Raw genomic sequence first — 57,671 nt, 5'->3', positions numbered from 1 at the left:
ACACCTGTATCAACCAGAAAGTTCTGGTGAACCTGGGCGATAAAGTGGGTCGTGGTGATGTATTGGCCGATGGTCCATCGACTGATGGCGGTGAGCTAGCGCTTGGTCAAAACATGCGCGTCGCATTCATGACCTGGAACGGTTATAACTACGAAGACTCGATCTTACTTTCAGAGCGTGTACTTCAAGAAGACCGTTTAACCTCGATTCATATCCAGGAATTGTCATGTGTCGCACGTGATACTAAGCTTGGTGCTGAAGAAATCACGGCCGATATCCCGAATGTGGGTGAAGCAGCGCTTTCTAAACTTGATGAATCAGGTATTGTTTACATCGGTGCTGAAGTAACAGCAGGTGATATTCTTGTTGGTAAAGTGACGCCTAAAGGTGAAACGCAGCTAACGCCGGAAGAAAAATTGCTTCGTGCAATCTTCGGTGAAAAAGCAGCTGACGTTAAAGATTCATCTTTACGCGTTCCATCAGGTACTAAAGGTACAGTCATTGACGTTCAAGTGTTTACACGTGACGGTCTTGAAAAAGACGAACGTGCTCAAGCAATTGAAAAAGCGCAATTGGATGCATACCGTAAAGACTTGAAAGAAGAATTCAAAATCTTCGAAGAAGCTGCACGTGAACGTGTAATCCGTCTACTGAATGGCCAAGAGTCGAATGGTGGCGGTACAACTAAACGTGGCGACAAACTGTCTGAAGACGTGTTGTCTGGTTTAGAGCTTGTTGATCTTCTTGAAATTCAACCAGTTGATGAAGCAATTGCTGAACGTTTAACTCAAATTCAAGTGTTCTTGAAAGAGAAGAGCTTCGAAATTGACGAGAAATTTGCTGAGAAAAAACGCAAACTTTCTACAGGCGATGAACTGACGACTGGCGTATTGAAAGTAGTTAAAGTTTATCTTGCTGTAAAACGTCGCATCCAGCCGGGTGATAAGATGGCGGGTCGTCACGGTAACAAAGGTGTTGTATCAAACATCTTGCCGGTAGAAGACATGCCACACGATGCCAATGGTGTACCTGTTGATATCGTACTGAACCCGCTGGGCGTACCATCGCGTATGAACGTGGGTCAGATTCTTGAAACTCACTTAGGTATGGCTGCCAAAGGTCTTGGCGATCAAATCGACAAGATGATGAAAGAACAGCGTACTGTACTTGAGCTTCGTGATTTCCTGGACAAGATTTATAACAAAGTTGGTGGCGAGCAAGAAGATCTTGACAGCTTGACTGATGATGAAATCTTGAAACTTTCTGGTAACTTGCGTGCTGGTGTGCCTTTGGCAACACCTGTATTCGATGGTGCTGAAGAAGGTCAGATCAAAGAATTGTTACAACTTGCAGGTCTATCAAGTACTGGTCAGACAGTATTATATGATGGTCGTACTGGTGAGCGTTTCGACCGTCCAGTAACTGTAGGTTATATGTACATGCTGAAACTGAACCACTTAGTTGATGACAAGATGCATGCGCGTTCAACTGGTTCTTATTCTCTAGTCACGCAACAGCCGCTGGGTGGTAAAGCACAATTCGGTGGTCAGCGTTTCGGTGAGATGGAAGTCTGGGCACTAGAAGCTTACGGTGCAGCATATACGCTACAAGAAATGCTGACTGTGAAATCGGATGACGTTGAAGGCCGTACCCGTATCTACAAGAATATTGTAGATGGTAACCATTATATGGACCCGGGTATGCCTGAATCGTTCAACGTATTGACCAAAGAGATCCGTTCTTTAGGTATCAACATTGAACTGAAAAATGGTGACTAATTAGTTCCATTGAATCTCCCTTGCGAAGCAGTGCTTCTCACCTCTTTAAGAAAGAGGGGAAAGTCCCTCTTTATAAAGGGGGATTTAGGGGGATTCTTGGGATTCCCAATTCAGTTAAAAACAATATTTGTGACCCAGTCGAGAAGTGAAAATCTCCTCGACACACGGAGAAAAAAATTGAAAGACTTGCTCGATATCATGCGCAAAAAGACGGATTCAGACGGTCATGCTCCTGTAGAGTTTGACCGCATCCGTATTGGTCTTGCGTCACCAGAAATGATTAAGTCATGGTCTCACGGTGAAGTTAAAAAGCCAGAAACCATTAACTATCGTACGTTCAAACCTGAACGTGATGGTTTATTCTGTGCCAAAATCTTTGGTCCAGTAAAAGATTACGAATGCTTGTGTGGTAAATACAAGCGTATGAAATACAAAGGCGTCATTTGTGAAAAATGTGGCGTTGAAGTAACAACTGCGAAAGTTCGTCGTGAACGTATGGGTCACATCGAGCTAGCTTCTCCAGTTGCACACATCTGGTTCTTGAAATCATTGCCGAGCCGTATCGGTCTATTATTAGACATGACGCTACGTGATATCGAACGCGTATTGTATTTCGAATCTTATGTGGTTACCGATCCTGGTATGACACCATTTGAGAAATACCAGCTTCTGAACGATGAAGAATACTTCAATGCGTTGGAAGAACACGGTGATGAATTCACAGCGAAAATGGGTGCTGAAGCGGTTCAAGACTTGTTGAAAGACATCGATCTTGAAGCTGAAATTGCGCGTCTTCGTGAAGAAATTCCTGTGACAACTTCAGAAACCAAGCTGAAAAAAGCCTCTAAGCGTTTGAAGTTGATGGAAGCATTCAACGATTCGAACAACAAGCCAGAATGGATGGTGTTGACTGTACTTCCAGTTCTGCCACCAGACCTTCGTCCGTTGGTACCACTTGAAGGTGGTCGTTTCGCGACTTCTGACTTGAACGATCTTTACCGTCGTGTGATTAACCGTAACAACCGTTTGAAGCGTCTTCTTGACCTTGCAGCGCCAGACATCATCGTACGTAACGAAAAACGTATGTTGCAAGAGTCTGTCGATGCATTGTTAGATAACGGTCGTCGTGGTCGTGCAATTACCGGTTCAAACAAGCGTCCGCTTAAATCTTTGGCAGATATGATCAAAGGTAAGCAAGGTCGTTTCCGTCAGAACTTATTGGGTAAACGTGTCGATTACTCAGGTCGTTCGGTCATTACCGTTGGTCCAAACCTGCGTTTGCACCAATGTGGTCTTCCGAAGAAAATGGCACTTGAACTGTTCAAGCCATTCATTTTCGCGAAACTACAAGCATCTGGTCAAGCAACCACCATTAAAGCTGCGAAGAAAATGGTTGAGCGCGAGACGCCAGAAGTTTGGGACGTTCTTGCTCACGTGATCCGTCAACATCCAGTGATGTTGAACCGTGCGCCAACACTTCACCGTCTAGGTCTTCAAGCATTTGAACCGATCCTGATTGAAGGTAAGGCGATCCGTCTACACCCACTTGTATGTGCTGCGTTTAACGCCGACTTCGATGGTGACCAGATGGCGGTACACGTACCATTAACACTTGAAGCTCAGCTTGAAGCTCGTGCGTTAATGATGTCGACGAACAACATTCTGTCTCCAGCGAACGGTGAGCCAATCATCGTACCGTCTCAGGACGTGGTCTTGGGCTTGTATTACATCACGCGTGATGCAATCAATGCCAAAGGTGAGGGCATGGTGTTCGCGGATACTCACGAAGTAAACCGTGCACTGGCAACAGGTCAGGTTGATCTACACGCTCGCGTTAAAGCACGTGTACACCAGACTGTCATCGATGAAGATGGCAACCGTGAACATCAAACCATTATTGTAGATACCACACCTGGTCGCTGCCTACTTTGGGAAGTTGTGCCTGAAGGTATGGATTTCCAGCAAATTAACGTTGAGATGACCAAGAAAAACATCTCTAAGTTAATTAACTCTTGCTACCGTAAATTGGGTCTGAAAGATACTGTTATCTTCGCTGACCAATTGATGTACCTAGGCTTCCGTCAGGCGACGCGTTCAGGTGTATCTGTCGGTATGGAAGACATGGTTATTCCACCGCAAAAACAAGTCATTATTGGTAAAGCGGAAGCTGAAGTTCGTGAAATCGAACAACAGTTCGAACAAGGTTTCGTAACTGCCGGCGAACGTTATAACAAAGTGGTCGATATTTGGGCGCGTACCAATGACCAGGTTGCTAAAGCGATGATGGACAACTTGTCTTTCACGACTGTTAAAAACAAACAGGGTGAAGACGAGAAGCAAAAATCATTCAACTCGATCTACATGATGTCTGACTCGGGTGCCCGTGGTTCGGCAGCTCAGATTCGTCAGTTGGCGGGTATGCGTGGTTTGATGGCGAAGCCGGATGGCTCGATCATTGAAACGCCTATTAAAGCGAACTTCCGTGAAGGTTTGACTGTACTACAGTACTTCATCTCGACACACGGTGCGCGTAAAGGTTTGGCCGATACAGCACTGAAAACTGCGAACTCTGGTTACTTGACGCGTCGTCTGGTAGACGTTGCGCAAGACTTGGTGATTACCGAGCCAGATTGTGGCACCTTCGACGGTCTAGTAATGACACCATTCATTCAAGGTGGCGATGTCATCGAGAACTTGGGTGCACGAGTATTGGGTCGTGTGGTTGCTGAAGATGTGAAACGTGTCGGTACAGACGAAGTTCTGCTTCCACGTAATACTTTAATTGACGAGAAACTGGCGACGTTTATCGAAAGCCAAGGTGTCGACGAAATTAAAGTACGTTCGGTTGTAAACTGTGCGTCTACTTTCGGTGTATGTGCGAAATGTTACGGCCGTGACTTGGCGCGTGGTCATCAGGTGAACCCGGGTGAGTCTGTTGGTGTCATGGCAGCTCAATCAATTGGTGAACCAGGTACACAGTTAACTATGCGTACCTTCCACGTGGGTGGTGCTGCAAGCCGAACGTCTGCTGCAAACAGCGTACAAGTTCGTAACCAGGGTACAGTGCGTTTCCACAACGTGAAAACAGTACAACATGCCAAAGGTCACTTGGTATCGACTTCACGTTCAGGTGAGATCGGTATTGCGGATGATTTAGGTCGTGAGCGCGAGCGCTATAAACTGCCTTACGGTGCATCTATCTTGCTAAAAGATGGCGAAGCTGTAGAAGCAGGCGGTATCGTGGCGACTTGGGATCCGCATACACATCCATTGGTAACAGAAGTTGCAGGTAAAGTGCGTTTCAGCCAGATCGCTGATGGCGTGACCGTGACTTCGAAAACTGATGATGCAACAGGTATGTCAACCATCGAAATCTTGCCAGTGACTTCACGTCCTGCGTCAGGTAAAGATTTGCGTCCTGCTGTAGTGTTAGACACAGTTGAAGGCACTGAACAGTTCTACTTCTTGCCACAAAACACTATTCTTTCTGTCCGTGATGGCGAAACGATTGGTGTCGGTGACGTTATTGGTCGTGTACCACAAGAATCTTCACGTACCCGTGATATTACCGGTGGTCTACCGCGTGTAGCTGACTTGTTCGAAGCACGTAAGCCGAAAGAGCATGCAATCCTTGCAGAAGTATCGGGTGTTGTGAGTTTCGGTAAAGAAACCAAAGGTAAGAACCGTCTGGTGATTACACCGGATGATGGCTCTGAGATTTACGAAGAGCTGATTCCGAAATGGCGTACCATTAACGTGTTCGAAGGCGAACATGTGAACCGTGGTGAAACCATTTCTGACGGCCCACAGAACCCGCATGACATTTTACGTCTGAAAGGTGAAGTGGCGCTGACCAACTACATCGTGAACGAAGTTCAGGACGTATACCGTCTGCAAGGTGTAAAAATCAACGACAAGCACATTGAAGTCATCGTACGTCAAATGCTGCGTAAAGTGGATATCACTGATGGTGGCGATACCAGCTTCATCAAAGGCGAACAAGTGGATTACATCCGTGTTGTACAAGAAAACCAAGCAGTTCTTGCACAAAACAAGTTCCCTGCGAAGTTTGAACGTCTGTTGATGGGTATTACCAAAGCGTCGCTTTCGACTGACTCATTCATCTCTGCTGCATCGTTCCAGGAAACAACTCGTGTGTTAACTGAAGCGGCTGTAACAGGTAAAGAAGATGACTTACGCGGTCTGAAAGAAAACGTGGTTGTAGGTCGTCTGATCCCAGCGGGTACAGGTTTGGCTTACCATCTCGAGCGTCGTCGTCAAGAAGCAGAAGCTGCAGAATTTGAACTGCACAATGACTTCTCTGATGTTGATCAAGCTTTAAGTCAGGCATTTAACGAAGAATTCTAATTCAAGTTAAAGCTAAAAAAGAGACGCCTTCGGGCGTCTTTTTTTGTCTTAAATACATAAAAATTAAAAGCTAATTAAAGGCTAAACAGCGGAATAATCCATTGATACTTACAAAACTCAGCAGGAATACCGAGAGAAGTAACACGCTCCATGTTTTAGTTTTATAAAATGAAGATAAGCTAAATTAAAGTATGAAAAGGAAGGCCAAAGTCATGAAAAAATTAATGGGTGTGATGGCAGTTGCAACTCTCTCCACCTTTATGCTGGCAGGTTGTGAAAGTATGTCTGCCAATGAGCAGCGTATCGGTGCTGCCGCCTTAGGTGGTGCAGTCGGTGGTGGTGTAGGTAATAGTGTCGGGGGTGGTCTTGGTTCTGCAGTCGGTGGTGGTGCAGGCGCAGCCGTGGGAAGTAAGTCCCAAGGTGGCTCAAACCGTAATGCGACCTATAGTGGTGTCGGCGGTGCTGTAGGCTCAGCTGTAGGTAAAAGCATATTCGGTGGGAATGCTGGTGCTGCGATTGGTGGTGCAATCGGTGGTGGCGCAGGTGCTGCGATCGAACAGGATAACCGCCGTCGTTAAGTCTGCACTGACTTTAAATCGATTCAGATCTAAAAGCGCCCATGTGGCGCTTTTACCTTATCCAGTTTTTTGAATTTTTCCTTTGCTTTGTTTGCGCCGGATATAAACCGTTTTTTGTACTTCGGCAATTCGAACGCCAGCCTCATCATAGATATTGAGCTGGTAATGGCGATATACCGGTGCATAGTCAGCAGCCAGGTCAATAATAGTACTGACTTCTTCAGCAGAGATGCGCACATCAGCAAAGACGGTGCCGCGACCCGGTGCTAAAAACTGGATACTCGCGCCCTTATCCCAGACGATATATTTCGGCCCTAAATGATGCATCAGTAAGAGCATATAAAATGGATCGACCATTGAATATAAGCTGCCACCAAAATGGACGCCGACAATATTCTGGTTTTTACGGGTCAGTGGCATTTTGACCCGAATGTGATAATGATTAAAATCAATTTTATCAATTTCGATGCCTGCACCACGATAGGGGGCATAGCGGTTCAGAATAAATTTTGAAACCAAAGGCAGTTTTTGAATTTTCTGGAATAGGCTCATGCTGACATTCTTTTTTCTTGTGTAGTTATGCATACTAGAGCAACAAAAATGCGCTGGCATTGATAAATTATTCCGATTTATAAACTATGCGGTCAATAACAACAACAGGATCAAAACATGGAAATGCAATGGGTCGATACCACGGATCAGCAGCGTCTTTGCGTTAAAACTTACGGACAGCCCACACGGCCGGCATTGGTACTGGTTCATGGCTATCCCGATCATCAAGCAGTTTGGGAACTAGTCATTGCTTATTTGAGTCAGGATTACTTTGTTGTGAGCTATGATGTACGTGGCGCAGGTGAGTCCAGTATTCCTCAAAAAATTTCGGATTACCGCCTGGCACGCTTAAGTCAGGATCTGGAAGAGGTAGTGAGCAAGGTATTGCCGAATCGTGGTTTTCATCTGGCAGCGCATGACTGGGGTTCAATTCAGTCTTGGGAATCTGTCACAGATTTAAGATTCAAAGGCCGAATTCTGTCTTATAGTACGCTGTCTGGCCCTTGTCTGGATCATGCTGCTTTCTGGATGCGCGAGCAGTTCAATCAAGACAAAGCAAAATTTTTAAAGCAAATGAGCAAGTCCTGGTATATCGCGGTATTTCAGTTGCCTTTACTAGCCCCCTTGGCCTGGAATTTTTTTAATCCGCAGCGCTGGGCCAAGATTGTCCGGCAATTAGAAAGACGGGACGATCTGCCGCTGAACCCGAAGATCGTCAAAGATGGCAAGTATGGGGTAAACCTGTATCGGGCCAATTTTTTACCGCGTTTGGCCCGACCACGGCAGCGCTTTGCCATCTGTCCGGTACAAGCGATTGTACTGAAATATGACCAGTTTGTCGGGCCTGATCTGGTCGATGAGATGGCAAAATGGGTCGATAATTTCTCTAAAGTGGAACTGGACGCCAATCACTGGGCAATTCTGAGCCAGCCAGAACAAGTGGCTCAATTAATTGATCACTTTATTCAGCGTCAATCTGCTGAAGTCGTTTAATCAGCCTCAGCACTGAACATGACTGCTGAAAGGAAAAGTGGCGGAATTTTTATCCGAATTTTCTGATAAAATAGCCGCTTTCTCTCTATTCCGATTCATTATGTTCGCAATTCTTGCTGCTATTGGAGTCATGTTCGGACTCTCATTGGCACGTGTACCTGTGGTTTTTGCCCTGGTCATTGGTGCTGTTACGGGTGGTTTACTGGCAGGTCTTGGCCTTCAGGGAACCTTGGACGCGTTTAACAATGGCTTGGGCGGCGGTGCCAAAATTGCCTTGGCTTACGGTATTTTAGGTGCATTTGCTTTGGCGTTGGCACGTTCAGGTTTGCCGGATTTGTTGGCGTATAAAATGATCAACACCTTAAAAGGTGAGGCTGATTTTAAAGCACAAAACCGGGTGAAATATCTGATCTTTTTTACAGTAGCCATTGCTGCGGTATTTTCCCAGAACGTGATTCCGGTACATATCGCCTTTATTCCAGTCCTGATTCCACCATTATTGACTGTATTTAACCATTTAAAGCTCGACCGTCGTTTGATTGCCTGTTTGCTGACCTTTGGTCTGGTAGGCACCTATATGCTGATTCCGGTCGGTTTTGGTGCCATCTTCCTGAATGACATTCTGGGTCATAACATCAATACTTTTGGTAAGCCATATGGATTTGAAATTAGCTATGACCAGATTCCATCTGCGATGGCAATTCCAGTATTCGGTATGTTTGTGGGCTTATTGGTGGCGATCTTTATTAGCTATCGCAAACCACGTCAATATCAAGATATTCATGTCCAGGAACAGCAAAGTATTTCCGCTGAATTGGGTGTGGCTGAGCAGGTTAAACCGCAGATTGCCAAATTTACCATCTGGATGGCCGGCCTTGCAGTTATTGCCACATTGGCGGTACAGCTTTATTCAGACTCGATGATTCTGGCCGGTCTGGTCGGTGTCGCAATCCTGAGTTGTGCCGGGATCTTTAAATGGAAAGAAGCGGATGATGTGATCATTACCGGTATGCGCATGATGGCGCTAGTTGGCTTTATCATGATTGCGGCACAAGGCTTTGCCGCGGTGATTGAAGCGACTAATCAGGTACCAACCTTGGTTGAAGCATCAGTAAACTGGATTGGTAATAGTCAGGCACTGGCCGCATTTCTGATGCTGTTGATTGGTTTGCTGATCACATTGGGCATTGGTTCGTCTTTCTCGACTATTCCCATTCTGGCGATTATTTATGTTCCGCTGTGTATCCAGTTTGGTTTCAGCCCGGCTGCGACCATTGCCATTATCGGGACTGCGGCGGCTTTAGGCGATGCCGGCTCTCCAGCGTCAGATTCAACTCTAGGCCCAACATCCGGTCTGAATATGGATGGTCAGCATGACCATATGAAGGATAGTGTGGTTCCAACCTTCATTCATTTTAATATCCCGCTGATGATTTTTGGCTGGATCGCGGCGATGGTGCTGTAATTTAATTATACGGACTTGAGTGAATATTAAATTCACTCAAGGGGTATTTTAAATGGCTTTATAATATATATTTAAAATACATGTTTTAATGGTTTTAAATATAAAAATGAGTTTATTTCTTTAAATAACCTTATTTAAATCTGATTAGATTGGTTGGTATTAAAACCAACCAATTTAGTATATTTAAAATAAATAATATATAAAAACAATAACTTAAATAATATTTATAATTTAGTTTTATAATCTCTATTGCATGTTAAATCCCTCCACGTTTATCATTAAATTAATATTTAAATTCTTAATAAATAATCTTCCAGTGGGGTATTTTAAAATGTTAAAACAAGTTGCTCTAATTGCATTAATGGGTCTTTCTGCATCGGCGATGGCTGGTCAATGGCAAGTGAAAGTAGGTGGTTCAGTTGTTGCACCGACAGAATCAACTTCAGTAGCAGATTTAGGCGGAATCAAAGTAGAAGCTGATAATGAGTTCGCATTTACACCATCGGTTGAGTATTTCTTTAATGATAATATTTCTGCTGAATTACTTCTTGCTACTCCAATTAGCCATGATGTGCAAGCTGCTGGGGTGAATGCGGTAAAAATTAAACATCTCCCACCAACAATTACCGCAAAATATCACTTTAAAAATGCAACTCGCTTTACCCCATATATTGGTGTAGGTGGTACAGCATTTATTGCTTGGGATGAAAAAACCACTGGTCCTTTAGAAGAAGCCGATGTGAAAGTGAAAGAAGATTTTGGCTTTGCAGGTCAGGTAGGCTTTAACTATCAGCCAGCAGATGCTAAAAACTGGGGTGTATTCTTTGATGCACGTTATGCACAAATTAGCCCTGAAGTTACTTTGAGTGGAGATGTAGCAGCTAAGTTTGACCTTGATATTGATCCAATGATCTATACTCTCGGCTATAGCTATAAATTCTAAGCTTTCATATTTCTGGATTGATTTTCCAAAGGCCTCATCTTGTATGAGGCTTTTTTTTCAAAATAACAACGATTTATAACCTATTGAAATTGAGCAGATTGGCAATGTTCAAATATATTAAAACGAATAAAGTAAATATTAATTGAATACGACTTAATAATTGAATAATAAGGAAGATCAGCATGAGATTTTTAATGAAGAGTATTGTGATCTTCTGCGGCCTATTGGTCGCACCTGCCTATGCCGCAAGTTTTGATTGTCAGAAAGCTGAAACCGTGACCGAAAAAGCTATTTGTGAACATCGTCTGCTTAATGATGCCGATGTCAAAATGAGTACCAGCTATCATATCTTACGGCGTATGGTTCCGATGGGCACGCGTTCAGTGATTCAGCGCGATCAGGTCAAATGGTTGCAGTTTCGCGACCAGTGTCTGGAATCGGTCTCTTGCCTGAACCAAGTCTATAATATGCGTCAACAGCAACTGGACTTGCAGTTTCAGCGCATTTATAAGCTTGGGCCTTATTAAGTCTGACAGTCGGTCTGGCAAAGATTAAAACCCTGCCAGATCAAGTGCTCAAAAATATCTTGTGAAAAAATATACCACTGACTATTGAAAATTGAGGAACTCACTCCATTCATATAGGCAACAGTATTGACCTGTATTTAAAATAAAAGGAGTGATTAATGAGTGAGTCTAACGCACAAAAACATAGTTTCCAGGCTGAAGTGGCTCAGTTACTACATCTCGTGACCCATTCGCTTTATTCAAACCCTGAAATTTTTCTGCGCGAACTGATTTCGAATGCCTCGGATGCTTGTGACAAATTGCGTTTTGAAGGGATCAATCATCCCGAATTTTATGAAAATGATCCGGATTTACGTGTTCGTGTCAGCCTTGATGCAGAGAATAAGACCATTACCATTTCAGATAACGGAATTGGTCTAAGCGAACAGGAAGCCATTGATAATTTAGGCACCATTGCCAAATCGGGCACCAAAGACTTTATGTCTAAACTGACCGGTGACCAGAAGGCCGATGCCCAGCTGATTGGCCAGTTTGGGGTCGGTTTCTATTCAGGTTTTATTGTGGCAGACAAGATCACGGTAGAATCACGTCGTGCCGGTGCAGATGCATCTGAAGGTGTACGCTGGATTAGTGGTGGTACTGGTGAATTTGAAGTTGAACAAATTCAAAAAGCAGGTCGTGGTACCGATATTATTCTGCATCTGCGTGACGATGCGCTGGACTATTTGCAAAGCCATAAGGTTAAGCAAATTATTAATAAATACTCAGACCACATCAGCCTGCCAATCCAGATGCAAAAAGAAGTCTGGCAGGAGGAAGAAGCGGCTGAAGGTGAAACACCGAAAGGTGGCCAGTATGTCAAGACTGATGAGTGGGAAGCGATTAACTCGGCCAGCGCACTCTGGACACGGAGCAAGTCTGAAATTACTGAAGAACAATATGTCGAGTTCTACAAAAACTTAAGCCATGATTTCACGGCGCCATTGGCCTGGGCGCATAACCGGGTGGAAGGCAGTACTGAATATACCCAGTTATTGTATATTCCAAGCAAAGCCCCACATGACATTTTCACCCGTGAATCAAAAGCCGGTATCAAGCTGTATGTGAAACGCGTCTTTATTATGGATGATGCGGATAACCTGATTCCGAATTACCTGCGTTTTGTACAAGGCGTGGTAGACAGTGCGGATTTACCACTGAACGTCAGCCGTGAGTTGCTGCAAGAAAGCCGCGATGTAAAAACCATTCGTGACGGGAATGCCCGCCGTATCCTGACGATTCTGGATCATCTGGCCAAATCTGAAGATGAAAAAGATCAGGAAAAATTCAAGACTTTCCATCAGGAATTTGCTTCAGTGTTGAAAGAGGGCCTAGGCGAAGATTTTGCCAACCGTGAACGTATTTTGAAACTGCTGCGTTATGCAACCTCGAACAATGATGAAGTCAGCACGTCATTGGCAGACTATAAAGCAGGCATGAAAGATGGCCAGAAAGCCATCTATTATGTGACTGCAGACAGCCTGAATGCTGCAAAGAATTCACCGCAGCTGGAACTGTTCAAGAAGAAAGGCATTGAAGTTCTGCTCATGACCGAACGCGTAGATGAATGGGCGATGAACTTCGTGAATGAGTTCGATGGCACACCGTTGCAAAACGTGTCTAAGGGTGCAGTTGATTTGGGCGATCTTCAGGATGCTGAAGAGAAAAAAGCACTTGAAGAAGCCGCAGCCCAGTTTAAACCGGTGGTCGAGAAGCTGACTGATTCACTCAAAGACAAGACCAAAGAAGTGCGCGTGACTACGCGTCTGGTCGATTCACCGGCCTGTCTGGTGACTGGAGAAGGGGAACTATCTCCACAATTAATCCGTATGCTAAAAGATGCAGGTCAGCCTGTACCGGATATGAAGCCGATTCTGGAAATCAACCCGGAACATCCTTTGGTGAAAAAACTGGATGGCTCAGCGCAGTTTGATGATCTGGCCAATGTGATCTTTGATCAAGCGGTGATTGCAGAAGGCGGATTACCAGAAAATCCTGCTGAGTATGTGAAGCGTATCAATAGCTTATTGCTTGCTTAACGCATAATGCTTTAAGCTAAAAAATCCCTCTACGGAGTAATGCCAGTCAGTTAAGGAATTGACTGGCATTTTCTTTTTCAAATTCATGATTATATCTGATAGATAGAAAAGTCATTCGCAACTGTTTGAGGCATGAGGTGTATTGCACCGCAAGATTTAAAAATGATTGTTTCTGCGACAAATTTACTAATCGATGGTGGCTGACGAGTTTTGCGGTGAGGAGTGTTGCTCCGCAAGATGCCTTCCTTGCGAAGCTTCGCTTCTCATTTGGGCGAAACCAAAGTAAAAAATTATTTTTAAGTATTTGATTTATAAATTTAAGACTCCGTCGTGAACGACTAAAAAGTTAAAGAGTCTATTTCTAAACTCCTTAACTAATCAGCATTACCTCTACGGAGGAATTTTTTATATCTGCACCGCGCTTGAGTTTAAAACAATGCCTCTAAACGCACCAAAGCACCAACATAGTGATCACGATCTTCGCGATGATCATTCAGATAGTTGAGGTCGGTCTGTACAAAAAACCATTCACGTAAAAAAGGCTGTCTCCAGGACACATACGGTCCCCAGCGATTAAGACGCAGATCCTTGTCATTTAGATAACCGCCAGTATAAATACCATAGCTAAAACGGTTGTCCTGAAAAAACTGATGTTGCCTAAAGGTATAGTTGTCCCAGGTCAGATCGTCATCTTGATCATCTGCATAGGTCAGACTGAGCTGATTGGAAAAAAATGCCTGATTGGGACGGGCATGGATCAGTTCCAGATTGGTACGCAAATAGTTTTCACTTTGAATCCCGTAGCGATAAATCTGTTCGGCATGAAAAAAGTAGTCATTTTCCAGTGTCCAATCTTTACTGGCTTTGACGCGCAGGTAGATATCATCTCCGGAGCGTAAACCTAGATCCAGATCGGTTTCAAAAGGAATCCGGTCTGACCATTCCGACCAACGTAAGGCGAATGAGCTGTTATCCTGGCGTGCGCGCTTGGTATCGAGACGCTTATCTCCAGATGTTGCCGGATTTTCATTGGTAATCGCGACATTACTGTCTAATTCATTGTCCAGACTGTCATCACCGAAGACCAGACTCAGCTTTTGTTCTAAGGTGGGAAGTTTGATTCTGCCACGGATACGGGGCTTAATCTCATAGCCCTCATATTCATCCCAGCGATTATCCAAAATGACACGCAGTGTGGCGGCAGCCGGCTGATCCGGATCAGTTTCACCGAACCAGTTGTCAATCTTATACGCAGTACGATCTGCCCATTCTCGGATGCCTTTCTGTTTCTGATCGGCCCATGAATGATTTTCCGTTTCTAGCGTTGGCGGGACGATGGCGGTATTCGACTGCTCTGGAAGAATGGTTGGTGTTGCATCAATCAAACGCGGAATTTGATCCAGCAGTCCTGAACGTACCGGCTCAACATTCTCCGAGCTTTTTTCCTGGTCTGAAGAAGCATCTTTTACTGAATTTGCCCAAGACATGCTACTGCTGATTCCCACGCCAAGAGAGAGCAGGAAGATCTGAGTAATTCGATTTATTTGCATGAGATATTTATTACTCTTGTATTCTTTTATTCAGCTGTAGTTTTCTTAAATATAGCGATAAAAAGCAAGTTAAAGCTACAAAATAACAGCAATTATTCAATGATTTGAGTCTGAATTGCCTGATAAAGCTCCATGACCTGAATGGGTTGCGACATCATTAAAATAATCGTGTGAATTTTTTGCCAGTTTAGCTGTTGATCACGTTGCAGCAAGATAGATGGATAGGCCAGTTCATCCTCTGCGAGAGACAGGCGTTTTTCACCATGAATCACGCGTATTCGCTGATGTTCTTGCAATAAGAGTATCGGTGTAGAGAAATCCGCAAGGGCTTCCTCAAATGAGATAAATTTTTGTTTCTGAATCGAATCTGCCGGAATATAAGGATAATAATCGGGTTGTGTCCAGACTATTTCTGCTTGTTGCAAATAGGCTTTTGACAACAGATGCAATTGTGTGAAACCTGTACTTAATTGAGGCCACGACAGCGATTTAATCGCAGCAGCCTGATACTGATGCTGACTCAACCAATGCTCAATACAATAGTGCGCCTGTAATTGACTTGATGCACCCAAAAGCATCAGATATTTAATAAACTGGCCTTACAGATTCAGCTGCTCCACCAAATAAACTTGGCGTGCCTGCCAGTGATCTTCTGCGGCATAATACAGCACAATATCCAGATAGGCTGGATGCCCGACATCAGGTTCCAATTCTAAAGCACAAAGCCGCTGGAGATTGGTATCTTCCGGAGTCAAAGGCTGAACCTGCGCAATCACGTCTCCCAGTTGAATCTCAGCGGGAAAATCGATCACTTCTGGGACAATAATTTTTTCCTGCACAATCGCAGTTTCAGTGGGTAATGGATGATCTAGATACTCAGACGTGGCCTGTATCTGAATGTGTGGTTCATCTGAATGATTTAAGCTTAATGAGTTGATTTTTGCTTTTTGTCGGCCACGATGATATCGAGTCGTGGCCACCGCTTTTAAGCTGGCTTCTGCTTCATTCAGGGATAAGGCCGGTACAGTTAATGGAGGAGCCGCTTGCAGACTGGTTGTCAATTGTTGCTGTGACAGCCAGATAGAACATTGTTGTAACTCATTCCATTCACTGTTTAGTGCAGGATGCTTCGGTGCCGGAATTAGCCAGACCTGCCAGCCACGCTCAGGATGATGTAGAACTGCCCAGCCTATATCTGGCTGGGTATACAGTGCCTTTTCCAGAGCTGGAATCTCGGTGAAATAACCACGAAAACTTAGATGATAGGGGGTACTGGCGGAAAATTGATAGGCAGCAATTTCAGGCTGGGTCTGGGCTTTAAACGCTAAAATCTGATTTTTAAAAATAGGTTCATCACAAAGATTAAAGATATCATGAATTCTTTTTTTGAAACGGGCCACGTCGTACAGAGGTAGAGCCTGATGCTCCAGTTGCTGGATCAATTCATGTAATTCCTTGACTAAGTGTGCTTTTTTTAAAGCGTTCATTTTATATCTCTAGATATGTTTTAGCGCTTTATCCAAAGTTTGGGCCAGCACCATATTCAGCGCCAACTCGATTAATTTGTATTCAGCAGAATGAGGATCTGTATGGCGTTCTGCCATTTCAATCAGAAAATCAATAGAAATGGACTGAGGTGAAATTTTGCCCTGCACCAATGCCTGAAGTCTGTTCATAACAATGCTTTTGTATTATCAGTATTTTTATATTGCTACAATTATATGCGTAGATCACATGAAATAGTGATTTATTTTAACTGTTTTATATTTATAAACTAGTAAATTTAATGACAAAAAAGCGATCAATATCAATGGAAAATAACAAAATATGAAATGATCGATAATTTTTAAAATACAGATTTTCTTCAGAGAGCAGCTAAATTAAATCGATATAAAAAAACAGGCTGAATCAATCAGCCTGTTTGCATAAAAACTTGTTGGGTATTAAGCAGTTTTTTCAGTTGCCGGCGTTGCAGTTTCTGTATTTACAGTTTCAGCAGGTGCTTTGCTTGCCGGAAAGTCTGGCAGATAAACTACTTGTGCCATTTGCGCTGATGCTTGAACAGAAAAAGCCATAACAGTTGCTGCGAAAGCAAATTTAAGAGCATTCATGGGACGACCTTTAATATCAGGGTGTTCAACAACTTGAACAGAGGGGAGAGTATTTAAACTTGATTCGGGTGAAATCATAGCAAATAAGGCTGAATAGAAAATGATAGATTCGGCAAAAGCAGCACCTAAAAAATTAGAAAAATTATTCTACAAAACAATATATTAGTGTATTTGCTCTAGTCTGGGTTTCAGCTGTTTATGGGGCTTTTATGGTTGTTAGTCACAATGGAAATTTGAATACCAATAAGGTCAACAGATTTTCATCTGCTCAGATGAAAGCTTTGTTCAATCCATGTAAGTTTTTGCTGTCGCTTGTTTACGCGCTGCTGCAATCCTGTGGGAATGAACTAAGATGGATTTTCATTCATGTTTACAATGAGAGTTTCATTATGGCAATTGCAAAAGTGGTGGAAGTTAATTCAAGCAGTACGAAAAGCTTTGAAGATGCGATTCAAACCGGTATTCAAAAAGTCACAGAAACCATCAAAAATGTACAAGGTGCCTGGATCAATGAACAGAAGGTGGTCATCAAAGAAAATAAAATCACGGAATATCGTGTAAATTTAAAAATTAGTTTTCTGGTCGACTAAGTCAATGAGTGTAAATGACATGCAAAAAACATCCCCATCTGAAATGGGGATGTTTTTATAAATTTTCTGAGTTCGATTGCCTAGGCGTATTGCAACTCTCTGTTGAGTATTATTCAGCCGGATTTTCTGCTGCAGTCTCCAGCGCTTTCTCAAAAACCTGCAAGAACACGTCTTTAGGCTGCGCGCCTGCCAAGGCCACACGTTGATCAAAAACAAAGAAAGGTACACCAGTCACTTTGAGCTGATCCTGTGCCACTTCCTGATCAAATTTGACAAAATCGGAAAATTCATCAGAGTCCAGTAAGTCATCGACCTCGACCGGATTCAGGCCAATACGTGCTGCGACATCTTCCAGTGTTTCACGCTCTCCAATGGCCAAGCCTTGCGTCATATAGCTATAGAAGAAAGCTTCCTGTGCATCAGTACCCAAACCTTTGCTTTGCGCCAGATGAATAATACGATGCGCATTGAAAGTATTGCCTGAGTTGGCACCTTCCCAGTTAAATTCAATGCCTTCAGCTTTGGCCATCTCGGCAATATTACGCTGCATTTCTTCGACTTCAGCTACGCTACGACCATATTTTTGTGCCAGACGCTCAGAATTGGACACTTCCTGGCGCACTGGTGCTTCAGGGTCGAGCTGGTAACTGTGCCAATGCACTTCAAGTTCAATGCCTGCTTCTTGTGCAGCTGCTTCTAAACGTTTTTTACCAATATAGCAGAAGGGGCAAACCACATCTGACCAGATATCTACGCGCATGTCATGTCTCTAATTTACTCTTGTGTTTAAGTATGAGGGTGAAGAATCAGAATTTAAAGTCCTTGAGCATCAGAAGGGGATTTCTACAGCATATTGGCAGCATGAAGATTGGACGAGAATATGAATGATAGCCTGATGATTTTGTCCAGAGAGTCTACTTATGGCTATTCAAGAAAGATAAAAATCCCATAAAAAAACGCCCCGTAGGGCGTTTTTCGAATGCAGTCAATTATGCAGTTTTTACTGCAGCTTCAACAGCCAGCATGTGACCATTTTCTTCGAAGTTTGAATGCCAAGACAGCGCTTCACGAAGCAGATGAGGCGTATGGCCGCCTTTTGCAGAAGCACGGTCAAAGTAATCATTCAGGGCATCACGATACATTGGGTGTGCACAGTGATCAATCACTGCACGGGCACGCTCACGTGGCGCTAAACCACGAAGATCTGCCAAACCTTGTTCAGTTACCAGAATATCTACATCGTGTTCCGCATGGTCGATATGTGAAGCAAAAGGCACTACAGAAGAGATGTCGCCACCTTTCGCAATAGATTTGGTCACGAAGATCGCCAGGTGCGCATTACGTGCGAAGTCACCTGAACCACCAATACCGTTCATCATTTTGGTACCGCAGACGTGAGTCGAGTTCACGTTACCGTAAATATCAAACTCAAGTGCCGTGTTGATACCGATAATACCTAAACGACGTACCAGTTCAGGATGGTTCGAAATTTCCTGTGGACGTAATACCAGTTTGTCTTTGTATTGTTCCAGGTTGTTAAATACTTTCTCGCCATATTTAGCAGACAGGGTAATCGAAGAACCTGAAGCAAACTTCATTTTGCCTGCATCAATCAATTCAAAGGTACAGTCTTGTAGTACTTCTGAGTACATGATCAAGTCTTCGAAGTTCGAATCTTTCAGACCGGTCAATACTGCGTTGGCAATTGAGCCAATCCCCGCCTGTAATGGACCTAAGTTTTTCGGTAGACGCTCTTCAGCCACTTCTTTTTCAAAGAAAGCGATCAAATGATTGGCGATGCTTTGCGTCTCATCATCTGGTGCAGTCACTGTAGATGGTGAGTCGTGCAAGTCATTGTTGAATACGATACCGACAATTTTTGCTGGATCAATATTGATCGCATGTGTCCCGATACGCTCATCCACTTGAGTCAAAGGAATCGCTTGACGCGTTGGACGGTATGACGGGATATAGATATCGTGTAAGCCTTCAAATGCCGGGCTTAAGTTGGTATTGATTTCTACAATTACTTTTTCAGCAAAGATTGCAAAGCTTGCAGAGTTACCTACAGATGTGGTTGGAATGATGCCGCCATCTTCAGTGATTGCAACCGCTTCAATGATCGCAACATCTGGTTTTTTCAGCTGTTGGTTACGCATTTGTTCAACAGTTTCAGACAAATGCTGGTCGATGAACATCACTTCGCCGTTGTTGATCGCCTTACGTAAAGTGTTGTCGACCTGGAACGGTAAACGACGTGCCAGTACGCCAGCTTCAGTCAGTTGTTTGTCTAGATCGTTTCCTAGTGATGCACCAGTAATTAACGTGATCTTTAATGGATTTGCTTTTGCTTGTTGAACTAAAGCTAAAGGAACCGCCTTCGCTTCACCCGCGCGAGTAAAGCCACTCATACCCACAGTCATGCCATCTTTGATGAATTCAGCCGCTTGTTCTGGACTGATGATTTTGTTGTGTAGGGAGGCTAAACGGATACGATCTAAAGACATTTTAACTCTCATTAATTCTTAAACTATGAGACGGATTGTACCGCTCAAAAAATGTATTGTGCATAGGTGTTAGGCTAAGGTCTAATTTTTTAGCTAAATGTAGGTATAATAAAAAATGATGATTTTTAAGTGATTGAATTAATGAAATATAAAATGAATTGTATAGAAAAACTACAAAATCATTTGCTCACTGACTGATCGTTTCTTAAAAGCGATCAGTCAGTGTTTGGCGGATTTTATCAAGTGTGGTGGCTGGGGGAGGCGTCTCTGGGTTAAGCTGATTCAAGGGGAGTGAGATGATGGCTTCAAGTCCGCCTTCAGGGCGATTATGAATGCGTAATTGACCTTGGTGAATATCGACAATCCGTTTCACAATGGCCAGTCCCAAGCCACTGCCTTGGACGGTTCGTGCTGAATTTCCCCGTACAAAAGGCTGCATCAGCGCTTCAATCTGGTCTTCCGGAATGCCTTCGCCATGATCTGCAACACAAATTAACAGCTGGTTTTCCTCGACATGTGCAGAGATTTCAATCGGTTCTGAACCATAGCGTTTTGAGTTATTGATCAGGTTGCCAATCAGTCTTTTTAGCGACATGCTGCGCGCCTGAATCAACGGTATTTCTTGCGGACTGAAACGGATATCGAGCGGTTTAAACTGCTTGACCAGTTCCTGAAGCAATACATTGACATTGGTGTCCTGTGGTTCTTCATCGGAACCATCGCGCATATAGGAAATGAACTGATCCAGAATCGCGTCCATATCTTCCACATCATAAATCAGACCTTCTTTGAGAAAGTCTTCATCGGGCATCATTTCGGCACTGAGACGAATCCGCGTTAAAGGCGTGCGCAAGTCATGTGAAATGCCGGCCAGCATGATGCGGCGTTCCCGCTCGGTCTGGTCCAGGGTATAAATCATCTGGTTAAAGGCATGATTGACCTGACGGATTTCCAGTGGGCCATGATTGGTGTCCAGATAAGGTGCTGAACCAATGCGGCTATAACTGTTGGCGGCATTCTGCAAGCGGCGTAAAGGACGGTTGAGCTGACGCACCAGGGTCAGGATAATAATGCCGACAATAATCGGCGTGCCCAGTAACCAGCCCAGAATCAGCTCATTACTATAATTGGCATAGGTTTTTAAAGGCTCTTGCACCCAGTGACCATTCATTTCAGGGGTCTGGATCCAGATGCGCGGGCTTGGTTTAAACTGGAAATAGACCGTGGCCTCTTCAATACGTAGTTCTTTGGCCAGCTTGGTTTCGATCTGCCGGGTAAAAAATTCTGCAATCACTTTTTCCCGAACAGTGGGATACTCTGCCGGATTGGTCACATATTCAATACCAACGCGGTTTTTTAACCAGGTATCAATATCGACTTCCTGCTGTTTATGATACAGGCGTAGATCGGGATTATTGAGAATTTCCAGTTCCATGGCCAGATAGCGCGCATGTTGCTGGATTTCAGGTAAAAATAAGGTACGCCAGAAGAACCACAAAGACATGAACAGGCTGAAACAGACCACAAAGACCACCAGAACTGTGGTACGCATGGCGGCAGAACGTGGTTTGATCTTGTCCAGAAAGCGTTCCCCACGGGTGCGTTTTTTTTCTGAGTAGGTAACAAAATCGGTAAATTTTTGTGGGTCGATGGGGTCGAGTTTCACACTGCGTCCTTTTGCTCAAAAGGGGAGGCTTCCCCCGTAGTTGGATACACGTTAAGGTCATCCGCAACTGTTTGAGGCAGGACTCAAGAGGTCAATGATGTTTCTGCGAGAGAATTGCTTGAATGACGGAGGTTGTCGAGTTTTGCGGATGACAATGGTTTTGCTTACTTTTGTCGAAACAAAAGTAAGGCGAATCGCAGGTTAAACCCTATAAATGAGCTTAAACCATCAGACTCCGTCATGAATCAAGGTATTAATTTACTCCGCACCATCTGGAACAAACACATAACCCACACCCCAAACGGTCTGGATATAACGCGCACGCGCCGGATTTTCTTCAACCAGACGGCGTAAACGTGACACCTGAACATCAATCGAACGTTCCATGGCACCCCATTCACGACCACGCGCCAGATTCATCAGCTTGTCACGGGTGAGCGGTTCGCGTGGATGCTGAACCAGAGCTTTCAATACCGCAAACTCACCTGTGGTTAAAGTCACGACTTGACCTTCACGGGTCAATGTACGGGTTGATAAATCCAGTGACCAGGGGCCAAATGACACCACTTCCATTTGCTGGCTTGGTGCGCCCGGTACTTCACGGACTTGACGACGCAATACCGCACGAATACGCGCCAGCAATTCATTCGGATTAAACGGTTTAGGCAGGTAATCGTCCGCACCGGCTTCAAGCCCTGCAATACGGTCAGAATCGCTGCCGCGCGCGGTCAGCATAATAATAGGCGTATCGATATTGGATTGGCGTAAACGACGACAGATACTTAAACCGTCTTCGACCGGAAGCATAAAGTCGAGCACGATCAGAGAAAACAGTTCCCGCTGTAAAAGTCGATCCATCTGCGTGGCATCGTGTGCAGTTTTCACCACAAAGCCTTTATCTTCGAGGAAACGTTGCAATAGGGTACGCAGACGAACATCATCATCAACAACCAAGATGCGTTCGACTCGGTCTGTTTCGGTATGTACGGCATCGGCTTTTTCAGCAGGTACAACTAAACTCATGAGATGCTCCTTTATTCTTTATTGTCGTCATAAACAAAAAATGAAATATGCTTTGAGTATACGATTCATTGATATTAATTGACTATGCTCTAAAGCACCAAATATTGCAGTTAAAATCAAGACATAGATACCAAATATATACATCTAAATGGACAAAAAATATGATTTGGAGCAACATAAAAAGCAAAGTTCATGCAAACTATATTCAGAAAAGCTGAAAACTGTCGCACTTCATAATATAAAGTTGAGACAAATTAATAAAAACAATGGTGGATTTTATAGGCCCGGTCTTTATAATCATGCCATTTAGTACTTATCCTTGTGGGATCAAACACGATGACTGACTTAGTTCAGCAGTTGGCAAAAGAACTTGCCGTACGTCCAAACCAAGTTGAAGCTGCCATCAAGCTTATTGATGAAGGTGCCAGTGTTCCTTTTATTGCACGTTACCGTAAAGAAGTAACGCAAGGCTTAGACGATACGCAACTACGTCAACTCGATACGCGTCTATCATACTTGCGTGATTTGTATGAGCGCCGTGACAAGGTGATTGAATCACTCAAAGAACAAGATAAATTGTCTGATGATTTGTTGGCGCGTGTGAATGCAGCTGAAACCAAAAATGCATTAGAAGAAATTTACGCACCGTACCGTCCAAAACGTACCAGTAAATCATTTAAGGCCAAGGAAGCCGGTTTAGGCCCAATCGCCGAGAAAATCTTTGCTGAAGCGGTAGATCCAAGCGACGCATTGGCCGGTTTTAGCCATGACGATTATCCAGATACTGAAAGCCAGCTTGATGCGATCCAGCACATCCTGATTGATGACTGGGCACAAAATATCGCGCTGACCACTGAACTGAAAGCCACTTTTGCCAAAACTGCAGTGCTGAAAAGTTTGGTTGCTTCTGAAGAAAAGAAAGAAGTCGGTAAAAAATTCCGTGATTATTTCGATTTCTCTGAAAACCTGAGCAAAGTGCCTTCACATCGTTTACTGGCGATGCTGCGTGGCCGTCAAGAAAACGTCTTGGGCCTGAAAGTGGATGGCGAGGATGCTGCACCATTGGCGCGCATTGAGACTGAATACAATTTAGAAACGATTCAGCCGCAAGCCCGTCAGGATTTCCTGAAGCAAACTGCAAAACTGTTCTGGCTCGGCAAAGTCCGTCCAAGTATTGAACATTCATTGCTGACTGAAAAACGTCTGGCTGCTGAAACAGAAGCCATGAACGTATTTGCAGAAAACTTGCGTCATTTGTTACTTTCTGCACCGGCAGGCGCACGTACCACGCTAGGCGTAGACCCGGGCATCCGTACCGGCGTAAAACTGGCGGTGGTGAATGCATCCGGCGATGTGCTGGCACACAGCACGATTTATCCATTTGCACCTAAAGATGATAAGGCAGGTTCACTGACTGAGCTGGCACGTTTATGCCGCGAGTTCAATGTTGACCTGATTGCAGTGGGCAATGGCACGGCAAGCCGTGAAACTGAAGCACTTGTTGCTGAAATGATGGCGGCGAACAGCGATCTTAAACTGACGCGTGTTTCTGTATCTGAAGCAGGTGCATCGGTTTATTCTGCTTCTGAACTGGCATCTCAAGAACTGCCAGAACTGGATGTTTCGATTCGTGGTGCAGTTTCAATTGCACGCCGTTTGCAGGATCCATTGGCTGAACTGGTGAAAATTGATCCGAAATCGATTGGTGTGGGTCAGTATCAACATGATGTAAACCAGACCGGTTTAGCGAAAACCCTTGAAGCAGTGGTAGAAGATTGTGTGAACTCGGTCGGTGTCGATGTCAACACGGCATCTGCGGCGATTTTGGGTTATATCGCAGGTCTGAATAAATCGATTGCACAGCAAATTGTGGAATTCCGTAAGGAAAATGGCCGTTTTGATAATCGCCAGTCCTTGAAGAAAGTGCCACGTTTAGGCGAGCGTACTTTTGAACAAGCCGCGGGCTTCTTGCGTATTCAAGATGGTTCTGAGCCACTCGATGCTTCTGCAGTGCATCCAGAATCTTATGCACTTGTATCTAAAATTGTTGAAGCGAAAGCGACGACAGTGAAAGATATCATTGGCAATACTGAAATCATTCGTCAGGTCAATGCTGAAGAATTTGCAGATGAGAAGTTCGGTCTGCCAACTATCAAAGATGTTTTAAGCGAACTGGAAAAACCGGGTCGTGACCCGCGTCCAGAATTCCGTACCGCGAAGTTCCGTGATGACATTACTGAAGTTGCGCAATTGTCTGAAGGCATGCAGCTAGAAGGCGTAGTAACCAATGTCACTAACTTCGGTGCATTTGTCGATGTCGGTGTGCATCAAGATGGTTTGGTGCATATTTCTGAACTTGCCAATGAATTTGTCGCGGATCCGCATAAAGTGGTGAAACCGGGTCAAATCGTGCAAGTGCGGGTCTTGAATGTGGATGCTGAACGTAATCGTGTGAACTTATCGATGCGTCCTGAAGGTTCTGAAGCGCCGGCAAAAGCACCACGTCAGCCACGTCGTGAGAATGAACAGCGCGGTGAGCGTAAGCCTCAAGGCAAACGTCCACAACAAGCACGTCCGCAAGGTGAGCGTCCTCAGGGCAAGAAACCGCAAGCGGCTAAACCACAAGAGCAAAAAATTGGTGGTTTGGGTGCGTTGCTACTTCAAGCAGGCATTAAAGGTTCAAAGTAATCTTTAATTGCTAAAAGAAAACCTCCCGATCGGGAGGTTTTTTATATGTGATTTTTATGAATTGATCATCGGTACAATCCAGCTGGTAATAATCAGCAAAATACCCAGATGCCCCATTTTTCGTGTCACATAGACCAGTTTCGACGGTGGCTGTTCCAGTCGTTTGGCATATTCTTCCATGGTAATGCCTGCTTTGGTTTTACTGCTAAATAAAAACACGCCCAAGTCAATACAGATCAGAATCGTACCAATATCAGCGACCAGCTCCATCAGGACAAAATCTTGGTTATACAGCGACATGCTCACGCTATAAGTCAGATAGACGGCAAAGGCCAGACACAGGTATTGCAGGACCACTAAAAACTTCTGCATAAATCTCAACAGTTCACAAAATGAAGGCAATTATACAAATAATCGGGCACTCTCGGTCAATTACAAGCCTTTCATGACCTCAGCAAAATTTTGCTTCTCGACCAGTTCCAGAAATTCATCGCCTAAACGCTGACTTTCAGCAATACAGGCTTTCCATAATTTGATCCGTTCTGCCTGATCTAGGCCCTTCAGGGTAAAATCCTTACGATCCGGTAAGCGGCCTGAAGGCAAACTTTGCAGATAGTCCTGCGATGGAGAAAGCAACAAGGTGCGTGCCTGATTTTCCGGATTTGAGGTACGTTTAAATAACTTGTCGAACCAGCCGGGAGTAATGCTGTCAGTAAAATGTGGATAGAGCACAATGCCTTTGCTCTGAAAGGGCAGGTCAATGTGATAGTCAATCAGGCCACCATCGCGGTAATAACCCTGCGGTGCGTCTGGAATATTGTTCACCGCTGCCATTACCCCGGGAATCGACGCCGAGGCCATCAGCCAGGACAATACACTCTGCTCGGTCAGGGCATGATAATGTGTAGTAAATCCATCTTCCGCGATTTGAAATTGTTCCCCCATATTCGGCTGGCTAATCACACGCTGCATAAAATGACGGCTGTGTTTACGTGCGACAGCAGTCGTTCCGACAATTCCGGCTACAGAAGCCAGCAAAGGCAGCGCTTTGTCACTCTGGAAAATGTGCTTGGCTTTAATTGAAATCACAGCGAGATGATAATCCGGATGATTGACCAGATCATTTTCCTTGCCTTGTACCAGGTCGAGTAGCATGCCGCGGCAAACTTCGCTGACCTCCTGGCGGGTCATTTTTTTATGGAAATAAAGGTTGGTATACAGCTCAGCTAAACGCTCGGTTCCCTGTTGAGCCCCATGTGCAGCCATACTGGCAAAACGCCAGCTACCAATCGAGGAACCAACGAGAGTACGCCGTTGTGGGGCACGTGGGAAAAACTCGCCAAAAATTGCCTGATCCAGACCCTGAATCCCGATTCCTTTTGGGCCACCTGCAGCACCTGGGATAATATCGACCTGTTCAGGTTGTAATCCTTGTTGCAGAATCAGCTCACGTGCCAGATGGCCAGCACGAATCGTCAGCGCAGGCGCCCGTTTTTGTAAAATCTGTACCATGATTCAACCCATACCAGCCAAGTGTGTGCTTATTTTAATCGATGCGTCTTTAGACCCAATGGCAAGATATGTCCTAAGGTGACTTGAGAGTCATGGCATCGGGTTGATGTAAGTGTGCATGAGTTCTTTATTGCGTAAATTAAAAAAAGGTAGATTAAATGAAATAATCAAAAGCGTGGTTATAGGATAGCTTGGCCAGTAAAAAGCATGAGTTAGAAAGAAACTACCTGCAATACCTATCCATATTTTTAAAGCTAGTATTAGCTGTGTTTGTCGTAGACAGAATGGAAATAACAACGGAAGCAGGTTAAAGCTGACAATGAGCCAGAAATAGTCACTATGAATCAGGAGGTAGAATGTGGTATTGGCAGCAGGGGACCATGCAAGCCAATGGGCTGTTTGGTTGATATAGAAAAAAATATCTATCCATGTTGGGAAGCTGTAAAGTAGTGCAGTGAGAAAGGTTTTTTGTCTATTCTGGCGATACAGTGCCCATAAAAAACTATATTTCATTTGGATATTCTTGTTTTATTTTTTCAATAATTTAAGCATAAAAAAGCCTGACGAATCAGGCTATTTAAAAAATTATTTCGCAATTCGCCAGACGGCAAGAACACTCGCTAGCACAATCAGAAGCACCGACACAAACCATGGTGAAATAATCGCAATCGACAGCAGAATGGCCATGATACTGCCAAACATCCAGCTACGTTTTTGCTGAAGTTCCATTTGCAGGCGCATGCTTTGCAGTTCATTGAGCTGTTTGGCATGCCAGGCTGACTGGTTTTTCAGACCGTTCAGGCTATCAATCATCAAGGTTGGTAGATCCTGTGCCCCTAATAGCAAATCCGGAATTTTTTGTCCCAGTTCTTTCAGGTTTTTCTGCGGATTCATTTGTGCCTTGATCCAGTCGGTCAGGATCGGTTTGGCCAGACTCCAGATATCCAGTTCCGGATACAGGTCGGTTCCCAAGCCTTCGACATGCACTAGTGTTTTGAGTAGCAGCATCAGTTGCGGTGGAATTTCCAGATGGAAACGACGGGCAATGTCCATCACTTCAATCAAAATACCGGCAAAATCCAGCTCATGCATTGGTTTAGAGACCATCGGCCCGACACTGCGGCGCATTTCACGAGCCAAAGCATCCTGATCGGTACCCGGTGGAATCCAGCCAGCTTGATGCACCACCTGAATCAGTTGCATGAAGTCGCTGTTCATGACCGCCAGCAGCATGCGTGCTACGGTCATCTGGTCGTGTTTGGACAGCTCACCCATAATCGCGCAGTCCAGCGCAATAAAGCGCGGATTGCTCGGATTGATGGTTTCGACAAAGACATTGCCCGGATGCATGTCGGCATGGAAAAAGTTATCGCGAAAGACCTGGGTAAAGAAGATGGTCAGGCCTTTACGCGCCAGATCGGCACGATCCATGCCGAGTCGGTCAAAGGTCGCGATATCTGAAATCGGTACTCCGGTAATGCGCTCAGCCACCAGCACATCTTTGCTGTCCATATACACTTCCGGCACGTACATCATGCTCGAGCCGGTAAAGTGGTGGCGCATGCGGCGGGTATTGTCCGCTTCCAGGGTCAGGTCCAGCTCATTTAAAATGATCTGGCGGTAATCCTGAATAATTTCCGACAGATGTAAGGCACGCGCGGCTTCGAGACGTTTTTCCAGAAATTGACCGAGCCATTGCAGAATTTCAAAGTCCTGCAAAATCTGTTGACGAATATTCGGACGGGTGACTTTGACCACGACTTCCCGGCCATCATGTAAGGCAGCGGTATGTACCTGTGCAATCGAGGCTGCTGCGAGTGGTTGCACATCAAAACGGGCAAACAGGGTATTCACATCGGCTTTGAGCGATTGCTGAATGCGCATCTTGGCCACATCATTGTCAAATGGCTTGACCCGGTCTTGTAACAAGACCAGTTGCTGTAATACTTCAGGTGGAATCAGGTCGCGACGGGTCGATAGAAGCTGTCCGAGCTTAATCGCCAAAGGCCCCATTTCTTCTAAAGCCAGTTTCAGCTTTAGCGGATTTTTACGCTCACGACTGGACCAGGCAGCCGGATGCATCCGGATGAGGGACAGCACATGCCGGGATTTTTCTGGTAATTCTTCCGCAGGAAACAACGTGTCGAGTCGATAGTGCGCGGCGATGCGCCAAAGTTCGAGTAAACGTGAAACATGCGGAATCATAAAGCGGCGTACCTAGTCTTGAGTAGAGTTGTTTGGGGTGTCGATCTGGGTCTGAAGCTGCTGGATTTTCGCTTCAACCCGGTCTAAATTTTGATTCAGGATACGGGTGTCCTGATTCAGGTCATCCATTTGCCAGCGTGGCGCAAACAGACCGCTGTCTTCTTTTAAGGCATCTTCAGCAAAGAACAGCTGGCTTTGCAGGGTGCGTTTCAACTGTTGGGGGAGTCGCTGTAATTTACCAATTTCATGTGCCAGTGCCGGGCCAATCCAGGGACTTAAGTGCGCTGCCAGATCCAGCTCAGCCTGTTGCATGATGCGCTGGATTTCCTGCAATAACTTGTAGTCACCTTGCAATGGAATATTACCGACTTCATCGGACAGCAACAGCTTGAGTAATTCCACCACATTGCTGACCTGTAAGGTTGCAGTCGCTTCGGTGACTGTAGATGAGCCAGCATCAAATGGACGCTGTTCAAAGATTGAAGATGCTTCACTATGACCAGTCGCGGTCGGCTCCAGACGAAGCTTGTCTTTATCAAAAAACACATCGACCGAAAGCTGCGGCGAAGCAATCACCACCCGCAGCATTTTACCAGACAAAGCATTTAGCTGGATGCGGGTAATCGCATCCAGATCAATCACATGGTGAATCACGCGTTCAACAGCACCGAGTGCCAGAATTGACCACATAGGGAGTGAACCTTAAAGTTTAAAACCGCGGTGAACTGCAACAATCCCGCCAGTCAGGTTGTGATAGTCACAATTCTGGAAGCCGGCATTTTCCATCATGCCTTTTAAGGTGCGCTGGTCTGGATGCATACGAATCGATTCAGCCAGATATTTATAGCTTTCAGAATCATTGGCAATGATTTTACCCATGATTGGCAAGGCTGTGAATGAGTACAGATCGTAAAGCTTAGAGAATGGCTCAAACACCGGTTTAGAGAATTCCAGCACCAGTAAACGACCACCTGGCTTGAGTACGCGATACATCGATGCAAGTGCGGCATCTTTATCAGTCACGTTACGCAGACCGAAAGAAATCGTCAAAAGATCAAAACTGTTGTCTGCAAATGGTTCTAAGGTTTCAGCATTGGCCAGTACGAAATCGACATTGGTACAGCCGGCATCGATCAGACGGTCACGACCGACATTCAGCATCGATTCGTTAATATCAGACAGCACCACATGACCGGTCGGGCCCACTTCACGGCTAAACACTTTGGCCAGGTCACCGGTACCGCCGGCAATATCCAGCACCTGCTGGCCACGGCGTACACCGGACATATTGATTGCAAAACGTTTCCACAGACGGTGAATCCCGAAAGACATCAGGTCATTCATGATGTCGTATTTGCTGGCCACCGAATGGAACACTTCAGCCACTTTCTGGGCCTTTTCTTCGCTGTTTACGGTTTGATAACCAAAATGTGTGGTTGAACCCACGTTGCCGGTATTGGCACCGCGTGGCAGGTTATATTTCGGCACCGAGCCTGTGACTGGCGTATCAGTCAGGCGTTGTTCGAGGGATTGTTGCTGACCTTGCGGCGTACCTTGTGGAAGAGGTTCAGTTAAGAATGGGCTCACTTTGTCTGTCTGTTGTGCCGACTCAGGGGTAGGGGTAGGCGTTGTATTTTCATTCGACATTGGAGTCACTCCTAACATATCAATCGGGTTAATCTTGCATTGTCTGCATCATGACAGATTCTAAAGGCTTATTCAGCAATCATGATGCAATTGTTATGAATAATATACAGAAAAATGTGCGCTTGGCAGAAATACTGCACTACTATTTATTGAAATGGCAACGCATCGCCAGAGTGCACTTTATCAATAATCTGGCGTTCGGTTGCGGTAAATTCACGGACAAATTTTTCTGCCGATTTCAGCGGCTTCATGGCCAGGAAACCATCCTGCATAAACGCATACATCACCTGAAAGTTATATTTATTGGCCGCGCCTTTACACATCTTGAAGGCCGCATAGACCACAAAGGAGCGCATGTATTTATCCAGACTCATACCGAGCTGATCCAGCAAGGCCAGTTGTTTTAACCGTGCCTGACCCTGATCCAGTTTGAGATAGGTCAGGCGCATCATCTCATCGGTCAGTGTTTCATGCGGATGATAATCCTGTAATAACTGAATCGCGACCTGCTCATCCAGCTGTACCGCCAGAATCGCCAGTTCTACACCCAATATCCCGGTTTTGATGGCATTTTCAGGAATCACTTTTTCTGCTTTATGGGCATATTTCATCAGCCGGGCAATCTGTGCTGCCAGTGCATCAAATTCGGCACCACCATAGAGACGGTTCAGGAAATATTCGGCCATCAACTGATTGGGTTTTTCCGCAAAATGCGCGCGATGAGTTCGCTGCATGCGAACTTTCTGCCAGGCCTGTACATCCTGTAAACGGCTCAGAATATCCGGTTGGGTATGATAGCTCAGCTGATAATAATGCGCTAACAGATCATCGAGAACGGCAAGTTTGGACATGAGATTTCAATTATAGTTTGAGAATGCAAGAATCTTAGAGGCTGCCGGGCAATCCTGCTATGACAAATTGAACAGAGATCGGGCATTTGTCTGTCAATGTGTTGTTTAAATAGCCAATTTAATCGTGTGAAAAACGTTGCCAGAGCTATTTTTGCGCCAAAACTCATCGTTATACTGCAAACAGAATAAAACATCAGGGTTGAAGATACGCATGGAACAACCACAATTTCAGTTAATGGATGAAGATCAGTTATCGGTCGAGCTGATTGATGCTCAATATGATTTAAAAAAAACACGTGGTCAGAAAAATGCCAAAAGCCTGTTGATTCTGGTCAACGGGATTGAGCTGGCCGGTAAGGGTGAAGCGGTCAAGCAGCTGCGTGAATGGGTCGATCCGCGCTATTTGCGCGTGAAAGCGGATGCACCGCAAGTGGCCGGGCCTAAACAGACTTTGTGGCAGCCTTATGCGCGGTTTATTCCGGCCGAAGGACAGATCATGGTCTTGTTTGGCAACTGGTACAGCGACCTGCTGAGCAGCGCCATGCAAGCTTCAGATCCGATCACTAATACACAGTTCAATCATTATCTGCAAGAGATGCAAGCCTTTGAACAGGACCTGAAAAATAATCATGTCGATGTGGTCAAGGTCTGGTTTGACCTGTCCTGGAAAGCCCTGCAAAAACGGCTGGATGCCATGGATCCGAGTGAAGCGCACTGGCATCAGCTGCATGGTCTGGACTGGCGCAACAGAAAACAGTACGACACCTTGCAGCGCTTGCGTCAGCATTTTACCGAAGACTGGTTCATTATTGAGGGTGAGGATGAGCAGCAGCGTGACCAGCAATTTGCCCAGCATATTCTGGGTGCTCTCAAGCATTGCCCTAATCATCCGGCCAGAGCCAGTGGACGATGGAAACAGGCCAAGATTCCCGAACTGTTAAAACATCCTGCCGAAACTCGAGCCAAGGCAGAGGATTACAAGCCGGAGCTGAAAAAATTAACAGCTAAGGTAGCCAAGGCGATGCGGTCCGATCCGCGGAATGTGGTGATTCTGTTTGAGGGCATGGATGCTGCTGGAAAGGGCGGCGCGATCAAGCGCATTGTGAAAAAACTGGATCCGCGTGAATATGAAATTCATACCATTGCCGCACCAGAAAAATATGAGCTGAGCCGTCCCTATTTATGGCGCTTCTGGACCAAACTGCAAAGCGATGATGATATCTGTATTTTTGACCGTTCCTGGTATGGGCGGGTGCTGGTAGAGCGGATAGAAGGTTTTGCCAGTGCCGCAGAATGGCAACGTGCGTATGCGGAAATTAACCGTTTTGAGCAAAGTCTGGTCAAGCATCAAACCGTGGTGATCAAACTGTGGCTGGCCATTTCCAAAGATGAACAGGCCGCACGTTTCAAGGCACGCGAAGATACACCGCATAAGCGTTTTAAAATTACTGAGGATGACTGGCGTAACCGGGAACGTTGGGAGGATTATCTGAAAGCGGCAGCCGACATGTTTGAACGTAGCTCGACCGATTATGCACCTTGGCATATCATTGCGACCGATGATAAAAATACCGCACGGGTCGAGGTGTTAAAGGCCATTTTAAGACAGCTTCAGGCAGAATAATCTGCCTGAAGTAGCACGGGCTCAGCCGTTTAAAATATTGAGCTCAAATGTGCTTAACCTTGAGCGACCTGTTTTTGCTGGATATTTTTAGCCGCACGGTAGCATTCCTCGACATGGGCTTCGGCAATTTTTTTCATGACAAAATAGCCCAGACTGGCGGCAATCAATTGACCACCCAAGGGAATGAATTTTGTCACTTGCTTTGTGATCACTTTCGCTGCAACATTGTTCAAAGATTTTTTGACAGCAGTTCGTGCGACCACCAGACCAGAAAATTCTACGCCGCGTTTACGCAGCTCATTCCAGTGCACCTGACGAGTTTTGGGATCATAGACACTGATCTGATCAGGCGCCAGTCCGAAGCGGGCATTGATCTCGGGAATCAATTGCGACAAGATGCCGATATCAATGACGACATCCATAAACGGCACTGGAATAATGGCGGCACCCGCAGAATAGTAGGCACGTTTTTTGGTGAGTTCCAGGCACTCGGCACGAATTTGTTCCAAATCTAAGCTTGGATCGATACGTTCAGGAATTTTATCTAATTTCATGGGCACTACCTAAGCTCTATGTTGTTTTTTTCTATGCAAGCATCATTAAGATGCTTTTTTCAAAGAAATTTTTCGACTGAAGTGTGGTTTTAAAGTGTCATACAGCGCTCGAGATGTATAGTAACTAATCTTTATCATTTTGTAGTAAAACTAGTTCAGCAGTTCAGGGGAAACGATGGCAATCCATGTTATTCAGAGTCAACGCATTGATGTGCTTTTGGATAGTATGCTGCGTATTGTCAATCAAACTGCCCGGCATCCGTTTGAAGTGTTACAGCCCCGGCATTTTATTGTGCCGTCTCCGGCCGTAGAAAGCTGGTTGACTCAAAAAATTGCCGAGAAGAAAGGCATCAGTGCCAATAGCCAGTTCCATCACCGGATTCGTGCGTTTCAGTGGACGTCTTATCAGTGGGTGCTGAATGCGCCTAAAGAAGTCGAACAGGTTCGAGAAGCCAATATTCCGCGTATTATCATCAAATGGCGCGTGTTTCAGGCACTGCGCAAATGTATTCTGCCAGAACAGATTCCCTTAGACGTCGATCATCCGCTGTATTCAATTGTAAAGCGGATTTACGACAGTGCCGACCGGCTGGAGCAGGGCACGGAAAAACAGCTGAAAAAACAGAGCATGCTGTACTGGGTGGCCGAGCAGGTATCGCGCCTGTTCAGCCATTATATGGATTATCGCGGTTATTGTGCACGTAACTGTCCACCGCAAAGCTGCAGCTGCCCGACCAACTGGCTAGAGGCCTGGGGACAGGATATTGTGCTGGATATCGAGCAGATGATCTATAGTCCCAAAGATGAAAATGGCCATGAAATACAGGTGGCCGATTTCGTCAAAATTCAGGCGCGTGAACTGGAAGCCTGGCAACGCTGGTTGTGGCAGCATGTATTTCAGGAGGATTATGCCAAAATTCTGGAAATTGAGCGGCTGTATTGGGAACGGCTGGAAAATGCAGAAACCCGCGCCCACGCTCTGAAACGACTGCCGGCCCAGATAGTGGTGTTTAGCCTGCTGGAACTGCCACCGAGCCAGCTGGATTTTTTACGCCGTCTAGGGCAATACATAGATATTTATATCTTTCACTTTAACCCCTCGCAGGAATACTGGGCCGACAGTGTCGATCCGGACTGGAAAGCCAAATTTGATCTGCAACGGGAAGAGCGCTTTATTCAGCGCTTTGAAAAAACTCGCCAACGTAAACCGAATGATGCTGAACTGAAAGAATTTCGAATCAAGCAGCTCAATTTTAATGCCGAAGATCGTGAATCGCGGCATCCGCTGTTGACCCGCTTTGGCAAGCAGGCGCGGGATCATTTCTCTTTACTCTCCAAACTGGCTTCTGGAGAAGAAGGTCTCTGGGCCGATGTTTTTGTCGATGACTATCAGGACAAGCTGCTGGCAAAAATCCAGTCAGATATTTTATATTTACTCGAACCTGAACAGCATCAATATGCTTTAAATCCGGCCGATGATTCGGTGCAGATTCATGTCTGTCATTCCTCGTTGCGTCAGCTGGAAGTACTCAAAGAACAGGTTATTCACTGGCTGGCACAAGGTACGGAACAGCAGCCACGGCAACCGAGCGACATTCTGGTGCTGAGTCCGAATCTGAAAGAACTGGAACCGGCGATTCGCAGTGTCTTTGCCCCGCCGCCACGTGAGCGTGAGATCGGCAGCCAACGGTTGCAGAAAGATAACCTGTATTTACCGATCCAGATTGCCGGGGTATCGCGTCTGGATGTTAGCAATGCCTGGCGCGCGGTACTGGGCCGGATCCAGTGGGTACGTCGCCGTTTCAGTATTGAGGACTTTGCCGACTGGCTCAGCCTGAATGCCACCCAGCAACGTTATGCTTTGGACTATAGTCAGGTAGAACGGATGTTGCAGTTGCTGACGGAGGCTGGCTTCAAGCGCGGTCTGGACCAGCAGCATTTACAGCAAAGCCTGAGCGCAGGCGATGATGATTACCGTTTTAGTTTTAAATTCGCGCTAGACCGTCTGGCTTTGGGCCTGGCCATTCCTGAACATACAATGTTTGAGGATACCTTGAGTTATGCCAAGGTTCTGACCAGTGATTTCCCGTTGATTTCGACCCTGATCCAGATTTATCAGGATCTGGTGCAGCGCCGTGACTGGCTGACTTTGCATGAGACCGGACAGCGCACACCGGTGAAAACCTGGCTGGAATATTTGCGCGCCGATCTGAATGAATTTCGTGATGCCGGGGTGGAATCGCTCAAAACTGTGGCCGAGATTATCGACAAGCAGATGCGGATGCTGACCCTGGCCGATTATCATGAGCAGGATGATTCACATGCCAGTCAGGAGCTGGTGGCACTGAGTTTGCCTTTGCCTTATGTGCTGGAAGAAATTCAGAATACGCTAGAAATGCAGCTGGATCAGGCTGAACCAACCGGACAGATCACTTTTAGCCAGATTGGCCAGATCCGGCCGCTCCCTTATCAGCTGGTGGTGATGCTGAATCTGGATAGTGGTAAGTTTCCGAGCCGGAATCAGCAGGTGCCGTTTGATTTGATGCGCAGCCTGAAGCCGCAACTCGGTGATCGTTCGCGTCTGGATGATGAGCAGGGTGCTTTTCTGGATGCCTTGCTATTGGCGCAGGATAATTTATGGCTGTTTTATAATGGCTTTGATCTGGACGATGGCGAGGCTCGCGATCCATCCACTGCCTTGCAGGAACTGATTCAGCATATCGCATTCATCTGTCAGTCGGAACAGCCGGATGCCGAAGTCGATCCTGTGGTGGAAATCAATGGTCTGTCAGTGGCTAAACATATCCAGCAGCTTTATCATGTACATCCCTTGCAGCCTTTTGATCCGGCCGGATTTGCAGGTGCGCAAACACCACGTTATCGGGATCAGTGGTTTGCGGTGGCAGAATATATCCGCAGCGCCGAAGGCAAGCGCAGCAGCTGGATCAATGCGCATTATCCGGCAGTTGAACAAAAAGAACTGCGGGTGCTGAAAGGCGATGAGTGGATTCGGGACATGATTTTCCCGGCACGTTTATTTCTGAAAAGTGTCGGAATTTCCACAATTCGCTATGCAGATTTGCCGAGTTCCCGTGAGCCCTTGTTATTAAACAAGCTGGAACAATATCAGGTGCGGGATTTTCTATTACAACAAGATCAGCAGATTGAGCCGAGTTTGATGCTAGACCGTTTGCCAGTAGGCAAAACCCAGCAAGCCACCTGGCTCAGCAGTCAGCAGGAACAGCAGTTGTTGCAAGAACGTTTGCTACAGCTCGGCAAAGAACTGACGCCGGTGACCCAGCAATCCTTGCAATTTAGTCCTGAACTGATCATTCATATCAGCGTACCACAAGCCTCGCACAGCAGTTACTGGTTAAGTCTGCAATCCTCTTCGGCCTCGGAAAAACGCCGTGCCCAGATCTGGCTGGAATATCTGTTATGGCTGGCTTACTTAAATGATGATGCACGCTCACCAGAACTGGAACGTATTGTGATTTTCAGTAATAAGACCCTGAAATTTTCCGGCTTGAGTTCGAGTAAAGCGCGAGAATATTTACAGTTCTGGTTCAAAGCCTGGGAAATTGGTCAACAGCAGCCGCTGGTGTTGCCAGCGGAATTGTTGATGAAAAAAGAGTGGCAGTGGGCCGAAAATGAACAGGGCAAAATGACCATTGTGGAAATGCCGGAACTGCTAAAAGCCTGGAATAATAGCTATGAAAGTGCCAAGCCTTTGGCTTCGGATGAATCCAGCCTGTTGCATCAGGACTGGCAGTTTATTTTGCAGGATCAGGACCCGGATCTGGCCTTGCAGCGCTGCTGTCATGATTTCGCCCATGCTCTGTATGCGCCGATTCACCAACATCTGGAATGGGTGAAATAGCAATATGACCGTGTTAAAGCAGCAGATGCAAAAAGCCATTTCTACCAATCCGATTCAGGACATGACGTTCCGGGGCTTACACTGGATTGAGGCCTCGGCAGGTACCGGCAAGACCTATACTTTATCCAGTTTGATGGTGCGGATTTTTCTGGATCAGTATTATCCGCATCAGGTGATTGCAACCACCTTCACCCGCAAGGCAACGGCCGAACTGAAAAACCGGGTACGGCTGCGGGTCGAAGAAACTTTGGCCTATATCCAGCGTCATCAGCAGCTCAATTCTGTGGAAATTGCAGCGAAGATTCAGAGCGAAACTGATCCTTTATTTCAGCAGGTGTTGAAAGATTATGGTACACGGATGGACTATGCCCGTCGCCGTTTGCGTCTGGTACTGACCCAGCTGGATGAACTGTTTGTCGGGACGCTGGACAGCTTTAGCCAGAAACTTTTACGTGAATTTGCCTTTGAAAGTGGCAAGATTGAACGTGCTGAACTGACCGAAGATCAGGATTTATATATCCAGCAACTGATTCATGATGTGCTGCGTGACTGGATTCAGCAGCAGCCACAATATATGGTCAATCATTTGTATGTGCAGAATCTGCTGAAACCGGTCGAGCATTATACCGGGCTGGTTCGGGATGCTCTGAATTTTAGCAAGCAGCAATTCCAGAAGGTCGAGCCGGCTGAATGTGATCTAGGTAAATTAGAAGCCTGTATTACCCAATTATTGAATATTCATGAGCATGATCTCGAAGTCATGCGGCGCTATTGTCAGGAAAGTCCAAAGTATTTTCACAAGAGTTTTTTGACCAAGTTAACCGACGTTTGTGAAAACTTTATGACCTGGAGCGCAGCCCTAAAAACTCAGGGTGGCATGAGTTTCTTCGATGCAGAATTGCAACCGATTTTACTGAATCTGTGCCATTTACGCCGTAAAAAAACTGATTTCCAGCCGACCACTCAGGTTTTTAACAAGAGCTGTCCGGAGGCGGAGCAGCAGCTGATTTTGCAACACAGCCTGATTGTGGCAATTGATGCACTGTGTGAGGTCAAACAGGATCTGGATGAGCAGTTGAAGCAGCTCACGACCTATCTGGAATTTCATATTATTCAAAGTGTGCAAACTCGTTTGCCGCAAACCCTGCAACAGCAGGGTGAAACGACTTTTTCCCAGCAAATCCGCACACTGGCAGAAGCACTGCAAGGACAACAAGGCCAGCGCTTTGCCCAGTTTGTACAGGCACGTTATCCGCTGATTCTGGTGGATGAATTTCAGGACACCAATCAGGATCAGGATGACCTGCTGGCCAAGATCTGGCGGGGTGCCAGCCGGGTGCAGTCCGGCTGCATGATTATGGTCGGCGATCCGAAACAGGCGATTTATGGTTTCCGTGGCGGCGACATGCTGACCTATAACAAGGCACATGCTGACGTGCGGCAAAAGCAGGGCCGCGAATATACCCTGATGCAGAACCATCGTTCGGTCAAAGCGCTGGTCGAAGTGGTCGATGCTTTATTTCAACGCCAGATGGATTTTGGTGAACAGGTGCAGTACACCCTGATTCAGGCCGGGAGTCGGCCGCATCCGGATCTCATCGATAGCGCTGTCTGCAATCCGCAGCCCTTACGCTGGATTCAGTTGGGTGAGTCGGATGTAGAAGCCGATCAGGTGACCTGGAAAATCCGTGCACTCCTCAATCAGTCTGCTCAACAGCAGTTATATTTTCAGCAGCAGAACAGTATTCAAAGCCTGAAAGCCGATGATATTGCAGTGCTGGGGTTTGGACATTTTGCCCTTGAGCAGGTCAAGCAGCGCCTACAGCGTATGGGTATTCCTTGTTATAAAGAGTCCAAACAAAGTGTTTTTGCCAGTGCTATTGCGCAGGATGTCGCGGCCGTCTTGACTGCAATCATGGATCCTTTTAATGAATCCAAGGTCAAACGTGCCTTACTGACCCGCCTGCTGGGCTTCAACCTGAAAAAACTGATTGAGTTACAGGCGCAGAGTGAAGGGCTCAGTCGCTATATTGCCGATCTGGATGCAATTCGGGAAATGTGGTTCGAAAAAGGTTTTCTCACGGCATGGAATTATGCCTTAAACCTGTTTCAGGTCTGGACTCATCTGGTGGCCAGTCAAAGTCTGGATAATGAACGGGTGGTTGTGAATTTGCGTCATCTGACCGAAATTCTGAGCCAGCAAAGTGAATATTATCAGGGTGCCCAAAAACTCTATCACTGGTATTTGCGTCAGTTACAGTCCCCTTCAGGCAAAGACAGTGAAAAAGAACGCAAGCTGTCTGGTGATCATGGGGTACAGCTGATGACCATCCATGCCTCTAAAGGGCTGGAATTTAAAGTGGTATTTTTACTGGGCGCAGATGCTGCTTTTGATGTGAATAAAGGCAATTTGAACTTTTCATTAAGTGGCACACTGTCTGAAAGTATTTTAGAACAATCCCGGGTGATTGCGGTCAATCATAAGAATTTGCACGAGCAGGCGATTTTACAGAATGCAGCGCGTAATGCAGCGGAAAATCACCGGCTTTGGTATGTGGCGCTGACCCGTGCCAGTCATCGGATATATGCCATGTTGCAAGACCACGCTTCACAATCCGATTCGGGCTTGGCGTTCTGGCGTGGGCAGGGCGATGCCATCTTCGAACATGCTTTAACTCTGGTCGAGCAGCCGCTGTCTCAGGAACCGGCACGTCTGGTCGAGCAGTCACACCATCATAAGATCGACATGCTGGCGCAACCTTTGCCAGAGCGACAGTTCTATCCACGCACCAAAACCAGTTTTACCGCATTGTCGCAACACCAGTCACATGCGCCAGTTTTGCAGGATGACCTGGTCATGGCTTCTGAACAGCTCGATAGTGCTGCCGATGAAATTCATTTTACTGGTCTGGAAGAACAGCCAGCAGCCGTACCCTTAAACTGGATTAGGCTGAATTTTCCTAAAGGCACCGTAGCCGGAACTTTCTTGCACAGCATTTTTGAACATATTGATTTTCAGGACAGCAGTTACTGGAATCTGGAAATCCGGCGCCGTTTTAAAAATACCGCACCGCAAATCTGGCAGGAACTGAAAGAAAAATTTGAACAGGCTTTTCATATACGTAGTGTACTGGAGCAGGTCTTTTCCCTACATTATCAGGCCGCTGTAGTGAATCTGCGAACCCTGTTTCAGGCCACAGCTCAGGCAGATTTCAAAGCCGAGGAATTGCGTCATAGTATGCAGCGCGTATTGTCCAGCCTGAACTATAAGTTATTGACTGGAATTCGCCTGCATGACCAAAGCAAAGCTTATCGCCAGCAATGGCAGCAGCTGTTTCACTCGGCACAACAGCTCGAGCGTTCGGCTCTGCTGGAATTTTTAGGTCAGTTTCAGGTGTATTTCGATGGGCTGGAGGATGACGCCTTTATCCAGTTTTTTGAACAGGAAATGGCCCAGCTCACACGCTCTGCAAGCACTGAATCGCTGAATGTGGACAGTATTTTCCAGACTGCTTTTGAGGGATTGCTGGACGAGATCACGGAAGATATTTTGCTGAACCTGATGCATGACTGGGTATATGACATTCTAGCCACTCCGATCCAGGCAGATTTTGCGTTGGCACAGCTGGAGGCTAAACAGTATCTGTCAGAATTTCCTTTTTATCTGTCCTTGACCGATGCCCCTTTGCAGATTCGGCAAATCCATCAGCTTTTTCTCGAACATGACATGGTCATGAGCGATTTTAATGAGGCCAAATCGGCGCGATATCTGACCGGTTCCATCGATCTGGTGTATTTCGATGGTCAGCGCTACCATATTGCCGATTATAAAAGTAACTTCCTCGGGCCGGATCAGCAGCACTATAGTGCTGAGGCGATTCAGCAGAATATGAGCCAGTCCAGTTACTGGTTGCAGGCTGCTTTGTATTTGGTGGCGCTGCATCGGTACTTGAGTGCCAATATGCAGACTTATTCGATTCAGCAGCACTTGGGCGGCGCAACCTATCTGTATTTGCGCGGGATGAATGGACAGGCGCAGCAAGGAGCCTATCATTGGCAACCGGACTCTGAATTCATAGAAAGACTGGATCAAATATTGGGCTATTGTGAGCAGAAAAAATCAGCATGATTTTGCGATTTTATAAAATATGTATAGATTAAACATGAAATTATCCTGTGGATAACTTTGAGGATAACTGTGTGGAAAATGAGCAGAATCACGTGTCACAGCAACATTCCGATTTAATGGCCTGGATTGACTATCTGTGTCAGCCTCCATTCAGTACAGCTGCATTTGATCCGGCAGCAAAATTATTGATCGAGCAACTGCTGGAAGCGATGCAGGCGGGAGATAGCTGTATCGAAGTTAATCCTCAGCAGGTTGCCTTACTGCATAATCTGGTTCTAGACCGCCATCAGCAGAGTGCAGGAATTGCACCATTTATTTGTGCAGATCAGCATTTATATCTGTACCGCTACTGGCAACTGGAACAGGCAGTGGCTACACAGTTGGTACGGATCAAGTCACAAACGGTGACTCCGGTGAATTTAAGCGAGCATAATCGCAATCTTCTCTCAGATCCACAGCAGAAACTGGCACTGGAAATGGTTGCGCAGCAGGCGCTGAATATTATTACCGGTGGGCCTGGAACAGGTAAAACCTATACCTTGGCGCATATTATTGCTGTACTGTATGAAGCCTTGCCGCATATACGGATCGCTATGGCAGCACCTACCGGAAAGGCCGCGCAGCGAATGAAAGAAGCACTGCAAAAAGCCTTGCATAGTGAAGCGTTGCAACAGTTTGAGCTAGAAGCATTAAAACAGTTACAACCGGTGACCCTGCATCGCTTACTAGGTCTGGGTACTCGCGGACAGCCACGCTTTCATGCCAAACAGCCTTTGCCCTATGATGTGATCGTGGTCGATGAAGCCTCGATGCTGGATTTGAATCTGTCCCAGATGTTGCTGGCCGCCGTACCGTCTCATGCACGTCTGATTTTACTTGGCGATGCAGACCAGTTGGCTTCTGTGGATGTCGGCACCGTTCTGGCAGATCTGCAACAGGTTGCGACTTTGCAGGATAATCGGGTCAACTTAATTACCACACGACGTTTTAAAGCAGGGGCCAAGATTGGGGCAATGGCTGATTTTATTCAGCAGCAGCATGAAGCTGCCAGTGTCCTGCAAAAATTTGAGCAGCAGATTGTCACTGCCAGTGAATTACAAGCCATCGCCTTGGATCAGGTTGAGATTGACCAGATCCAGTTGCAATATTTAGCGCCTAGTGCTGAACAGACGGCCACTACATTGAATCAATATTATGACCAGTTGATGTATGGTTATCAGGCCTATACACAGGTTGTCAAAAATAAGCAAGGCTTAGATAATTTCGAGCAATATGTACAACAGGTGGTGAGATCATTTGATGATTACCGTATTTTAACTGCGATTCGTTCTGGTGATCTGGGCTTATTCAAAATCAATCTACAGATTGAACAACGCTTTTTAGCAGCTCAAGGTCAACTGAAGCAGGGTGACTGGTATGTCGGGCGGCCGGTCATGATGACCTATAACGATTATCAACTGGGTTTATCCAATGGTGATATTGGCATCTGTTTTTTACGTGAGCAGTCTGGTCAGTGCCAGTTTGAAGTCTATTTTCCGAGTCTGGAAAAATGGGTCTTAGCCACCCGTTTGCCAAAGAGTATAGAAACCGCTTTTGCACTGACCATTCACAAATCTCAAGGTTCAGAATTTGCACATACCGCAGTGGTGCTGGATCAATATGCGCAAAATCTATTAAGTAAAGAGTTGATTTATACTGCAATTACCCGTGCTAAAAAAGTGGTCAGTTTATTGGTAGATTGTGACGCTTTTACACAAGCCTTATGCGTACGAACCACACGTAAAAGTGGTTTAAGTCAAAAAATACTTGAACAATCTACTAGTTTATTGGCAAAAAATAATCAGATCTTGTAGGTAAAAGCTTACACGGATTCAAGAAATTGCCGCATAGAGCTTTTAATCAGTTTTTGAGAAGATTGGTCATACAAAATAACTCAACACGGAAAGTTGAGCATAATCGCATAATGATAAAAAGAATGTCAGTAGACAGCGAACTTACAGTGAGGTAAGTAAAAAGAGGAAACTTACAGCCGCTAAGCCTTGTAGTTTTGGGAGAGACTACAAGGCTTTTTTATATTTAATTAATTTATATTTCAAAATACTAGATATTTACCTTAATTCTAAAGTTGGATATTGTTGTGGAATGGCTGGATTTAAGCGAATTAGGTTAAATAAAGTGGTATTAATGTAATATTATGCAACTTTTAGGCTAGTTATTGTACGAAATAGCTTACAGCAAGATACGCTAAATGCCTCTACTTGTCTTTGTAGAATATGGCAAAATCTACCACACAAGGAAGGTGATTTTTCAACAGGATGTTTGAAAATAATAACAAGCGTAAAACGCTATAAAAAACACAATAAATAATAATGATAAGAGAAAGAACTACAGCGCCAAAAAGCCCGACTAAACTCGGGCTTTTTTTTATCCATTTTTTATTCAGACAGACGACGGTACATAAAACAATAGAAAAAGCGTTCTAATTGCTTAGGTCGATTTCTCTATTTAAGTGGTCTAGACGATCTCGCTTAAAACAGTACAGATCTTGAATAACTCAGGATCAATGGACAACAGCTTCGCTTTAAATAAATCACCGATTGAAAACATTTAAAAGTGCTGATCTATTTTTGCAATTTGGCGCATTTTCCCTTAAAATATACAACTTGCTGTAGTGATGCACGGCAGTCAAAGTTTTGAATTCTCATTACATTGATTTTTATCAAAATATATAAGCATCTCGGAGAAATCGAATGGCTTTAACTAACGCAGATCGCGCAGAGATCATTGCTAAATTCGCACGCGCTGAAAACGATACTGGTTCACCAGAAGTTCAAGTAGCTCTTTTGACTGCTCAAATCAATGACTTACAAGGTCACTTCAAAGAGCACAAACACGACCACCATAGCCGTCGCGGTCTAATCCGTATGGTTAACCAACGTCGTAAGCTGCTTGACTACCTAAATGGTAAAGACCACGGTCGTTATGTAGCATTGATCGGTGCTTTAGGTTTACGTCGTTAATTCGATTTAAACTTTATTTTCGGGTTATTGCATGCTTTGTGCTTTATTGCTGAAAACTAAAGTCGGTTTAGCTTTTGGCTAGGCCAGTGGAAGGGGCGAATGTTTCGCTCCTTCTTTGTGTTTAAAAATAGTATTTAATCTGGTGAGGTCGGCTTCTAAGCTTTGTCATTTGTTCGTCTATATGGTCGTGAATGCCAAACCTTAGGGGTCTCCACTAGAATAATTGTTCACAAGAACTAGGAAAAAATAAAACATGTCGATGTTTAATATTATTCGTAAAGAATTCCAATTCGGTCAACACAACGTGATTCTTGAAACAGGTCGCGTTGCACGTCAAGCAAACACTGTTGTGATCACCATGGGCGGCGTACAGGTTCTTGTTGCTGTTGTAGCGCAACCTAAAGCAAAAGCCGGTCAAGACTTCTTCCCATTGACTGTTAACTACCAAGAAAAGCAATATGCTGCAGGCCGTATCCCGGGTGGTTATGGTAAGCGTGAAGGCCGTCAGTCTGAAGCTGAAACTTTAATTTCACGTCTGATCGACCGTCCAATTCGTCCATTGTTCCCAGAAGGTTACTTCAACGAAATTCAAGTGACTGCGACAGTAATTTCATCTGACAAAACCATGGATGCTGACATTGCTGCAATGCTGGGTACTTCTGCTGCATTGTCGATTGCAGGTACGCCTTTCCGTGGTCCAATCGGCGGCGCGCGCGTTGGTTTGATCAACGGTGAATACATCCTGAACCCGAACCACGAACAGTTAAAAGAGTCTGATCTTGATCTGGTTGTTGCAGGTACTGAAGCTGCAGTATTGATGGTTGAATCTGAAGCGAAAGAACTTTCAGAAGACCAAATGCTGGGCGCTGTATTGTTCGGTCATGACGAAATGCAAATCGCGATTCAAGCGATCAAAGAATTTGCTGCAGCAGCTGGCGCAGTGGAGTCAACTTGGGTTGCTCCAAGCAAAAATGAAGCGCTTCTTGGTCAATTAAAAGATGCATTCGAAGCGAAAATCTCTGAAGCCTACACAATTGCTGTGAAACAAGACCGTTATGCGGCGCTTGATGCACTTCACGCAGAAGCGGTTGCTCAGTTCGTTCCTGAAGAAGATGAAACAGGTATTGCTGACGAAGTAAACGAACTCTTCGAAGATCTTAAATACCGCACGGTTCGTGACAACATCTTGTCTGGTAAGCCACGTATTGATGGTCGTGATACTAAAACTGTTCGTGCAATCGATGTACAAGTGGGCGTATTAGGTCGTGCTCATGGTTCTGCATTGTTCACACGTGGTGAAACTCAGGCATTGGTTACAACAACTTTGGGTAATACCCGTGATGCGTTGATGGTTGATACCCTTGCAGGTACTAAAACTGACAACTTCATGCTTCACTACAACTTCCCTGCATACTCTGTAGGTGAAACGGGTCGTGAATCTGGTCCTAAGCGTCGTGAAATCGGTCACGGTCGTCTAGCACGTCGTGGTGTTCAAGCAGTTCTTCCTGCAGCTGACCGCTTCCCGTACGTGATCCGTATCGTATCTGACATCACAGAATCGAACGGTTCATCTTCAATGGCTTCTGTATGTGGTGCTTCTCTATCACTTATGGATGCAGGTGTTCCACTTAAAGCACCAGTTGCGGGTATTGCAATGGGTCTAGTAAAAGAAGGCGAGCGTTTCGCAGTTCTTTCTGACATCCTGGGTGATGAAGATCATCTTGGCGACATGGACTTTAAAGTCGCAGGTTCTGCAAACGGTATTACTGCACTGCAAATGGACATCAAGATCGAAGGGATTACTGAAGAGATCATGGAGTCTGCATTGAACCAGGCTTATGCCGGTCGTATGCACATTCTTAATGAGATGAACCAAGTAATTTCACGCGCTCGTCCTGAAATTTCGATGCATGCACCAACATTCCAAGTGATCAACATCAACCCGGACAAAATCCGTGATGTAATCGGTAAAGGCGGCGCGACGATTCGTGCGATTACTGAAGAAACGAAAGCTGCAATCGATATTGAAGATAACGGTACAGTTCGCGTATTCGGTGAAACTAAAGCGGCAGCCGCTGCTGCAGTTGCTAAAATTCAAGCATTAACTGCTGAAATCGAACCAGGTACAATTTACGTGGGTAAAGTGATTCGTATCGTTGAATTCGGTGCGTTCGTAAATATTCTTCCGGGTACTGATGGCTTACTTCATATCTCTCAAATCTCGAACGAACGCATTGCGAACGTTGCAGATGTATTGAAAGAAGGTCAAGAAGTGAAGGTACAGGTTGCAGACGTTGACAACCGTGGCCGTATCAAATTGACCATGAAAGACATCGAACAAGTTTAATCTACTGAATATTCCCATGAGTTAGCTCATGGGAATGAAATATCAAAGCCCTGAGCTTGATCAAAGTGCTTACTTTGGCTGTTCAGGGCTTTTTTTATGCTTCGGAAAATCTCCGCACATCTGGCCAAAATGTTTGAATCGCCCACAGGCTGTCAACGATTGTCGCACGATCTGAGTCTGTATTAAGCAGTTGATCTTAGGTCAGGGGATCGGCTTCAGAACTTTTTAGCAGACGATAAATTTCATCTTTCAATTTTAGCTTTTTACGCTTGATCGCTTCAATATCATTGTTGATATGATTGACCGGGTCGAGTTCAAGCTGACTAATTTTCCTGTCCAGCTCATTATGTTCCTCAAACAATTTGGCAAAGTATGGATTTTCCTCGCGAAGTTGTACAATCAAGTCGCGGTATTCGGGAAACATGTATTTCATTTTTTTATTACAATCTTTGGTTTTCATAGCGCTTTTTATACTCTAATCATCAAATTAAAAATAAATATGCCCTGATCTGCAGCGAAAGATGCAGATAGACAGAGCATCAAAGGACTTACTTAAAATGCAAATGTTTGACCTCGCGGCGTAACTCCTGCACTTCATCGATGAGGTCCAGCATCATCGCGACTGCGGTAAATGACGCATCAAAATCGCGTTGCAGGCGATAGGCGCGTTGTGCACGCGAAATATCCTCACCGAGGAAAGTGCTGGCTGGCGTGATAGGAGAACGATCGGGCAGAATTCCATGTTCAATCAATTGCATGACCCATTCCGGGCTTTGTCCGCATGCTTCTGCGAAGTGGATGAGGTCAAATGAGTGATCGTCCATAATTTCTGACGGGGTATAGTCCTGTGAAAAGCTTTCTTGGTACTGAATTGTAGTCATGGCTCTACTCCTTAAACAGCCAAGTGTGCAAAATTGAGAGAATGAAAAGGTGCTGAAGTAAAACGCTTTCTATTCTTCGGATATGCAGACTCAAATGATCACGAGAAAAAAATCGGTATGTTTCGGTATTCAATGCCTCAGGAACGCGCGAATAAGAGAAGGTGAAAGTGAACGCTGTTTTTATAGTTTTATGTTTTATTGACCGAGTGTGTTCAAACACTTTCCTGTGTTGAATATACGCTGCCCTATGAGGACGGCAAAGCAGACCTGATGACAGAATTGAACAAGGCTGAAGATTGATCATCATAAATGGATAAAAAATAACCGTCTTCGATCCATTATTATGACTTTAGCTGCGCCAAAACAGTTTTTATTTGTACCTTATTGTTTCAAATCATGACAAAGAAAAAGCCCCTGATACAGAGGCTTTGAAAATCTTTCTGAAATTAATGTTTTATCCAGGTTACACTGCGGCCAATTACTGAGACACCGACATAACCACGCAAGGTTAGACGTTTGCCATTGGCGCTTAGGCGTGCTTTGCCTTTGTAAATTTTGCCACTGATCGGATCAAGCACTTTGCCGTCATGGTATTCACGTGGCTTTTTCGGATCTGCTTTAAAATCCCAGATAAACGGCAGGCCTATAAACGGTTTGTCTTTGAGCTGACCTGGACATTTATGACAGATGCCCATTTTCTCTGCGCCAGGCAAGCTACGTGTTGCGACAATTATTCCTTCATAGCTACCATCCGCTTTCTTACGAACTTCTACATCCGCACGAGAATAGCCTGATTGATCATCAATGGTTTTCCATTTACCCACTAATGGATCTTCATAGGCAAAGGCCAAGCTAGAAACCGCAGCCAAACTTATCCCCATCACTAGAGTGTTCAATAATTTTTTCATAACATACCTGTTAAATTTGATACTGTATTCATTTTAGAATTATTACTCTAATTTATTTTAAAAGCATAATTAAATCAATACTATAAAATGTGATTGTATTCTCATAATTTTTTTAAAACGATGATTATTTGGTCTTTGTTAATGTGAATAGTCTTATAATTTAAATGGGATTTTGAGGTGGGGTTTATCTGAGGATCTGATTCAGTGAATAGGCAGGTTTTCTACTGGAGGTAAATATGCTCTGTTGAGCTTCGTCATGTAAATTTTAAAACATAAAAAAGCACTCCTGAGGAATGCTTTTTTAAACTCATGCTTAGCACCGTTTAGCTTAGATGTTCACCACATAGACCTAAGGCCTCTTCGGCTGTAAAGGTATATTGGCTATTACAGAACTGACAATCCATTTTGATCGGATTCTGGAATTCCAGTGTTTCACGTATTGATTCTACGCCAATCTGTTGTAAGGCCACTGCACAGCGCTCTTTAGAGCAGGTACAGCCAAATTTCAAGGCTTCAGTTTCTGGTAAGCGCACCTCTTCCTCATTATATAAACGGTAAAGAATGTCAGTGGCTTGCAGGCCGATTAGTTCTTCAGTTTTCAAGGTTTCAGTGAGCATGGTCAGACGCGGCCATAAATCTTCATCAACACGGCGCTGTTCTTCTTCACTATTCCGTGGCAATAGCTGAATCAGTAAACCACCGGCGCGCTGATGGTCGCTTGCCAGTACAATGCGCGTTGGAATCTGTGCAGACAGGTCATAATACTGCATGAGGCAGCCAGCCAGATTTTCTTTGTCCAGCGGCACAATACCTTGATAACGCTCACCAAATTCTGGTTCGATATTGATAAACAGCACTGGAGAAACCAGTGACTTTAAGATGGTGCTGCTGTCTTCACCCACCAGAAAGTGCGGATCTTCTTCATAGTCCGCCAAAGCGCGAACTTCACCCAGGTGGTTGCATTCAGCCATTGCCCATTTAAATGTGCCCGATGCCTGAATTTGCAGGCTGATACGCCCTTTAATCTTCAAGGTGCTGGCAAGCAGTGCAGTCGCAGTGAGCATTTCACCCAACAGAATCTTGACCGCAGGTGCATAGTCACGTTGCGCTAAAATGGTTTGCAAAGCTTCTTCAAGATGCACCACTTCACCACGAACAGGGCTATCTTCAATAAAAAAGCGTTGGCGTAAATCAGACATAAAATTCTCCATAACCCTGCTTTAATGGTGTCATTATTGTAAAACACAAGTTATGACAGATCATCTCTTAACGCATCAATTCCTGCGCCGTTTGTATCCTGTTGCGGCTGTGTATCTGTTTTTTGAACTTTGTTGCGTTGATCCTGCGCAAACAGATGTTCGAGTTCTGCCAAGCTACTGCGGTGATGTTCATAACTTGCGTGTTGATCCGAATCTAGATGGTATTGACTGTTGAGTAATTTTTCATCATGTGCGCGGAAGTATTCAATCTGTTGCTGACTTTCTTCCGGAGCAGTATTCAACTGGCTTAACAAAGCCTCACTCATTTCCAGTGCTGAAAAGTAGTTTTCACGCCAGATTTTCTCTACACCTAAATCCTGTAACAGATGCACATGATGACGATCACGCGCGCGTACCCATAAACAAGTTTCAGGATAATTCAGCCGGATATACCGCACGATCAGCATCGAATCTTCAATATCATCAATGGCAATAATCACTTGCTGGGCCATCGCAATTCCTGCATGTGCCAAAGTTTCTGGCTCTGTCGCATCGGCCTGATAGAAAGGAATTTGATACTGCGCAAGCAGTTCAGTGGCTGGCACATTGCTGTCCATGACACTAAATGCATGCTGTTGTTGCAGTAAAATCCGGGCAATAATTTGTCCAAAGCGGCCAAATCCAATCAGCAAAATAGGGGGGCTGGCTTGAGGACTGGAATCGGTTTCAAAGGTCGCAGCCAGATGATTGTTTTGATCCAGACGCGGTAAAACCTGACTGTGTAATAACCAGTAAAATGCCGGGCTAAGTAACAATGAGAAACTCACCATCCAGAGCAAGGGCGACAGCAGATTGGCTGCGATGATCTGGTCGGATACCGCAATCACCAGCGCCAGCAAGGCAAACTCGCCACCTTGTGCCAGGCTGGCTGCCAGCAAGCTACTGTTGCGCCAGCTATTTTGATGATAACGCGCCAATACCAAACTGATTGCAAACTTGACCAAGATCAAAGTGAAAGTGCCACCGAGAATGATCCAGAGGAAATTCAACAGATCAGATAGCTGTAATGACATGCCCAGACTGATAAAGGCTAGGCCCATCAATAAGCCCTGAAAAGGCCGAATGGTGCTTTCTACCGCGGGCCGGAAATCTGAATCTGCCAGTAAAATCCCGGCAAATAAAGCGCCAAGAAACAGATTCAGTCCAAGCGTATTCATCAAGAGCAGCAGTGCCAAAGTTACCGCAATCGCCACAATGGCATGCAGTTCGTGACTGCCACTTTTTGCAATCCAGCGATATAGTGGCTGCATCAGATAGCGATTACACAGGAACAAGCCGGTAAAAGTAGTGATCATCGCGGCAAAATAAGCCACTCCGTGTTCGGTCGAACGAATCCCGGCAAATAAAGGAATGGCGGCAATCACAGGAATGGCCAGCAGGGCATGCAGCAGCAGGATTGAATAGGTCTTTTGACCATAGCTGGTGGCAAACTGTTCCTGATTGTGGAGTTGTTGAATCACCAAGGTCATGGCTGACAGACTGCCAGCAAGTCCAATCACAATACTGGCAAGCAGGCTTTGTTGTAGAAAAATCCAGGCCAGCAGGCTAAAAATCAAGGTACTCATTAGTACCTGCAAAGCAGCCGTCATCCACAGAGATTGACTGATCTGGGCGATGCGTTGTGGTCTGAGTTGCAGCCCGATCCAGAACAGCAGTGCCAGCAGGCTGACGTTCATGAAACTGTTCATCAGGTCTGGAGTCTGAATCAGATGCAAAACACCCGGACTTAAGATCAGTCCTGTTAACAGATAGCCCAGTACGCTTGGTAGTCTGAGCCTTTTACTCAGTGGCACTATTAACAGTGCGACCACCAAAACCAGTGTTATTTGTAACAGTATCGACATTTTCCTGTCCTAAATTTTATGCTTGATCCAGACGTTGATGCGTATGTCCCGGACATGGACTCAGATGCAATTCTCTTAGCTGAGTTCTTGCGGGTCAATGTCCAGTGTCAGCTTCATGCTGGAAGGTTTGTCCTGCAGCATATTCTGCCACCAGCTGCGCACATAGTAATGCAAACGTGGACGATCTGCTGACAAGAGCACCATATGCGACTGATAGCGCCCAGCCTTACGTTCCATCGGCGCAGGAATTGGTCCCCAGATGTCCAGCACCAGATCAGGATATTGCCTGAGGAATGCCGCATGTTTCTGTAAGAATTCGGTATTTTGTGCCTGATCCTTGGATTCGCAGCGAATCAGGATGGCATAACGATAAGGCGGCATCTGGGCAATTTGCCGTTCCTTTAAGGTCTGCTGGGCAAACACACGATAATTTTCATTGACCAAGGTATTCAGCAGGGCATGATCCGGTCTGAGCGTCTGCAAATAGACATCGCCTTTGTGTTCACCACGTCCAGCCCGGCCTGCGACCTGAACGATCAGTTGTGCGGTACGTTCGGTGGCACGGAAATCCACACTGAGCAGACCGGAATCAATATCCAGAATCGCCACCAGCGTCACATAAGGAAAATGATGCCCTTTGGCCAGCATCTGGGTGCCGAGCAGAATCGCGGGTTCACTTTTTTGAATCTTGTCATAGATTTTTTGCCAGCTACCCACCCGGCTGGTGGAATCGCGATCGACCCGAATCACTTCATGATCTGGAAAAAGTTCATTCAGATGTTCTTCGACCTTGCCAGTGCCCATACCCAGTGTGACCAGTTCCTGATGCTGACACTGCGGACAGTGCTCCGGCATTCGGTGAATGGTGCCACAGTGATGGCAATGCAGATGCTGATAAGGCTGGCGATGCACAGTAAAATTGGCATCGCAGTGCGGACATTGTGCCTGCCAGCCACAACTGCCACAAAGCAGGACGGGGGCATAGCCACGGCGGTTTAAAAAGATCAGTACCTGTTCTTTTTTCTCCAGACGCTTTTTGATGTCCTGAATCAGTTGCAGACTGATGCCATGCTTTTTCTGTGCCACCTTTAAATCCAGAATATGGATTTTCGGCATTAAGGCTGTGCCGGCACGTTGATTCAGCTCCAGCACCTGCATTTTGCCATGTTCAACCAGCGCATAACTGTCGATACTTGGTGTCGCTGATCCCAGCAGCACTGGACATTGCTGTAAATGGCCGCGGTACAGCGCCACATCGCGGGCATGATAGCGGAAACCTTCCTGCTGCTTAAAAGACAAATCATGTTCTTCATCCAGAATGATCAGACCCAAATTCGGTATGGGGGTATAGATGGCGGAACGTGTGCCGAGGATGATTGAAGCTTTGCCAGTCTCTGCTGCCTGCCAGGCTTGCAGACGTTTTGTATCGTTTAGGCCTGAATGCAATAGCGCGATATGACACTGAAAACGCGACTGGAAACGGCTAATCGTTTGCGGGGTCAGACCAATTTCCGGCACCAGCACCAAAACCTGCTTGCCCTGTTTCAGCACCTGTTGCATGATTTGTAGATAGACTTCGGTTTTACCACTGCCGGTCAGACCATCCAGTAAAAAAGCCTGATATTGATTGCGATACTTTAATACCTGATCAATGGCATGTTTCTGTTCAGGATTAGCGGTTAGCGGCATTTGCGCCAATTGCATCGGCTGTGGACTGAAATCTTGTGGCTCCAGCACACAGGTACAAATCTCTTTTTTCTCCAGTGCTTTTAAGGTCGCAGTTTCAATTCCGGCCAAATTCAATACATTTTCAGTGGTGCCAACCGGATGCAGTTTTAAAATCCGGTAGGCTTCCTGCTGCTTTTCCGAACGGCGTATTTTAGCTTCAGCATCAGGGTTCAGAAGTTTCCAGGTGCGGGCCAGCAGGTTATAAGGCTTACCTTGGCGTAACAGCGTTGGCAGGGCACTGTGCACCACTTCACCCATCGGAAACTGATAATACTGTGCCGACCATGTCAACAAACTTAAAACTTTAGGGTCTATGATGGCACGTTCATCCAGCAATTCAGTGACGGGCTTGAGTTTAAAACGTGGGTCGACCGGAGTATCTGCGGAGAGCTTTTCGATAATCACCCCAACCAGATTCTGTCGTCCAAAAGATACCAATACGCGTGCGCCGACCTGGGCCTGCTCAAATTGTTCTGCATTCATACTGTAATCAAAACAATCGAATACATGCACAGGTACAGCAACGCGTACGCGACAAAGTGGACTAGAATCGGTATGAGAATTTTGCATGTCTGGTGCTGGATATCCTGAAGAAATTTCGTCGTGCTTAAAGTTCGATTATGGTAGAGTGAGCAGATAATTTATATCAAAGAATATGAATGATTTCGGTGGTCTGACGCAACAGCGTTAAGCAAAATTTTGGAAAATTAGAGCATTACAATGCCTGCATATCAGTTTATTGCGCTTGATGCTTCAGGAAAGCAGCAAAAAGGCGTGCTGGAGGGGGATTCTGCACGTCAGATCCGGCAACAGTTAAGGGATAAAGCACTTATTCCGGTCTCTGTTGATCCTGTCGAGAAAAAAGACAAACATGATCGGCGGAAATGGTTTGAAAAAAGCATTACCGCTTATGATCTGGCCTTAATGACCCGGCAATTATCTGTCCTGGTCGCCGCCGCGATTCCGCTGGAAGAAGCCATCCGCGCCGTCGGCAAGCAAAGCGAAAAAGTACATGTACAAAATCTGCTGATGTCGGTGCGTTCCAAGGTTCTGGAGGGGCATAGTCTGGCGCAGGGTCTGCAACAGTCCGGGCGGTTTCCAGAATTGTATATTGCCACCATTGCGGCCGGTGAACGTTCCGGGCATCTGGATCTGATTCTGGATCAATTGGCTGACTATACCGAAAACCGTTTTGCCATGCAGAAAAAAATTCAAGGCGCGATGGTCTATCCAATTATTCTGATGCTGATGTCTTTTGCCATCGTGATGGGGCTGATGACTTATGTGGTGCCAGATATCGTCAAGACTTTTGATCAAAGCAAAGATGCCTTACCGTGGATTACGGTCACCTTGATGAAAGCCAGTGATTTTATTCGTATTGCGTGGCCATTTCTCTTGGTTGGCGGTTTCTTGGGCATCTCCCTGCTGATACGATTCTTAAGAACCACAGCCGGGCATTATGCCTTCGACCGTTTAACCCTGAAACTGCCTTTATTTGGAAAATTATCACGCGGGATTAATGCTGCACGTTTTGCCAGTACCTTATCCATTTTGACCCAGTCAGGCGTGCCTCTGGTCGATGCCCTACGGATTGGCGCTGCAGTCAGTAATAACTGGGTGATTCGTGATGCGGTCAATCTGGCAGCGGAAAAAGTCACCGAAGGCGGCAACCTGGCAACCCAGCTGGAGCGCAGTGGTTATTTTCCACCGATGATGGTACAAATGATTAAAAGTGGCGAAGCCTCGGGCGAACTGGATCGCATGCTGGAGCGTGCATCACAGATGCAGGATCGGGAAGTCACCACGCTGATTTCGACTTTACTGGCCTTATTGGAACCTTTAATGCTGGTGCTGATGGCCAGTATCGTTTTGGTCATTGTGATTGCGGTGATGCTGCCAATCGTCAATATGAATAATATGATTTAAACAGAATCAAGTTAAAATTCCTGTGGTATTAAAATTAAATTGAATGTTGTGAATGATGCAAATGAATGAGAGAGATTGAATGAAAAGGAATCAATTAAATAAACAGACGGGCTTTACCTTAATCGAAGTGATGGTGGTGATTGTGATTCTCGGTGTGCTTGCTGCACTGATTGTACCGAACGTGATGGGACGCGGTGAAAAGGCCAAAGTGGATACCACTGTGATCAAGTTACAGAGTATTGCTGGTTCACTGGACCAATATAAGCTGGACAATGGCAAATATCCAAGCATGCAGGAAGGTGGTCTGGATGCACTGGTGAATCAGCCAGCGACTGCGAAAAACTGGTTGCCGGGCGGCTATGTCAAGGGCGGCTATCCTAAAGACAGTTGGGATAATGATCTGCAATATGTAATGCCGGGCACCAATGGTCGTACTTTTGATCTGTATTCCTTCGGTGCAGATGGTCAGTCGGGTGGTGAAGGCACCGATGCTGATATTTATTATCAGCCTTGATTGAGAATCAATATAAACTCTCAATAGATGGAATATATCACTTCACTTAATAGATGTTTTCAATACTAAGTGAAGTGATAATAACTCTTAATTATAAATTATAATCTAAGTTTTTGATATTTATTGTAATTAATTAATGAGTTGTATGTGCGAGTTATAATAAGAATTATTCCCATATTTATCTATTACAATTATCATAAAATATGAATAAATATAGACTTTCTATTTACCCAAAAAGGCTCATAATGATCTGAACGGCACTTGACGAGCCAACGGAGAAGAATATGAAAGCATTAATCTTAGGGGATGAAATAAACCAATTTCATTGGTCGATGCTGAAATCTGTTCTTTTGGTTTTAAGCATGTTACCGATTAGTCAGGGCATTCTGCATTTATGGCAGACTACCGAGGGTAGCAGCCAGATTATGGTAGGTTTTTTTGCCATCAGTTTGATGAGTTCATTATTTGCATTGTGCTTCTGGTCGGCATTGAAAGCCTCGGTATTGCAATTAAAACAACGGCAGATGTCTGTATTCGAAAATATGATGGTGCAAACTTACCGCTATCTTCCAATGTTATCCCTCGCCAGTATGATTTCTTATCTAGCAGTTCAGTTCTAAAATTTGAAATATAAAAAACCGAGGCATTGACCTCGGTTTTTTATTGCCTTGAGTGTCCGTCCCTTTCGTAAAGGGAGCTTAGGAGAGATTGATAAGATGTTATATCTAGTAATCCCCCTAAATCCCCTTTTGTAAAAGAGGGACTTGAAGAAATTATCTTCTCGACTTAAAGCTGACATCCACTTTACGGGGACGGAAGCGCCAGCCCACCAGCAAGAGCAGAATCGAGAAGATCATCACCGGCCAATCACTCAGTTTCATATAAGGTGTTTCGCCTTGCATGGCTGGAAGTTCACCCCGCAGTACCGCTTCCTGATCCATCGGGGCTTTTTTCACAATATGGCCATTGTGGTCAATAAAGGCGGTCACGCCGGTATTGGTGGCACGGATAAACCAGCGGCCATTTTCCTTGGCGCGCATTTGTACCATTTGTAGATGCTGCAAAGGTCCTGCCGTGCCGGTAAACCAGGCATCGTTCGAGACCGTAACTAAAAAGTCACTTTGACTGGCATTGCGGCGTGTCAGGTTTGGATAAGCAACCTCATAACAAATTGCGGAACCTAAAGGATGGTTTTTCACATTCAATGGTTTTTGATTGTCCGCACCACGGGTAAAGCCGCTCATAGAGGGATCATTCTGTAAACCTGGCAATACCCAGCTTAACCAGCCTGACAGCGGAATATATTCACCAAAGGGCACCAGGCGCTGCTTTTTATACAAACCCTCCGACTCATCACCCGTGGCCATAATGCTGTTGTAATATTTCGGATAACCCGCAGCCTGTGATTCTGGTAAGTCCCAATAC

The 57,671-nt window shown here is 45.4% G+C and carries 42 protein-coding genes and 1 pseudogene (2 of these 43 running past the window's edge); 19 read left to right on the top strand and 24 right to left on the bottom strand.

Translation table 11 applies throughout. The features are described 5' to 3' along the window. The 3 genes from rpoB to FTT75_RS03045 all read left to right on the top strand — a co-directional run. Window positions 1-1,778, top strand: the final stretch of a protein-coding gene (rpoB, locus tag FTT75_RS03055; RefSeq protein ID WP_100357923.1) for a DNA-directed RNA polymerase subunit beta. 2,311 nt of this gene lie to the left of the window's left edge; only the last 1,778 of its 4,089 coding nucleotides appear in the window; the start codon falls outside the window, past its left edge; its stop codon occupies window positions 1,776-1,778. 177 nt (window positions 1,779-1,955) lie between these two features. Then, window positions 1,956-6,146: a DNA-directed RNA polymerase subunit beta' gene (rpoC, locus tag FTT75_RS03050; protein WP_005173031.1), complete on the top strand. Its 4,191-nt coding sequence runs from the start codon at window positions 1,956-1,958 to the stop codon at window positions 6,144-6,146. Between the two features lie 212 nt (window positions 6,147-6,358). After that, window positions 6,359-6,724: a hypothetical protein gene (locus FTT75_RS03045; RefSeq protein ID WP_005095281.1), complete on the top strand. Its 366-nt coding sequence runs from the start codon at window positions 6,359-6,361 to the stop codon at window positions 6,722-6,724. A 57-nt stretch (window positions 6,725-6,781) separates the two neighbouring features. Here FTT75_RS03045 and FTT75_RS03040 read toward each other — a convergent pair whose 3' ends face one another. After that, on the bottom strand, window positions 6,782-7,276 hold the full coding sequence (locus FTT75_RS03040; RefSeq protein ID WP_205668332.1) for a DUF4442 domain-containing protein: 495 nt from the start codon (window positions 7,274-7,276) through the stop codon (window positions 6,782-6,784). 117 nt (window positions 7,277-7,393) lie between these two features. On the opposite strand from FTT75_RS03040, the gene FTT75_RS03035 reads away from it, so the two are divergent. The 5 genes from FTT75_RS03035 (at window position 7,394) to htpG (ending at window position 13,282) form a co-directional block, all read left to right on the top strand. Continuing rightward, entirely contained in the window at window positions 7,394-8,269 is an 876-nt protein-coding gene (locus tag FTT75_RS03035) for an alpha/beta fold hydrolase (protein WP_180185896.1), read from the top strand. Between the two features lie 100 nt (window positions 8,270-8,369). Next, a complete protein-coding gene (locus FTT75_RS03030; protein ID WP_005173021.1) occupies window positions 8,370-9,734 on the top strand; it encodes a Na+/H+ antiporter family protein in 1,365 nt (454 codons plus the stop codon). 331 nt (window positions 9,735-10,065) lie between these two features. After that, complete coding sequence (locus tag FTT75_RS03025) at window positions 10,066-10,677, top strand: OmpW family protein (RefSeq protein ID WP_180185895.1); 612 nt, start codon at window positions 10,066-10,068, stop codon at window positions 10,675-10,677. Window positions 10,678-10,859: 182 nt separating this feature from the next. After that, on the top strand, window positions 10,860-11,204 hold the full coding sequence (locus FTT75_RS03020) for a lysozyme inhibitor LprI family protein (RefSeq protein ID WP_005095291.1): 345 nt from the start codon (window positions 10,860-10,862) through the stop codon (window positions 11,202-11,204). Between the two features lie 158 nt (window positions 11,205-11,362). After that, window positions 11,363-13,282 (top strand): molecular chaperone HtpG, encoded by a 1,920-nt coding sequence (gene htpG / locus FTT75_RS03015; protein WP_074383935.1) that lies wholly within the window; start codon window positions 11,363-11,365, stop codon window positions 13,280-13,282. Between the two features lie 428 nt (window positions 13,283-13,710). Here the strand turns inward: htpG and FTT75_RS03010 are convergent, their stop codons facing one another. From FTT75_RS03010 to FTT75_RS02995, 4 genes and pseudogenes are all read right to left on the bottom strand, one after another. Beyond that, window positions 13,711-14,832, bottom strand: a complete 1,122-nt coding sequence (locus tag FTT75_RS03010) for a hypothetical protein (RefSeq protein WP_180096701.1) — start codon at window positions 14,830-14,832, stop codon at window positions 13,711-13,713. Window positions 14,833-14,924: 92 nt separating this feature from the next. After that, a pseudogene (locus FTT75_RS15955) lies at window positions 14,925-16,319 on the bottom strand (hypothetical protein). Between the two features lie 9 nt (window positions 16,320-16,328). Beyond that, window positions 16,329-16,508, bottom strand: a complete 180-nt coding sequence (locus FTT75_RS03000; protein ID WP_005095300.1) for a hypothetical protein — start codon at window positions 16,506-16,508, stop codon at window positions 16,329-16,331. Window positions 16,509-16,775: 267 nt separating this feature from the next. Continuing rightward, the gene (locus FTT75_RS02995; protein ID WP_171063334.1) at window positions 16,776-16,943 is read right to left on the bottom strand and encodes a hypothetical protein; all 168 of its coding nucleotides are present in this window, start codon (window positions 16,941-16,943) and stop codon (window positions 16,776-16,778) included. Window positions 16,944-17,332: 389 nt separating this feature from the next. Between FTT75_RS02995 and FTT75_RS02990 the strand changes: the two genes are divergently transcribed. Beyond that, on the top strand, window positions 17,333-17,533 hold the full coding sequence (locus FTT75_RS02990; protein ID WP_005095303.1) for a dodecin family protein: 201 nt from the start codon (window positions 17,333-17,335) through the stop codon (window positions 17,531-17,533). A 109-nt stretch (window positions 17,534-17,642) separates the two neighbouring features. On the opposite strand, the gene FTT75_RS02985 is transcribed toward FTT75_RS02990, so the two are convergent. From FTT75_RS02985 to ompR, 4 genes are all read right to left on the bottom strand, one after another. Beyond that, window positions 17,643-18,293 carry a DsbA family oxidoreductase gene (locus FTT75_RS02985; RefSeq protein WP_005095305.1) on the bottom strand — a complete coding sequence of 217 codons (651 nt, stop codon included), beginning with the start codon at window positions 18,291-18,293 and terminating at the stop codon, window positions 17,643-17,645. A gap of 229 nt (window positions 18,294-18,522) precedes the next feature. Then, window positions 18,523-20,040, bottom strand: a complete 1,518-nt coding sequence (locus FTT75_RS02980; protein ID WP_180185894.1) for an acetyl-CoA hydrolase/transferase family protein — start codon at window positions 20,038-20,040, stop codon at window positions 18,523-18,525. Window positions 20,041-20,245: 205 nt separating this feature from the next. Then, on the bottom strand, window positions 20,246-21,706 hold the full coding sequence (locus FTT75_RS02975; protein ID WP_100329320.1) for an ATP-binding protein: 1,461 nt from the start codon (window positions 21,704-21,706) through the stop codon (window positions 20,246-20,248). A gap of 258 nt (window positions 21,707-21,964) precedes the next feature. Continuing rightward, the gene (gene ompR / locus FTT75_RS02970) at window positions 21,965-22,729 is read right to left on the bottom strand and encodes a two-component system response regulator OmpR (RefSeq protein WP_004278590.1); all 765 of its coding nucleotides are present in this window, start codon (window positions 22,727-22,729) and stop codon (window positions 21,965-21,967) included. 336 nt (window positions 22,730-23,065) lie between these two features. On the opposite strand from ompR, the gene FTT75_RS02965 reads away from it, so the two are divergent. Then, on the top strand, window positions 23,066-25,417 hold the full coding sequence (locus FTT75_RS02965) for a Tex family protein (protein WP_180185893.1): 2,352 nt from the start codon (window positions 23,066-23,068) through the stop codon (window positions 25,415-25,417). 54 nt (window positions 25,418-25,471) lie between these two features. Here the strand turns inward: FTT75_RS02965 and FTT75_RS02960 are convergent, their stop codons facing one another. The 7 genes from FTT75_RS02960 to FTT75_RS02930 all read right to left on the bottom strand — a co-directional run bounded on the left by FTT75_RS02960 (window position 25,472) and on the right by FTT75_RS02930 (window position 31,632). Then, entirely contained in the window at window positions 25,472-25,789 is a 318-nt protein-coding gene (locus FTT75_RS02960) for a hypothetical protein (RefSeq protein ID WP_005095313.1), read from the bottom strand. A 60-nt stretch (window positions 25,790-25,849) separates the two neighbouring features. Continuing rightward, window positions 25,850-26,929, bottom strand: coding sequence for a patatin-like phospholipase family protein (locus FTT75_RS02955; protein WP_180049785.1), 1,080 nt, complete (start codon window positions 26,927-26,929; stop codon window positions 25,850-25,852). 90 nt (window positions 26,930-27,019) lie between these two features. Continuing rightward, entirely contained in the window at window positions 27,020-27,442 is a 423-nt protein-coding gene (locus FTT75_RS02950; RefSeq protein ID WP_180185892.1) for a hypothetical protein, read from the bottom strand. Between the two features lie 72 nt (window positions 27,443-27,514). Further along, a complete protein-coding gene (locus tag FTT75_RS02945; RefSeq protein ID WP_180185891.1) occupies window positions 27,515-29,134 on the bottom strand; it encodes an AarF/ABC1/UbiB kinase family protein in 1,620 nt (539 codons plus the stop codon). A 12-nt stretch (window positions 29,135-29,146) separates the two neighbouring features. Continuing rightward, entirely contained in the window at window positions 29,147-29,824 is a 678-nt protein-coding gene (locus tag FTT75_RS02940; RefSeq protein ID WP_180078722.1) for an SCP2 domain-containing protein, read from the bottom strand. Window positions 29,825-29,836: 12 nt separating this feature from the next. Beyond that, the gene (ubiE, locus tag FTT75_RS02935; protein WP_005095322.1) at window positions 29,837-30,781 is read right to left on the bottom strand and encodes a bifunctional demethylmenaquinone methyltransferase/2-methoxy-6-polyprenyl-1,4-benzoquinol methylase UbiE; all 945 of its coding nucleotides are present in this window, start codon (window positions 30,779-30,781) and stop codon (window positions 29,837-29,839) included. 146 nt (window positions 30,782-30,927) lie between these two features. Beyond that, the gene (locus FTT75_RS02930; protein ID WP_180185890.1) at window positions 30,928-31,632 is read right to left on the bottom strand and encodes a hypothetical protein; all 705 of its coding nucleotides are present in this window, start codon (window positions 31,630-31,632) and stop codon (window positions 30,928-30,930) included. A gap of 205 nt (window positions 31,633-31,837) precedes the next feature. Between FTT75_RS02930 and FTT75_RS02925 the strand changes: the two genes are divergently transcribed. Next, entirely contained in the window at window positions 31,838-33,256 is a 1,419-nt protein-coding gene (locus tag FTT75_RS02925) for a phosphate--AMP phosphotransferase (RefSeq protein WP_180185898.1), read from the top strand. A gap of 53 nt (window positions 33,257-33,309) precedes the next feature. Here FTT75_RS02925 and FTT75_RS02920 read toward each other — a convergent pair whose 3' ends face one another. After that, window positions 33,310-33,810 carry a hypothetical protein gene (locus FTT75_RS02920; RefSeq protein ID WP_005095328.1) on the bottom strand — a complete coding sequence of 167 codons (501 nt, stop codon included), beginning with the start codon at window positions 33,808-33,810 and terminating at the stop codon, window positions 33,310-33,312. 175 nt (window positions 33,811-33,985) lie between these two features. Here FTT75_RS02920 and FTT75_RS02915 point away from each other — a divergent pair, with 175 nt between their 5' ends. The 5 genes from FTT75_RS02915 (at window position 33,986) to pnp (ending at window position 47,186) form a co-directional block, all read left to right on the top strand. Further along, window positions 33,986-37,690 (top strand): exodeoxyribonuclease V subunit gamma, encoded by a 3,705-nt coding sequence (locus tag FTT75_RS02915; RefSeq protein ID WP_180185889.1) that lies wholly within the window; start codon window positions 33,986-33,988, stop codon window positions 37,688-37,690. A 4-nt stretch (window positions 37,691-37,694) separates the two neighbouring features. After that, window positions 37,695-41,819, top strand: coding sequence for a UvrD-helicase domain-containing protein (locus FTT75_RS02910; RefSeq protein ID WP_180185888.1), 4,125 nt, complete (start codon window positions 37,695-37,697; stop codon window positions 41,817-41,819). Between the two features lie 71 nt (window positions 41,820-41,890). Continuing rightward, window positions 41,891-43,672 carry an exodeoxyribonuclease V subunit alpha gene (gene recD, locus FTT75_RS02905; RefSeq protein WP_373686570.1) on the top strand — a complete coding sequence of 594 codons (1,782 nt, stop codon included), beginning with the start codon at window positions 41,891-41,893 and terminating at the stop codon, window positions 43,670-43,672. An 897-nt stretch (window positions 43,673-44,569) separates the two neighbouring features. Beyond that, complete coding sequence (gene rpsO / locus FTT75_RS02900) at window positions 44,570-44,839, top strand: 30S ribosomal protein S15 (protein WP_004637724.1); 270 nt, start codon at window positions 44,570-44,572, stop codon at window positions 44,837-44,839. A 259-nt stretch (window positions 44,840-45,098) separates the two neighbouring features. Beyond that, window positions 45,099-47,186 (top strand): polyribonucleotide nucleotidyltransferase, encoded by a 2,088-nt coding sequence (gene pnp / locus FTT75_RS02895; protein ID WP_171063368.1) that lies wholly within the window; start codon window positions 45,099-45,101, stop codon window positions 47,184-47,186. A gap of 196 nt (window positions 47,187-47,382) precedes the next feature. On the opposite strand, the gene FTT75_RS02890 is transcribed toward pnp, so the two are convergent. The 6 genes from FTT75_RS02890 to FTT75_RS02865 all read right to left on the bottom strand — a co-directional run bounded on the left by FTT75_RS02890 (window position 47,383) and on the right by FTT75_RS02865 (window position 54,376). Next, window positions 47,383-47,646 carry a YdcH family protein gene (locus FTT75_RS02890; protein WP_005095339.1) on the bottom strand — a complete coding sequence of 88 codons (264 nt, stop codon included), beginning with the start codon at window positions 47,644-47,646 and terminating at the stop codon, window positions 47,383-47,385. Window positions 47,647-47,734: 88 nt separating this feature from the next. Beyond that, window positions 47,735-48,067, bottom strand: coding sequence for a chaperone modulator CbpM (locus FTT75_RS02885; protein WP_074383946.1), 333 nt, complete (start codon window positions 48,065-48,067; stop codon window positions 47,735-47,737). Between the two features lie 446 nt (window positions 48,068-48,513). Continuing rightward, window positions 48,514-48,975 (bottom strand): DUF2147 domain-containing protein, encoded by a 462-nt coding sequence (locus FTT75_RS02880; RefSeq protein WP_005095344.1) that lies wholly within the window; start codon window positions 48,973-48,975, stop codon window positions 48,514-48,516. Between the two features lie 323 nt (window positions 48,976-49,298). Next, window positions 49,299-50,174, bottom strand: coding sequence for an Hsp33 family molecular chaperone HslO (locus tag FTT75_RS02875; protein ID WP_005095347.1), 876 nt, complete (start codon window positions 50,172-50,174; stop codon window positions 49,299-49,301). A gap of 50 nt (window positions 50,175-50,224) precedes the next feature. After that, on the bottom strand, window positions 50,225-52,078 hold the full coding sequence (locus FTT75_RS02870; RefSeq protein WP_180039624.1) for a cation:proton antiporter: 1,854 nt from the start codon (window positions 52,076-52,078) through the stop codon (window positions 50,225-50,227). A gap of 75 nt (window positions 52,079-52,153) precedes the next feature. Next, window positions 52,154-54,376, bottom strand: coding sequence for a primosomal protein N' (locus tag FTT75_RS02865; protein ID WP_180185887.1), 2,223 nt, complete (start codon window positions 54,374-54,376; stop codon window positions 52,154-52,156). A gap of 150 nt (window positions 54,377-54,526) precedes the next feature. Here FTT75_RS02865 and gspF point away from each other — a divergent pair, with 150 nt between their 5' ends. From gspF to FTT75_RS02850, 3 genes are all read left to right on the top strand, one after another. Continuing rightward, the gene (gene gspF, locus FTT75_RS02860; RefSeq protein WP_180049800.1) at window positions 54,527-55,732 is read left to right on the top strand and encodes a type II secretion system inner membrane protein GspF; all 1,206 of its coding nucleotides are present in this window, start codon (window positions 54,527-54,529) and stop codon (window positions 55,730-55,732) included. A gap of 79 nt (window positions 55,733-55,811) precedes the next feature. Further along, window positions 55,812-56,246: a type II secretion system major pseudopilin GspG gene (gene gspG, locus FTT75_RS02855; protein WP_005095357.1), complete on the top strand. Its 435-nt coding sequence runs from the start codon at window positions 55,812-55,814 to the stop codon at window positions 56,244-56,246. 284 nt (window positions 56,247-56,530) lie between these two features. Next, entirely contained in the window at window positions 56,531-56,866 is a 336-nt protein-coding gene (locus FTT75_RS02850; RefSeq protein WP_005095358.1) for a hypothetical protein, read from the top strand. A 153-nt stretch (window positions 56,867-57,019) separates the two neighbouring features. Here FTT75_RS02850 and lnt read toward each other — a convergent pair whose 3' ends face one another. Next, window positions 57,020-57,671, bottom strand: the final stretch of a protein-coding gene (lnt, locus tag FTT75_RS02845) for an apolipoprotein N-acyltransferase (protein ID WP_180185886.1). The gene runs 908 nt beyond the window's last position; the window shows 652 of its 1,560 coding nt (coding positions 909-1,560); its start codon lies off the right edge, out of view; its stop codon occupies window positions 57,020-57,022.

Source organism: Acinetobacter sp. YH01008 (assembly GCF_013420435.1).
GTDB classification, from domain to species: Bacteria; Pseudomonadota; Gammaproteobacteria; order Pseudomonadales; family Moraxellaceae; genus Acinetobacter; species Acinetobacter pseudolwoffii.
The sequence above is the reverse complement of the archived record's forward strand: the minus strand, read 5'-3'. Positions and strand labels throughout refer to the sequence as shown.

Bases quoted from the DNA above. Each gene is read 5' to 3' on its own strand.
- FTT75_RS02885 (WP_074383946.1), bottom strand. From the start codon at position 48,067: ATGACTACAATTCAGTACCAAGAAAGCTTTTCACAGGACTATACCCCG.
- gspG (WP_005095357.1), top strand. From the start codon at position 55,812: ATGAAAAGGAATCAATTAAATAAACAGACGGGCTTTACCTTAATCGAA.
- FTT75_RS02870 (WP_180039624.1), bottom strand. From the start codon at position 52,078: ATGTCGATACTGTTACAAATAACACTGGTTTTGGTGGTCGCACTGTTA.
- FTT75_RS02875 (WP_005095347.1), bottom strand. From the start codon at position 50,174: ATGTCTGATTTACGCCAACGCTTTTTTATTGAAGATAGCCCTGTTCGT.
- FTT75_RS03030 (WP_005173021.1), top strand. From the start codon at position 8,370: ATGTTCGCAATTCTTGCTGCTATTGGAGTCATGTTCGGACTCTCATTG.
- FTT75_RS02980 (WP_180185894.1), bottom strand. From the start codon at position 20,040: ATGTCTTTAGATCGTATCCGTTTAGCCTCCCTACACAACAAAATCATC.
- FTT75_RS03025 (WP_180185895.1), top strand. From the start codon at position 10,066: ATGTTAAAACAAGTTGCTCTAATTGCATTAATGGGTCTTTCTGCATCG.
- rpsO (WP_004637724.1), top strand. From the start codon at position 44,570: ATGGCTTTAACTAACGCAGATCGCGCAGAGATCATTGCTAAATTCGCA.
- gspF (WP_180049800.1), top strand. From the start codon at position 54,527: ATGCCTGCATATCAGTTTATTGCGCTTGATGCTTCAGGAAAGCAGCAA.
- FTT75_RS02915 (WP_180185889.1), top strand. From the start codon at position 33,986: ATGGCAATCCATGTTATTCAGAGTCAACGCATTGATGTGCTTTTGGAT.
- FTT75_RS03000 (WP_005095300.1), bottom strand. From the start codon at position 16,508: ATGAACAGACTTCAGGCATTGGTGCAGGGCAAAATTTCACCTCAGTCC.
- pnp (WP_171063368.1), top strand. From the start codon at position 45,099: ATGTTTAATATTATTCGTAAAGAATTCCAATTCGGTCAACACAACGTG.
- FTT75_RS02940 (WP_180078722.1), bottom strand. From the start codon at position 29,824: ATGTGGTCAATTCTGGCACTCGGTGCTGTTGAACGCGTGATTCACCAT.
- FTT75_RS02960 (WP_005095313.1), bottom strand. From the start codon at position 25,789: ATGCAGAAGTTTTTAGTGGTCCTGCAATACCTGTGTCTGGCCTTTGCC.
- FTT75_RS02890 (WP_005095339.1), bottom strand. From the start codon at position 47,646: ATGAAAACCAAAGATTGTAATAAAAAAATGAAATACATGTTTCCCGAA.
- FTT75_RS03020 (WP_005095291.1), top strand. From the start codon at position 10,860: ATGAGATTTTTAATGAAGAGTATTGTGATCTTCTGCGGCCTATTGGTC.
- FTT75_RS02965 (WP_180185893.1), top strand. From the start codon at position 23,066: ATGACTGACTTAGTTCAGCAGTTGGCAAAAGAACTTGCCGTACGTCCA.
- FTT75_RS03010 (WP_180096701.1), bottom strand. From the start codon at position 14,832: ATGCAAATAAATCGAATTACTCAGATCTTCCTGCTCTCTCTTGGCGTG.
- FTT75_RS02910 (WP_180185888.1), top strand. From the start codon at position 37,695: ATGACCGTGTTAAAGCAGCAGATGCAAAAAGCCATTTCTACCAATCCG.
- FTT75_RS02990 (WP_005095303.1), top strand. From the start codon at position 17,333: ATGGCAATTGCAAAAGTGGTGGAAGTTAATTCAAGCAGTACGAAAAGC.
- FTT75_RS02930 (WP_180185890.1), bottom strand. From the start codon at position 31,632: ATGTCCAAACTTGCCGTTCTCGATGATCTGTTAGCGCATTATTATCAG.
- FTT75_RS03040 (WP_205668332.1), bottom strand. From the start codon at position 7,276: ATGAGCCTATTCCAGAAAATTCAAAAACTGCCTTTGGTTTCAAAATTT.
- FTT75_RS02880 (WP_005095344.1), bottom strand. From the start codon at position 48,975: ATGAAAAAATTATTGAACACTCTAGTGATGGGGATAAGTTTGGCTGCG.
- ompR (WP_004278590.1), bottom strand. From the start codon at position 22,729: ATGAGTTTAGTTGTACCTGCTGAAAAAGCCGATGCCGTACATACCGAA.
- FTT75_RS02985 (WP_005095305.1), bottom strand. From the start codon at position 18,293: ATGCGCGTAGATATCTGGTCAGATGTGGTTTGCCCCTTCTGCTATATT.
- FTT75_RS02995 (WP_171063334.1), bottom strand. From the start codon at position 16,943: ATGAATGCTCTTAAATTTGCTTTCGCAGCAACTGTTATGGCTTTTTCT.
- FTT75_RS02945 (WP_180185891.1), bottom strand. From the start codon at position 29,134: ATGATTCCGCATGTTTCACGTTTACTCGAACTTTGGCGCATCGCCGCG.
- ubiE (WP_005095322.1), bottom strand. From the start codon at position 30,781: ATGTCGAATGAAAATACAACGCCTACCCCTACCCCTGAGTCGGCACAA.
- FTT75_RS02865 (WP_180185887.1), bottom strand. From the start codon at position 54,376: ATGCAAAATTCTCATACCGATTCTAGTCCACTTTGTCGCGTACGCGTT.
- FTT75_RS02850 (WP_005095358.1), top strand. From the start codon at position 56,531: ATGAAAGCATTAATCTTAGGGGATGAAATAAACCAATTTCATTGGTCG.
- FTT75_RS02955 (WP_180049785.1), bottom strand. From the start codon at position 26,929: ATGGTACAGATTTTACAAAAACGGGCGCCTGCGCTGACGATTCGTGCT.
- FTT75_RS02920 (WP_005095328.1), bottom strand. From the start codon at position 33,810: ATGAAATTAGATAAAATTCCTGAACGTATCGATCCAAGCTTAGATTTG.
- FTT75_RS03045 (WP_005095281.1), top strand. From the start codon at position 6,359: ATGAAAAAATTAATGGGTGTGATGGCAGTTGCAACTCTCTCCACCTTT.
- htpG (WP_074383935.1), top strand. From the start codon at position 11,363: ATGAGTGAGTCTAACGCACAAAAACATAGTTTCCAGGCTGAAGTGGCT.
- FTT75_RS03035 (WP_180185896.1), top strand. From the start codon at position 7,394: ATGGAAATGCAATGGGTCGATACCACGGATCAGCAGCGTCTTTGCGTT.
- FTT75_RS02950 (WP_180185892.1), bottom strand. From the start codon at position 27,442: ATGAAATATAGTTTTTTATGGGCACTGTATCGCCAGAATAGACAAAAA.